Here is a 44,987-nt window from a genome sequence, read left to right as displayed (position 1 = left end):
CTTCGTCTCATAATACTGTTCAAATTTAAAAATTATTATTCTACTTTTAAACAGTTCGATTTTAGGGGAAGCTTACACTATCATACTGTAAATATTAGCACCCGACTTACTGTAACTCATTTTTGTAAATTTTATGGATTGATTATAACTATTACTAATTTTAACTTTAATAGGCACCAATAACAAAGCTTGAATGCTATCACTATAGTTCTTTATTAACAAAACCTTTAAAGGAGCTTTCCTAATTGTAAAATCAGTTAATAAACTCCCTTTTTGTGATGTACAGGACAAACAAGCGAATATAACACACACATATAATATTGTTTTTCTAATATTCTTATTGTATAAAAATTGAATCAATAATATAAAGAGGATCAGACCTTTTCTTAGTTTTTACTTTTTGAATAACATATGTATAACTAGGGTAATCAGTTATATTACCATAATTCTCACCCCCACTATTGATCAATTTATAAAATGTATTTATTTCTCCACTCATTACCTTATTATGTATAGTCTGAGGTATATAATCTACAGACTCATACCCTCCAATTTTAGCGCTCTGTGAATCTATAAAATTCCTTACAACCTTTAGCCCCCTTACTTTCGCTAATGTCAAAAAATCTTCACTATCTTTTTTTAATTGGTTGATATCCTCCATAACCATTGGTGTAACAACTAAATCTGCCGTTAAACTTATCATAGCCAAAGGAAAAGAAAGAGAGGTATCAATGGCTCCGATAGATACTATATCCATAGGGTTTGGTATTTCAATACCATCATCTTTAGAGAGTAGACTAAATAGCGCCTTTGTCATATTTGGACAATCTTATCTATAAAGTCATTTAGTTAATCTTAGGTATTGTTATTTCACCAAATACCCACCCATAAATTTTGCTCCAAGAAATAAAAACACTCCAAATCCCGTCCAAAAAAATATAAAAGCAAGTGTGTTTTTATTCCAACGCTCATTTTTTGAAAGTGTACTATACGCCTTTTCTATTTGCCATTGGAAAATGGCTTTTTTCGCTTTTTTTTCTACAAAAAACTGAAATGGCAACATGATGATCCCTAAACCAATAAAGGTCGGTAAGAAGGATGAGAATTTAAAATCCAAAGAACCCAATATCCAACAATATATACCAGCCATTATAAAGCTAAAAGGCGTTGTAAAAAGATGAAGCGTTGCTGGAATAATTCTTTCAGGCATTTTCTTGTTTACCCAACGTTTAGCGAAACTATAATTTGATAAAAGTAAAATTTTAAACATTTTTTCTATAATCATTATTGTACTAAATATCCTCCTACAAATTTTACTATTAAGTAAAATGAAACTCCAAAAGCACTCCAAAAAAAGATAAAAGCAAGTGTGTTTTTATTCCAACGCTGGTTCTTTGTAAGTGTTCTGTATTCCTTTTCAATTTGCCACTGGTAAATGGCTCTCTTCGCTTTTTTTTCTATAAATAACTGAAATGGTAACATAACGACCACTAAGCCAATTAAAATAGGTAAATATGATCCAAACCTATATTTTATTGAGCCAATAACAACAAAGTACAATGCACCAATTATAAAAGTAAAAGGTGTTGCAAAAAAATGCAACGTTGATGGTAATATTCTTTCTGGCATTTTTTTGTTTACTAACCATTTAGACACAGAATAATCAGCTAATAGCAAGTTTTTAAATAAAAGTTTAAACATTTAATTTTTAAATTTTGTATATCCGTTTTGTAACCTAAATATTGTATTTACGTCATTCCGAATTTATTTCGGAATCTAATAAAGCTGATAATTAATATATTGTGATGAGAACCTGAAACAAGTTCAGGTTGACGATAACAATTATGTCACATTACGGATAATCAGTTATGAATAAAATCTAACTGATAACTCATTATTAAAACTAGCTCGAACTTAAGGCTATATTTGCTAGCCAAAATTGAACTATAAAAGCACCCCAAAAAAAGATAAAAGCAGTTACTATTTTATTTATTCGCTCATTTTTAGTTAAAAATTTATACTCCTTTTCAATGCTCCATTTAGCAATACCATTTTTAGCAATTTTCCGGGAAAAATAATAAAACGGACTTATAAATAATAACACGCCTACAGCACACACTATAGGGCTTTTTACGATATTCAGTATTAATTCTAATACAAATAGACAAAATATTCCTGTGGCCATAAAGGTAAAAGGAAAAGAGAAAGTCAATATTGTTGATGGTATAATATTTTGAGGCGTTTTTCTATTCACGAGCCACTTTGAAGTACAATAAAACGCCAATAGTAATGGTTTAAATATAGTTTTTGTCATATTTGAGCCTCTATTTCTAAAATCATTTAGTTAATCTTTTGCAATGTTATTTAACCGAATACCCTCCTAAAAACACTGCTCCGAAATACAAAAAAATAGCGAACCCCATCCAAAAAAAGATAAAAGCAAGTGTGTTTTTATTCCAACGTTCATTTTTTGTAAGTGTTCTATACGCCTTTTCTATTTGCCATTTATAAATTGCCTTTTTTACTGGCTTTTGTAATCCAAACCCAAAAATCAAGGCTATTAAAACTAAAACTAGCTCAGGATATTTAATTTTATACGTAATACTACCTAATATTACACAAGCTAAACCTGCAGTGATAAAAGTAAAAGGTGATAGAAAAATATGTATCGTTGCTGGAATAATCCTTTCAGGCATTTTCTTATTGACCCACCGTTTTGCGAAACTATAATTTGCTAAAAGTAAATTCTTAAATAGTAATTTAAACATCATTAATTTTAATACTTATTACAAATATTACGCATTTAAAATTCAACTGGAATATTGAGATAATCAAATTGTTCTGTTTTAGGGTTCGTATAATTGAGATGGATATAACCTTTTAAGCTGTCAGGGATTTTGTTATTCAACAATTCTTTCAGGTTCTGTAAATTGCCTGTATCAAATATTTTATTGCCATATTTATTTTGAGCTAATTGAGCTGTTTTTAGTATTTTATCTTTTTCCGAATCTCGCAAAAAAGTTCGATAAACACTGTACAACTTAAACTTCTTTTTTTCATTTTTTGCCAATCGAATTTTATTCGGACCATATGTCAATGAATCTGATTTAAAATCATAAATCGGACCGCTATCAATATTCCCTCCATCTAGGCTAAAGTAGGAATGGGAAATTTTTAAAGCTGAATTAAATTGATTATTTAATTCAAATTCTTGCGGAACTAATAGTCCAATCAAAGTACTATCAGGATATTTTTGGATAATTCTAATCTTAATAGGAAGTCTTGATGGATAAGTTTCAACTATTATTTTATTTTCCTGCGAATCGCAAGAAAACAAAAAGTTAAACAGAAAAACACATCGAAATAGTAAACGCAACATATGTGTCTAAATTTATCTAATTTTACAAAACCTATTAATGATAAATTCTTTAACAATAACCCAATAGAACACTATCTGCCATATTTTTTACACACTTAACAAATTTATCATTTCTGAAAAGCATTAATTTATATTAAAACTCAATTGGTATATTAAGATAATCTGGATATTCTGTTTTAGGGTTGATAAAGTTTAAATGAATATACCCTTTTAGACTATCAGGTATTTTTTTGTTAAAAAATTCTGCCGTTGTCTTATTATTTAAAGTTTCATAAATATTTCGATTCAATCGTTTTTGTACAACCCGTCCATCTTGAATTAAATTATCTAACTCTTCATTACTAATTTTTGCCTTATAACGAACGTACACGTCAATTTGCTCTTCTCCCCCTTTTACAATTGAATATTCATTCCACACTCCCGCTATAGAATCATTTTCACCTAACAAAATTAAGCCATCTAAGGTATTACCACCACCGATACTTCGGTAAGGATTTGTAAATTTAATCAACTGTGAAGATTTGTTTTCAATTTTAAGCTTTTGCGGGATAAAAACACCTAATAGCGAACTATCTTTCTGTTTCCTACCAACTTCAAACTTAATATGATTTTCAGACGGCCAATGTTCTATAGCAACGTTAAATTCTTTGTCTATACAAGAAATACATAATGTTGTTAAAAAAACACTTCGAAGTAATAATTTTATTCTTTTCATTTAATTGATAAATATAGAGTCGATAACACCCTTAGACTCTAACAGACACCATACTTCTGTTTTTTGAAATACAACGGCTACACAACAACTAATATTAAAACTCAACAGGAATATTGAGATAATCAAATTGTTCTGTTTTAGGGTTCGTATAATTGAGATGGATATAACCTTTTAAGCTGTCAGGGATTTTTTCATTTAAAATTTCTTTGAGTTTATTTGTTGATTTCAAATTGAATATATCCCTATTATATTTTGTTTGGACATATTCAGAATTATCAAAAATTATATTTTTTTCAGAATTATTAATATAGAAATAATAGCTAACATACACTTTGTATTTATTATCCATATTCCAATACATTTTAACTTCTGTTGGCTCATAAAGAAGAGTGTCCTTTTTAACCGCATAAATTTTTGAATTATTCGTAAAAAATATATTGGCTCCTGTTTGACTAAAATGAATTCTTGAAAACTTAACGCCTTGTGAGTTTAACATAAATTCCTGCGGAACAAACACGCCTATTAGAGTACTATCTTTAAGAATTCTTCCGTTTAAAGCTTTTATGGATAAACTGGAACTCAAATGTTCAAAAGTCAAATTCTCTTTTTTAGGTTGACAAGAAAATACTAACAAGCTAATTATGACAATAACATAAACTATCTTTTTATTCATGGTTTTTAAATACTAATTATAGAATCTATGGTGTAAATCGGCTCTAACCGATTTTCATTATTTATCTTTTGAAGAATGTATGAATAAGTTTTTCTATCAGGTTTATCAAAATCTAATTCATCATTAACTGATTTAATTAATTCTTTATATGTATTAATATCCCCTCTCAATACTTTATTATGTGTAACTTGAGGTATATTTTCTATTATATCATATCCACCAATCTTAGCACTCTGAGTATTTAAAAAGCTTCTAACAGTTGATAATCCTTTAACTTTCGCTAATGTCAAATAATCTTCACTATCTTTTTTTAATTGGTTGATGTCCTCCATAACCATTGGTGTAACAACTAAATCTGCCGTTAAACTTATCATAGCCAAAGGAAAAGAAAGAGAGGAACCAATGGCTCCGATAGATACTATATCCATAGGGTTTGATATTTCAATACCATCATCTTTAGGGAGTAGACTATAAAGCGCCTTTGTCATATCAACATAATCTAACACTTGTAAAGTTTTTTCTAGTAGTTTTTTACCTATTTTAGAAACATCCTTGGCATTAAAATAATCTGAGAAATTCTTTGAAAGTTTTTGTGTAGACTCTTTCACATCAACAAAAATAGCATCATTTTTTATGACGAAATCACTAGCTTCAATAACTTCATAATTTAATCGTTTGGTTTTATTAGAATCGAGTTCTATTTGCTCATAGGCTATTTTGCGTTTTACTGCATTAATTTCTGAAACCGCGTTAGACAAATTTAAAAGTTTAGTACCCTCATAAAATCCCAAAACCTAGGTATTAACAACAACTCGCACTATGGTTTTTATAATTTGTTTGCAATTGGACTTTGTTCGGGTTACAGATAACTACTCCAAGATTTCTGACCTTTTTCTATTTCTTTTTCAGGATATTCTTTGTTGTATTTACTCGATGCTCGACTGCCAAAATAAATAGGAATATTCTTCGCAGGTGTTGTGTTAAAATCATTTATTAAAGTTGTTCCCAATGTGTATAATTGGTTCAATTTTGGCATATTTTCTACAAAATTGATGGATGCTAAATTTTTGCAATCTATAAGTTTTAAAACTTCTAATTCTTTTAGTTTATTTATTGGGCTAAAATCTTGAAGTTTCCAACAAATATCAAATTCTAAAAGTTTTAAATTTTGTAAAGTTGTAATATCTGAAATGTCTGTTAAACTCCTAACACCACCAAAAGACAATAATTTTAAGTTTGTTAAAGTCTCAATACCTTTTAAAGATTTTATTTTTGCAGTTTTAAAACTTAAACTTTTTAAATTAGTTAAACTGCTTAATTTGGTTAAGTCTTTTTCGTCAAACTCTGTGATAGATAAATGTTCCAAATTTTGGAGTTTGTCAAAATTTGTTATCATTTTTTTATTCCACCATAATGATAAGGTTCTTAGTTCTATTAATTTATCGAAATTTATTGGATACATTGTATGTAAATGTAATCTTCTTAAATTAGGCATCTTATATAAAAAATCATAGGACACACCATCTCCATAGGGAGAAACACTTAGCATATCTAACTTCGAAAAATACTTTAGAAATTCATTGAAAAAATCATAGTTATTAATTTCTCTATCAATTCTTATATCATATTTATGTTCGTTATAAATTCCTTCGGCCTTTTCCAAGTCTGACTTTTCGGTTAAGTCCATTCTAGTACCATATGGTAATTCTATAATATACATTTTGTTATTAGTTAAAGTTTTTAGGTAAGGAATATTTGTCTGCTATTTCTTCTGCTTTTTTATAGAACTCTTGTAGTCCTTTGGGTGATTTCAAATTATATCTACCGCCAACAGGATTTACTCTATTCAATAGGTATTTTACTTCATCACGTTTTGATAATTCCCCTCCATATTTCCTTAAGATAATTAACTGTTCATACATTTCACGTTCTAATTTAGTAGAACCTTTCATTTTATGAATAACCGAACCACTTTCTACAACATTGTGAAGTAATTTACCTCTTTTAGGGTTAAAATGTTGAATAAAACGTTGAAAAACATTACCAGATTGCCCAACATATCCTTGAACATCATCTGCGTTTTTAACAATTAAATCATAAACTCCTTTTGCTTCATCTGCTTTTGTGATTTTTTTTAATGCTTTTGCTTTTTTAATAATTTTAGCACCTGTTGCAGCAGTTCCAAAAAATGGAATCATTGCAGCAAAGCTCAACGCTGCATCTGCGTAATTACCTCTTGCCAAAGAAATAACGCCATTAATACAATCTGCGATTTCTCCAACACCAGGAATTAAACCAACAACATCTAAAGCTGTTTGTGTTGCATCTGCCCATTTATCCCAAGTTGTTGGTCCACCTTCTTTTTCGCCATCAAATTCATTTATTGTCTCCCAGTGTAAAGGTTGAGAATTTGGAACAATTGGCATTTTTCCAAATTCTGGATTGTCTATATATTCTGTTTCAGGTTTGTTAACACCTTCAAAGTCTACATCTGGAAATGCAATTTTTGCTTCTGCTAAAGTTCCTTCAAAAGTTCCGTGAGAATTTTTGAAATACCAAACTTCTTCGCCTCTTGATGTAATTTCTTGTTTAAATTGACTAACAACAACAGTACCTCTTTCTGTTACTGTTGCAGATGTACTTCTTTTTATTTGAGCAATATTTTCGCCAACATTAACAAACTCGTGTTTAACTTGCATTAAGGTTGTTCCTTCTTCGTTTACACGAACAATATTTGTTCCTTTTTTTTGGTCTTTAATTTCTCGGTCTATGTTTTGAAGTGGAATAGAAATTTCCTTTTCAACCTTTCCTTTGTATATAATTTGAAATCTATTTTCGTCCACCCTATTCTAATTCTTCGTTATCTTCTTCAATTACTGTAACTAGTATTTTGTCATTGTCTGTTCTAATTAGGTAATCTTCTATAATATTGTCTTTAAGGTGATTACCTTCATACATAAAGTCAATCGTTTTTTTATTAAGTTTTAAATCGACAACTTCTCCAATCATATGTTTACTTTCTACAACTAAATAGACTTCATCTCCATAAGTTAATATAGTGTTCCTATTATTGTCTTCGTCTGTATAATAGAAATCAATTATTTGAGGTTCTTTGATTTCTTCTCTAGTAATAGACTCAGGACTTTCTCTAGGAAATGTAGTCCTCCACGATGCAGAATAAATACCACTAGAATTAGAATCCTCAAAACCAGCGGCAGTAATTTCAAGAGTTTCTGTCATTGGTTGATTTCCATTGGAAGAAAAATCATTTTTCCAGTTAACAAGATGACAATCGAAAATTTTAATTTTACGTGTTTTAGTGCCTAATATAACTGGAAGGATATGTAATTCTATTTGTTTGGTTTCATTTGGAGCAAATGACCATTCAGCAAGGTTTAGGTCTTTTCGGGTTTCAATGGTTAAGTTTAACCCTATAAACACAGGTTTTTGGTTAGGTCTTCCATTATAATCTGCTTTTTGATTAAATCCGAAAGTGAAACCCAGGACGTTTATTTCCTTTCCGTCTATTAATAATTTTGCTTTTATCATTTTTTAATTATACTATTTTGTCTTTTGGATCAGCGTCTTGTAGCCAACTTTTAAAAATAATTAGCACTATTATTTAAAGAACAGACAAGTTAATATTAACTTGAAAATAACTTACCCTAAAAACACTCATGATATACCTACACCGTTGTTGGCCACTTATTACTAAAAGTTGTGCCTTTTATAGTAATCTCATTCGCTGAAATAACCAATTGGGTTTGCATAGGTTCTGCATCGTGCGCATTAAAATGTTCATGATAATGCAAACAGTAAGCATTTTTGAATTCAATCTTTTTAAGGCTGGCCATGGTTTCCCGTTTATAAAAAGTAATCACACCATTTTTAACCATATCTGGAGAAATCGCCCAGTCCATGAAATCGGTTTTAGAAGTGGATTCTACAAGTAGTTTTATTTGTCCGCCACGCGGATTTTCAGCTGGACGGCCATTATAATCCGCTCCTTGAGAAAATTCAAATGCACAGTCTAGTACATTTATTTCATCGCTTTCGATGGTTAATTTTGATAAAAATGACATAAATTATAAGTATTAAATTTGGCTTAGAATTAAGCTTCTATACGCTGCACGATAATGTTATTCTCTTCTCTAATACCATTCCATTCAATGGTTTTATTAGCATCGATATGACGAAGTCCTTTCCACCAATGTGGTTTAAAATAAAAAATCCAACCAGAAGCACCACCTTTTAAATCTGTGATTTCAATTTTATGTTCTGGGTGTAAAGCATTATAATCATCAACGAAAAAGTAAAAAAGCTTTCCAAACTCCATATGTTCCGGAGCTTTAACCTTAAAGCGACTCATATCTTTATCGCCAAGTTTCTTTTTAAACTCCAAACTTATTACTAGTGGGTTGCTTAATTCATTACTTGTGGGCTCCTTAATATCTTGATTTATAGGATAAAACCACTTTTTATAAACTTCTACTGGGATAGATACCGCAAATTCATAAGTTTTTATAACTAGTAATGGAATTAAAAAAGCAAAACCTGCACTAAGATAAACCAACACGAAATCTTCTCTAAAGCGACTAATCACTTGCACGAAGGCTAACAAGGCAATGCCTAAAAAGACTAGAGTTAGCACAAACTCACCAATAAATTCAACTTTAGTTTCAGTAAGTTCTTTAAAATAAAATCGCATCGCAAAAACATGAGCAATACCTAAAACCAATAAAATAAGTTCTATAGCGATATAACTATTTGTTGGTGAATCATCTAAAATTTTATGGTAGGCCAATAAACCTGTCAATCCAAACAATACAGCCAAAACACAGGCATATACAATTGCTTTTAATTTATTCTTAGTAAATATATTTCTCACCTTCTTTACCACTGCCATGAGTAAAGAACTGAGTATTACGAGAATTATACTTAATTTAAAAACTTCGCCATTTAATAAACTTGCCATCATTGTATTCATCATAATTAAACTCTTGTAGACATTCCTAAATAAGCACCAACACCAGTGTCAAGAATAAATTCACCTTCTTTATTTACTTCTATTTCTGTCTTAATGTGATACTCCATGGGGATAAAAAATTTATAAAATATAGTTACAAAATCTAGCAATCCGTTTTTTCCTAAAAATTGATCAACTTCGCTCTTTTTATCAGGTTGAATAGTAACATGTAATACAGGCTGTTGTATTTTTAGGGTGTCTTGCTTCGTAATAAAATTTACTCCTAATCTATTTTCGCTACTAGTTTCAAGCACCACTTCACGTGTTTCAAATGTTTTTTTGTAACCTACTTCAACATCTATTATTTTTTTTAAACTCAAAAAAGTGAGTTCTAAATCACCTGATATTTGGTGTGCATAAGGCAAAAGTCTAATGAGTTTTGCTGCAAATACTTTAGGTATCGATTTGTCAATTTTCCAAAAATCCATTAAAAATTCATCATCCAAGTTTCTAAACTCTCGAACAATAGATTTTTCTTTTTTCTCTATATCTACACGTTGTCGAAACAATTCATTTTCTATCGGTGAAAATAATAGTCTAGCATCTTCCTCTTCTTTTTTTTGCTGCTTCCTTTTTGATGTGAAAGTCCCTGCATTACCGCTTTGGTTTGCTTTATGAAAAACACCTTCCGGAAGCAAATCATAAATACCATTACGAGCCAAATTCAATTGTAAACGCTCCTCTCTCTTCTTGTTCGATACGAGCTTCACATCAATGATATCCCTACGGTATGATCTATTAAACGTACTTTGATATGAGGTTACAATATCATCTGCTTGCACTGAGCTTTTCGCTTCGATTTCAGTTACAAAAACTTCAGCTCTTAAATTTTGAAAAATTTGTGATAGCTCATCGTATACCGTCTGAAGTTCCTTGCTCATTTAAGTTGCTTTCAAATAATAGATTTACAAATCACTTCTTTTACCGCCTGCTACATACCGTTTTTCCCAAAATGGATTGGTGATATCGCAAATTTTAACACCACTATTACCACTTTCTCCTTTATAAGAAGTCGCATTAATAAACTTATTGTTAGCTAAATACACCCCCACATGCGAAATAACCTGCTCCCCTTCCCTGTGAAAAAACAGCAAGTCGCCTTCTTCTAAAAATTCTTTACCTCGAAACTTATTAATGTAATCGGATTCAAATTGTTTGTGGGCTGTACGTTCTATGTATTTATCATAAACTTCTATATAAAGCAATTGAGAGAAAGATGAGCAATCAATACCATCTTTAGTTTCTCCACCCAACAAATACTTAGTGTCCATCCAGTCATCAATAAAAGCGTATAACTTAATATTTTGTAAAGAATCAGGCACTGTGTTAAGTAATTTGGCGTATTCTATTTGGACTGGTAAAAAAGCCTTTTTCGGAGTTATCGTGTCATAAGACACTACAATATCATCATTATTTGTAGTAACTTTAGATCCTTTACAATACATCAACGTAAAAGCTATTAAAAAAACAGGGCCTAGCTTATATAAATTTCTCTTCATATAGTTTATTCTAAATGACGATTTACAACAATTAAAAAGATTTTTTCCTACCTCCAAACAAAAGTAAATCGTACGTAAAAACGCCAAATTTACATTTTTTAGATGAATCACGCTTAATTTTGTAGTAAAATTATTATTTAATTGCTAAGAATTTAAAACACAACAGTATTAACCAACAATTACAGCTTAGAAGAAGGTGTTGATAAAAATAGAAAAACACTAAAAGCGACCAAGAATTTAATAAGAACCGAAAAAAGTTAAATGAGTTTTAAACAAAAAAATCTTGAAGCTCATGTGCTTTTCAAGATTTCAGTTTCGGGTACAAAAAAAGGCAAGCTACCTACATCACACCGCTACGACCATTTACCTTTGCTTCGTTCCCGACCTGGAGGATTCAACAGGAGCTGGTTGTGTAGGACTTGCCGGGTGCAAATATACAACCTTTTAAAACTTTCACAATGATTTTTTAAACTGATTTTAAATAAATATCTTGCCTTAAATTATATTTAGAAAATGAATTTACTCAAACAGTTCACAATCACATTTTTAAGCATCGTAATTATCTCTTGCGGATCTAATGGAAATCATAAAAAAAGTGATTTTTCCATACTAACCAACGCTTCAAAAGGTAATATTTCAAATAACAAAACATTAAATCTAGATATAGAAAACAAAAAAATGCACGCCATCGACTCGGTTTCCTATACTTTAGATGGTGTTTCAATTGAGAATAGTATCAGTTTAGAAAATCATAAATTAGGTAAACATGCTATTGAAGCTACTGTATATTTTGAAGGCGAAAAGCAAACTGCGGTATCTGCTATCACTATTTTAAATAGCGAATTACCCAAGGTTTACACTTTCAAAATTATAAATGAATATCCACATGACATTACATCATACACCCAAGGTTTAGAGTTTTATAACGATACTTTATATGAAAGCACAGGGCAATACAAAGAATCGAAACTTAGAAAGGTTAATTATAAAACTGGTGAGGTATTAAAAAATGTCAATTTAGACGATGCCTATTTTGGTGAAGGGCTTACCGTTTTAAATGACAAGGTATATCAACTTACATGGCAAAAAGGGACAGGCTTTGTTTACGATGCCAATAGTCTTGAAAAAATAAGTTCTTTTAAATACGGAAAAAGTAAAGAAGGCTGGGGTTTATGTCATATTGATAATACCATTTACAAAAGTGATGGTACCGAAAACATTTGGATTCTAGACCCCGTGAATCTTACTGAAGGTGATCACATTCAAGTCTACACCAATAAAGGTAAAATAGTTGGTATTAACGAAATGGAATGGATTGAAGGTCATATTTATGCAAACCGTTATCAAAAAGATGGTGTAGCTATAATTAACCCTGAAAACGGTGCTGTAATTGCTGTTGTTGATTTTACTCCCCTAAAAAACTTAGTAACCCAACATGAGGGCTTAGATGTTTTAAATGGAATCGCATTCAACCCAAAAACTAAAACCATTTTTGTAACTGGAAAACGTTGGGATAAATTATTTGAGATAGAAATTGTAAAAGAATAAGCTAAAATTTAAGCTTTTTTCTGTCATTAAGGGATAAATAAATAAGGTTTAGAAAGTGATATCAAGTATATTTGTTTTTACAAACTAAACCCGCTTTTATGGATAATTTAGATGCCGCAAGACTACAAATGGCATTTACCCTAATTTTTCACATTGTATTCGCTTGTGTTGGAATGGTCATGCCGTTTTTTATGATTGTAGCACACAAAAAATGGTTAAATACTAAAGACCCTGTCTACCTAAAACTTACTAAATCATGGCAAAAGGGTGTTGCTATTTTCTTTGTGGTAGGTGCTGTATCTGGTACGGCATTGTCTTTTGAACTCGGGCTCTTATGGCCTGAATTCATGAAGCATGCTGGGCCGATTATAGGTATGCCTTTCTCCTTAGAAGGTGCCGCCTTTTTTGTTGAAGCCATAGCTTTAGGGTTTTATTTGTATGGATGGGATAAAATCCCTGAAAAATTTCATTGGTTTACCGGTGTAATCGTTGGGGTTTCAGGTGTTGCATCAGGTATACTTGTGGTTTCTGCTAATGGCTGGATGAATGCGCCTTCTGGGTTTGATTATATAAATGGAGAATTTGTAAACATAGACCCAATAAAAGCCTTACTCAATCCTGCTTGGTTTACACAAGCTTTACATATGACTTTGGCTGCTTTTACAGCTACAGGTTTTGCTGTTGCAGGGGTTCATGCCTATCAAATATACAGAAGACGCCATATTGATTTACATAAAAAAGCGTTCAAAATAGCCATTACTTTTGGAGCAGTTGCAGCCATTTTACAACCTTTAAGTGGTGATTTATCTGCTAAAGATATCGCTGAAAGGCAACCCGTTAAGCTCGCAGCCATGGAAGCGCATTATGAAACAGAAAAAGGAGCCCCCCTGCTTATTGGTGGTATAGTAAATACTGAAACACGTGAAGTGACTCATAAAATAGAAATCCCTAAAGCCTTGTCCTTTTTAGCCTTTGGCGATTTTGATGCTGAAGTTAAAGGTCTTAATGATTTCCCCGAAGATGTGCACCCAAATGTAGCAATCGTACATTATGCTTTTCAAGTTATGGTTGGCATTGGCACCCTACTCCTACTCGTTGGTTTACTTTTTTTTATTAGTCTACGGAAAATTTCATGGTGGCAAAATCGTAAATTCTGGTTGTTGTTTACTCTCTTAGCACCTATGGGTTTTATTGCCCTAGAAGCTGGTTGGATTGTTACAGAAGTTGGTAGACAACCTTGGATTATTCATAATATCATGCGAACTAAAGACGCTGTAACTCCAATGCCTGGCATGATTTATAGTTTTTATATGTATATGGGTTTATATTCCATATTAAGCATTGCCGTGACTTGGCTTATGATGCGTCAAATAAAATCGCTTAACCATCCAAACCTAAAATAAAATGCTAAATATTGTCTTATTTTTTTTAATGGTTTCTCTATTGCTTTATGTTATTTTAGCTGGAGCGGATTTTGGTGCTGGTATTGTAGAGCTCTTTTCTACTAAAAAGAATCAGCAGCTCACTAAAAAAACGATATACCGCGTGATGGGACCTGTTTGGGAGGCGAACCACATTTGGATTATTATTTTAGTTGTGATTCTTTGGGTAGGATTCCCTAAATTCTATAATGTTTTGGTTGTTTATTTACATATCCCGCTAACCCTTGTTTTATTAGGCATTACCATCAGAGGTGTAGCCTTTGTATTTAGACACTATGATGCCTTTAAAGATAAGTCGCAAATACTATACGATTGGATGTTTCGCTTTTCTAGTTTAATCACGCCTATTTTTTTAGGTATGACTGCAGGCTCTATGCTTTCCGGACAACTGATTATTACCGAAAATTATCAAGATTATAGTTTTGTTGAACTTTTTATACAACCTTGGTTTAACGGATTTTCCATACTTGTAGGTGTGTTTTTTGCCGCTTTATGTGCCTTTTTAGCATCTATACTTTTAATTGGAGAATCGCATGCTAACGACCGACATGTTTATGTTACAAAAGCTGAAAAAGCGACGGTAGCCGTTGTTGGCATTGGTTTTATAGTAATCTGCTACGGTTTTTACCACGAAATCACTTTTGTAACCGATTTTATAAAAACACCCATAACCTTAGGCTTCGTGTTTTTATCATTTATTTTGATATTTCCGCTAGTACAAAGCATCAAAAAAGCTAAAAAAGTGGCCACAAGAGCATTAGCTGGCATACAAGTAACTTTGATTCTAGCCGCTGCATTTGTTACCCATTTCCCTGTTTTAATTATCGCCTACAATACCAAAATCAATCTTCTAGAAACCGCTTCTCCTGAAAAAGTTATTAATGTGCTAGCTATTTCTTTAATTATTGGTGGTGCGGTTATTCTACCAGGCTTATTTCATCTGATGAAATCGTTTAAAATGATTAAAGTTTTAGATGATTAATTATAACAAGAGGACACAAACAATTAAAAAACCATTTTATTAAATTAGGACTTCAATAAGGACACTAAATCATTAAATCCTTTTAATTCCGCGTGTTCAATCGCAGTTTTCCCCTCTAAGTCTGTTAGGCTTTTATCAGCGCCTTGAGCTAATAGAAACTTCACCATATCCTGCTTATCATACATTGAAGCAAAAATTAAAGGCGTTACGCCTTGGTCATTTTTCGCATTAATGTCTGCACCTTTTTTCAATAAGTACTTTGCTATAGCTTGGTTCCCTTTAAAGGCTACACCAATTAATGCAGTATTCCCCATGGCATCTCTAGCTTCAATTAAAGCTTTGTAGTCTATTAAAGTTTTAGCGATTTCATTCTTATCGAAATATGAAGCCAAAATGAGTGGTGTAAATCCCCGGGAGTCAGTAATATTCACCAATTCAGGTTGTGTTTTTAACAAGGCCTTCACTCCAACGTGGTCACCTGACTGAATTTTACTAAAAAAAGTATCTTTATTATCCATATTACGTCTTTAATTAAATAAAATTGGGACAAGCAATTTAACGCTTATCCCAATTAGTTTATATCATTTTTTTATATCCTATTTTAAATCGAAACGATCTAAATTCATAACCTTTACCCAAGCCGCAACAAAATCGTTTACAAATTTCTCATGCGCATCATCTGCGCCGTAAACTTCAGCAATAGCTCTTAATTCAGTATTCGAACCAAAAATTAAGTCGGCACGAGTTCCAGTAAAAGTGGCTATTCCAGTTTTTCTTTCACTACCAGAGAAAAAGGCGTCATCATTAGAAGACGCTTTCCACGTATATCTAAAATCTAAAATATTAGAAAAGAAATCATTTGTTAAATGTCCTACCTTTTCAGTAAAAACACCATGTTTAGAACCATCATAATTAGCTCCTAAAACACGCAAACCTCCAACTAAAACAGTCATTTCTGGGACAGTTAGTGTTAATAAGTTTGCCTTATCAACTAACAAGTCTTCAGAAGACACAGACAAACCAGACTTTAGATAATTTCGAAAACCATCGGCTTGAGGTTCTAAATAACTAAATGAATCTACATCTGTTTGCTCTTGAGAAGCATCACCACGTCCTCCCGAAAAAGGCACCTCTACAATATAACCTGCATTTTTAGCTGCTTCTTCAACACCTAAAGAACCGCCTAAAACAATTAAATCTGCAATAGAAACTGATCCTTTATAATTTTTTTGAATATCCTCATAAACATCTAAAACCTTTGCTAATTCCTTAGGGTTATTTACATCCCAATCTTTTTGAGGTGCTAGTCTAATACGACCACCATTAGCTCCACCACGCATATCCGACCCTCTATAAGTAGAAGCCGAAGCCCATGCCGTACGTACTAATTGAGAAATACTTAATCCTGAATTTGAAATTAAATTTTTCAAAACAGCTACATCTTCCTTACTCAAAGTGTAATCAACAGCTGGAATTGGATCTTGCCACAACAACTCCTCCTGAGGAACTTCTGGTCCCAAATAACGAGAGACAGGCCCCATATCACGGTGAGTTAATTTATACCAAGCACGCGCGAAAGCATCTTCAAATGCTTTATGATCTTTGTGGAATCGTTTAGAAATTTCTAAATATGTAGGATCTAATTTAAGCGCCATATCTGCAGTGGTCATCATCAGTGATTGCTTTTTTGATGCATCACCTGCTCTTGGAGCCATTCTAGCTTGTGAAGCTTCTGTTGGCTGCCATTGATGTGCGCCTGCGGGACTTTGAGTTAACTCCCATTCATAATTTAATAAGACATCAAAATAATCATGATCCCATTGTGTTGGGTTTGGTGTCCAAGCGCCTTCAATTCCACTAGTAATCGCGTCATCTAAAACCCCAGTTCCAAAACTATTTTTCCAACCTGTGCTCATTTCTTCTAAAGTAGCTCCTGCTGGCTCCGCACTTAAATATTCATCTGGATTAGCCGCTCCATGTGCTTTACCGAAAGTATGTCCGCCTGCAATAAGCGCAACGGTTTCTTCATCATTCATAGCCATTCTACCAAAGGTTTCTTTGATATCGATAGCTGAACCATGAGGATCTGGTTTTCCGTTGGGTCCTTCAGGATTCACATAAATTAAGCCCATGTGTGACGCACCTAATTGTCCCTCTAGTTTTTCGTCTTTATAACGTTCTTGGTTGCCAAGCCATTCACGCTCCGATCCCCAGTAAATATCTTGTTCTGGTTGCCATATATCTTCACGACCTCCTGCAAAACCAAAAGTTTGGAAGCCCATAGACTCTAAAGCACAGTTTCCTGCAAGGATTAATAAATCGGCCCAAGAGACATGTTTTCCATACTTTTTCTTCACTGGCCAAAGTAATAAACGCGCTTTATCTAAGTTCCCATTGTCTGGCCAACTGTTTAAAGGCGCAAAACGCTGATTACCAGTTGAAGCACCACCACGACCATCACCTACACGATAGGTACCAGCACTATGCCACGCCATTCTAATCATAAAGGGGCCATAATGACCATAATCTGCAGGCCACCAATCTTGAGAGTGCGTTAACAACTCCATGACTTCATTTTTCAAATTTTTAAAATCAATACTATTAAAAGCTTCAGCATAGTTAAAATCCTCTCCCATAGGGTTCGATTTCACCGTGTTTTGTCGAAGTATATTTAATTTTAATTCATTTGGCCACCAGTCGCGATTTCTCGTACCACTACCTGCTGTTACCTTTTGTTCGCCTCCAAAAAACGGACATTTGCTTTCACTTTTTTCTGATGAATTCTGATAACTTTCCATTATAATATATGATTTAAAAAATTCTAGATTCTTACAAATTTACTAAATATGAGCCTCAAAAACATCTCAAGTAAATGTTAATAATTTATGATAAAATAGAAAAAACCAATACTAAAAACAAATACAATAGACAGATTGTATACTATGTTTTTAACATTAAAATTAATACCTATTCAATTTCGTCTTAACAGTTAATAATTACTATTTTTATCAGATAATTTAAAAATCAAAATAATGGCCACAGTTACATTAAAAGGAAACCAAATACACACTTCAGGGGACTTACCAAAAGTTGGAGAAAAGGCGCCTGATTTCACTTTAACAGGAACAGACTTATCAGCTAAAAAATTAAGCGATTTTGCTGGAAGTAAAGTTGTTTTAAATATATTCCCAAGTGTTGATACAGGAACTTGTGCACAATCTGTACGCACCTTTAACGAAGAAGCGAGTAATCTTGAAAATACTAAAGTACTTTGTATTTCTCATGACTTACCATTTGCACAAGGGCGTTTTTGTGCTGCCGAAGGATTAGAAAATGTTGTTAGTTTATCTGATTACAAAGATGGTAGTTTCGGAAAATCATACGGTTTAAATTTCGTAGACGGTCCTTTAGAAACTTTACACTCACGTTGTATTGTTGTTTTAGATGAAAATGGTGTCGTGAAACATACCGAACAAGTTAGCGAAACCGTTAACGAACCAAACTACAAAGCAGCTCTAGAAGCGCTTTAACATGCAAAAAAAAGAATCACTTTTAGTAAACCGATTAAAAAGTGTTGGCTACGCCTTCAAAGGCGCGTTTTTATTAATAAAAACGGAATCGAGTATTCAAATTCAATTCGCCATCGCTATAATCGTAACTGTTGCTGGATTTATTTTTGATATTTCAACATACGAATGGATGGCACAAACTTTGGCCATTGGTTTAGTAATGGGTATGGAAGGCATGAATACAACCATAGAAGAAATAGCAAATTTCATACATCCAGAACACCATACTAGAATTGGTTTAATCAAAGATATTGCGGCAGGGGCTGTTTTTATAGCCTCTGTTTTTTCTTGTATTGTTGGTTTTATTATCTATCTTCCAAAGATTTTTTAAAATACTTTTACCTTTAGGATAAACGTTAGTAATTTGTATTTTTGCTGCTTTATGAAAACATTTTAATGCAGTATCTATTTTAGTATTTCAATTTGAATCAACAACTCATTAATGGCTAAAAGTAAACCCAAAACTAAAAAAGCACCTAGAAAAAAATTTAAAATGCCGAGTTTTAAGTTGTCTAGCCAGCAAAAACTGGTCTTAGGTAGCTTTCTTGTTATTAGCGGCTTACTTATTTGTATTGCTTTTATATCTCACTTATTTACTGGTAAAATTGACCAAAGTGCTTTAACTGAATTCACATCTCGTGAGGTGCCAACAAAAAACTGGTTAAGTAAATTTGGAGCCTGGTTAAGTGATTTACTTATTCAGCGTGGTTTTGGTCTAGCTTCTTTTATTTTCTCCGGTTTAGTATTTCTATCCGGTGTTTTTGTACTTATGAATTTGAGTACAACCAAATTAAGAAAACATTGGTTTTGGGGCGTATTCATTATCATTTGGCTATCTGTTTTATTTGGCTTCTTCGGAAACAGACATGACATATTAGGCGGTACAATTGGTTTTGAGGTTAATAGTTACCTGCAAGATTATATAGGCAAAACCGGAACAATTTTACTACTCGTATTTGGCTTTATCACCTATTTGGCTATACGTTTCAAAGTCACGTTTGAAGGTATTGTGGCTTTCTTTAAATCTGCTAAAAAAGACCTTAAAGCTGAGCTTAAGAATGATGAAGACGCCATCGTTCCTATAGATAATGATTTAACTGAAGAAGCTGAAGAAATTAAAAAAGCACATGAAATTTCTTTAGACAACAAGCAACCAAACAAAAAAGTACCTGAAAAACCAAAAACAGAAACAACATCTTTTGAAGTTAAGGTTTCAGAACCGGAACTAGAATCTGAAATAGAGCTTGAACCAGAATCTAAACCCAACGAGAAGGAAGATGATTCAGACCTAGAAATCAAGGTTGAAGAGGTTAAGGAAGAGCTTTCCGAATCTGACAACTTAGCAAACAAATTAGTTGAAGATTTTGGTCAATTCGACCCAACCTTAGAACTTGGAAAATTCCAATATCCTCCATTAGAATTATTAAAAAAGTATGATACCGAAGGCATCAAAATAAATCAAGAGGAGTTAGAAGAGAATAAAAATAGAATTGTAGACACCTTAAGTAATTATAAAATTGGTATCTCCAGCATTAAGGCAACTATTGGACCTACAGTTACTTTATATGAAATCGTTCCAGAAGCAGGTGTCCGTATTTCAAAAATTAAAAACTTAGAGGATGATATTGCATTATCACTTTCTGCACTTGGTATACGTATTATAGCACCTATTCCTGGTAAAGGAACCATTGGTATTGAAGTTCCTAACAAGGATTCTACTATCGTTTCTATGCGTTCGGTTATAGCATCTAAAAAATTCCAAAGTTCAGAAATGCAATTACCTATTGCTTTAGGTAAAACCATTAGTAATGAAACCTTTGTAGTCGATCTAGCAAAAATGCCTCACCTCCTTATGGCTGGAGCAACAGGACAAGGTAAATCGGTTGGACTAAATGCAGTTTTAACTTCTTTACTTTACAAAAAACACCCTGCAGAAGTTAAGTTTGTTCTCGTTGACCCAAAAAAGGTAGAGCTCACTCTATTTAATAAAATTGAACGTCATTATTTAGCGAAACTTCCAGATAGTGAAGAAGCTATTATTACCGATAACACCAAAGTAATCAATACATTAAATTCATTGTGTATTGAAATGGACAACCGTTATGAACTGCTTAAAAACGCATTATGTAGAAATATAGCAGAATACAACGTGAAGTTTAAAGCAAGAAAATTGAATCCTAACGATGGCCATCAATTTTTACCTTACATCGTTTTGGTTGTTGATGAGTTTGCCGATTTAATTATGACAGCCGGTAAAGAAGTAGAAACACCTATAGCCCGTTTAGCGCAGTTAGCCCGTGCTATTGGTATTCACCTAATTATCGCAACGCAACGTCCTTCTGTAAACGTAATTACAGGGATTATTAAAGCAAACTTCCCAGCGCGTATAGCTTTTAGGGTAACCTCAAAAATTGATTCTCGAACCATTTTGGATGGTTCTGGAGCCGATCAACTTATTGGTCGTGGTGATATGCTTTACACGCAAGGAAATGATTTAATTCGTGTACAATGTGCTTTCGTTGACACTCCCGAAGTTGAAAAAATAACAGAATTTATTGGCTCTCAAAAAGCCTATCCAGATGCCTACTTATTACCTGAATATGTAGGTGAAGAAAGTGGCACAAGTCTTGATATAGACATCTCCGACAGAGATAAACTCTTTAAAGATGCCGCTATTGTTATTGTTACCGCGCAACAAGGTTCGGCTTCACTTTTACAACGAAAATTAAAATTAGGATACAATAGAGCAGGAAGAATTATCGATCAACTTGAAGCGGCTGGCATTGTGGGCCCTTTTGAAGGCAGTAAAGCCAGACAAGTTTTAATAACCGATTTAATTGCTTTAGATCAACACTTAGAAAACGAAATATAATTTTTTAAAACCATGAAAAACTTCATTACCATATTTTTAATTGCACTTTCCTTCAATGCTATTGGACAAAATGATGCAGAAGATTTACTAAACCACGTGTCTAAAAAAATAAAAAATTACGATAATATTTCTCTAGACTTTAAATACACTTTAGAAAACCCATCAGAAAACATCAAACAAGAAACCAAGGGCGATGTGGTTTTACAAGGTGAAAAATACCGTTTAAACATTCTTGGGGTCACTCAACTATTCGATGGTACTAAACTTTATAGTATAAGTACCGAAGATGAGGAAGTCACTATTTCTTCACATGTAGAAAATGACACTGACGTCATTACACCAAGTAAAATGCTTTCATTCTATGAGGATGGCTATACATATACATTGGATATCAAACAAGATATTAAAGGTAGAAAAATTCAATATGTAAAGTTAACACCAATAGATTCTAATTCTGAAATCAAAAATATTCTCCTAGGTATCGACGATCAAACGAAACACATTTATAATTTAATTCAAATTGGAGGCAACGGTACTAAAACTACACTAACGGTAAATTCATTCCAAACGAATGAGCAATTATCAAAAAACGTATTTACCTTTGATGCTACAAAATATGAAGATTATTACATCAATAATCTTGACTAAGCTTAGCTCGTGAAAATACTTGATCGCTACATACTAACATCTTATCTCAAAACTTTCATCAGTGTATTTCTAATACTCATGATGATTTTTGTTTTACAAACCATCTGGCTATACATTAAAGAACTAGCAGGTAAGGATTTAGATATTATGGTTATTGTAAAATTCCTGTTTTACTTTATGCCTAAACTTATTCCACTGGTAGTTCCTCTTACCATCCTATTAGCTTCCATCATGGTTTTTGGTAGTTTCGCAGAAAATTATGAATTCGCAGCCATGAAATCTACAGGTATTTCATTGCAACGCGCGATGTCTGGCTTAAGCATTTTCATAGTAGCATTAGGTATTGTGACTTTTTTCTTTTCCAACAACGTTATTCCTTGGGCTGAATATAATTCATATAACTTAAGACGAAATATTGCCAAATTAAAACCTGCTATGTTATTGGCAGAAGGTCAATTTAATGAAATGGGAGATTACACTATTAAGTTTGACAAAAAACACGGTGAGCGTGATCAATTTTTAGATAACGTTACCATTCACATAAAAGGAGCTGATGGCAAAACAAACGCGACAGTCATAAAAGCCAAACTAGGAGAACTTACAAGTAAAGAAGATTCTAATGTACTTACGCTTATACTTACGGATGGCCATTATTATAATGATGTTAAGCCAAAAACTCATAAAGCGCGATTAAAAAAACCCTTTGTTAAAAGTAATTTTGATAAAAAACTATTGAATATCGATTTATCGGAACTCAACAATGTTGATTTCGATGAAAAATCGCAAACAGATAAATACAGCATGCTCGATGTTCCTGGTTTGAATAAAGCAATAGATTCATTAGTAAAAAAGAGTGAAACCGATTATCAGGCTTTTTCAAAAAACCTATACCAACGCACTGGTTTTATGAGGTATAATGAACTCCCTAAAACCGCTACTAAAGATTCGATTTATAAAGGTGAAATTCTTGATTTATATGATACTAAGGATAAAATAAAACTGGTAGAAATTACATCTAATGCCTTAACTAGCTCCCAAAAAATACTAACCACCAAAGAAAAAACACTTAAAGCCTCCGAAACATGGTTTAATAAACATGTTATTTCTTTGCATGAAAAATTCGCTTTAGGTTTTGCTTGTGTTATACTATTTTTTGTTGGAGCCCCACTCGGTGCATTAATCCGTAAAGGAGGTATTGGTTTGCCAATGGTTATTGCTATTTTATTATTTCTAACCTACCACTTTATAGGAATATTTTCAACCAATAGTGCTAAAAGTGGAGGTTTTAATCCCATTCTAGGTAGTTGGTTCTCTACCCTCGTTATGCTGCCTTTAGGGATCTTTCTAACAAAAAGAGCTACCGAAGACAGGGGGCTTTTTGAAAGTCAAGGAATCTTAGAGCCGCTTAAAAAATTATTCGGACTTAAGATCAAACCTCTGGAAAAAGACCTTTCCACGTTCGACATTGAAACCGAAGAATACGCCACTTTATTATCATATGATAAAGTGAAATTAATCGATATAATTAAAAATTATAAACATTACAACTACGATATAAAATACAAAAATAGTGCTTTAGCTATTTTAGACTCCAGAGGTGTTACAAAACAACACCTTAAATTTTCTGGTGAATATTCAGACGAACGCTTTGATGAAACGATACGACTAAAAAACACCTGCGACGAAGATTCCAAATTAGCACTTATCCTTTATATTGTTTGTGCACCACTAATTCTTATTGGAAAAATACTAGAAAACAACAAATATGAAGCTTCAGGAAAAATATTGTTTACAGTTGGGGTTATCGTTGGTGTTGTATATTTTATAGCCTTTACACGTTCTTTTATTAGTTTTTCTAACTTTAAAAAGCATGTTAAAAAACAAAATATTTCAAATTCAATTTTATACGTTTTAGTTGGCTTACCCCTATTTTTCGTGGTGTACATCGTTCAAAATAGGATGCTGAAAACAGATTTAGCTGAAGACGAAATTCACAATCCTTTAATTGAAGTTAAAAAACAAGATGCCGCTATCTGCATTAAACTTAAAAATATTTTCAAATCCTATACAACCCATGCGAAATTTGCCATAATTTTATACGGAATAGGTATCGTATTAGTTATACTATACTTTATTCTGAAAAATAATAAACAGCAAGATTTGGCTAACTCAGCTATACAACTAAGTATTATTTCATTTATACTATTCATTTTTTACTTTATTAAATCGATTATAAACACCATACAATTCTATAAGCAAGATGACTTAAATTTAAATAAGGTCGAATTGGTGTTAGCCATAATAAGCGCTCCTCTCTACCCTATTTCCTTTATAATTCTAAAAAACAGGTTAAATGGAGACTTAAAGTCGAATTGTTTATAATCAATAAAATTAGCAATATCTTTGCACCATGATACTAGAACCTATGACACAAGATACAACACCAAAATTTGAACTTAATTCCATTCATTCTGCAATAGAAGACATAAGACATGGAAAGGTTATTATTGTTGTTGACGATGCAAACAGAGAAAATGAAGGTGATTTTTTAGCTGCGGCTGAAAAGATTACACCAGAAATCATCAATTTTATGGCAACTCAAGGTCGCGGATTGATTTGTGCACCATTGACAGAAAACCGCTGTAAAGATTTAGATTTACATATGATGGTTCGTAACAATACCGATCATATGGAGACTGCTTTTACGGTTTCGGTAGATTTAAAAGGAAAAGGTGTTACCACAGGGATTTCGGCAGCAGATAGAGCGCTAACAGTTCAGGCACTCGTTGATGATGATACTAAACCGTTCGATTTAGCTCGACCTGGGCATATTTTCCCATTAGTAGCTAAAGAAGGTGGGGTGTTAAGACGTACAGGCCACACCGAAGCGGCCATCGATTTTGCAAGATTAGCAGGCTTAAAACCTGCTGGTGTTATTGTTGAAATTATGAATGAAGATGGTACCATGGCGCGACTACCACAACTTATGGAAGTGGCTAAAAAGCATGATATCAAAATAGTTTCCATTGAAGATTTAGTAGCATACCGCATGCAACATGACTCTTTAATTGAGAAAAAAGAAGATTTCCAATTAGAAACTCGTTTTGGTAGTTTCAGACTAAGAGCTTACAAGCAAACTACAAATAATCAAGTACATATTGCCTTAACTAAAGGTATTTGGAAAGCAGATGAACCTGTTTTAACCAGAATCAATTCTACACTTGTAAATAATGACATCTTAGGAACGCTTACCAATAAGGCTGATGATGACTTAAACGCCATGTTTAAAGTAGTCAACGACGAAGGAAAAGGTGCTATCCTTTTTATAAACCAAGAAGCTCAATCCATGGATATTCTCAAACGATTATCATTTTTAAAGGATAATCAAACTGAAGAGAATATCACAAAAGCACCTAAAATCAAGATGGATAATCGCGATTTTGGTATAGGTGCTCAAATTTTACATGATTTAAATATTCATAAACTACGTTTAATTTCAAATTCAGAACAACGCAGTAAACGCGTTGGTTTAATTGGATACGGATTGGAAATTGTAGATTCTGTAGGCTATTAAAAATAAAGAAGTTACCATACTTCAACAATATATTAAAGGTCTGTTTAACTTCGTTATTCAGGCCTTTTTTTATGCATATATAGTAAGTTCTAGTCTTTTAGAGCATCATAGATTTTTTTAAAATTACCTCTGAATTAAAAAAAAATAACTAATTTTTAGCTTTTAAAGCACAACCATGAAAAAAGGTACAATTCTAATTATTTTTTTAATTATAATTTCTTCTTGTAAAAGCCATCTGAACAAGTCGCAAATAGCTGTTCAAATTCCAGTTGAAACTCCTAAATTAGAAATTCCGCAAACGGCTAAATCTGGTTTAGACTCCTTAGTAGCTAAAGTAGCTACCACAAATGGCTGTAGAATGACTGCCACGATTAAAGGCCCTAATACAACAGCATATTACAGTGGTTTTGATGGTAGAACTAACGAAAAAATAACCGATTTTAATGATTTGTATGAAATTGGAAGTTGCACCAAAATGTTTACTGCTGCTTCAATCTTTCAACTTATAGAACAAAAGAAGTTAAAACTTGATGACTATCTCACTGCTGTTCTGCCGAATGAAACTTTCTATGATGATTTGCTCATTGTTGACAGTAAAAACTATATCGATTCCGTCAAGGTGATTAACCTTTTAAATCACACCTCTGGATTTCCCGAATATTTTTTAGAAGATGAAGAAAAAGTTGTTGAATTACACAGCGACCCTTCCGAACTTTTTACTGCTGAAAAATTGATTAATATGGCAAAAGCCAACCCTGACCAAAACGTATTTATTCCTGGTTCAAAATTTTCATATTGTAATGTCAATTACATATTACTTGGGTTAATTATTGAAAAACTTTCAAAACAAACTTATCCAGAATATATTCAAGAACATATAATAGCCCCATTAGCATTAAAAAACACTTACTTAGGTTCTATTTTCCCTAATGCCAAAAGGCCAAAAGGGCATTATAAAGACAAAATAACATTAATGCCACTTACCATGGCTGGTGCTGCTGGCGAAATAATATCCAATTTAGATGATATGCAAACTTTCATAACAGCTTGGAACAAAGGCAAACTATTTAAGGATTTAAATACAATTAACAGTATTAAAAATGATTACTTCAATGATATGGTACCTGGTGCTGTCACTTATGGAGCTGGTGTCGTTAACCTCATGAATTTATCCTTGGGGCATGGTGGTCAAACACTTGGATATCAATCTTATGTTGGCACTATGAGCTCTAACAACTACACTTTTGTATTTTCAATAGACGACGCTACGGTTTCTGCTTGGTATCCAGCTATTGAAACATCAACTCTACTAAATAGTATTAAATAATTGGTTTATAGGTTTAAATATTAGCTTTCCTTAACAATTAAAAACTCAACTTCTTTTAATAGAAACGAAGTAGCCTATTTTAATGTTATTTCAATAGCTCATATTTGCAATTTTAAACTATTAAATCTGAACATGAAAGAAAGCCAAAACACTCTTCCTCTACGCTTAAAAATTCAAGTACCTTACTTTTTTCCATTTTCTACATTAATTCTATAAAGTGGTATTCCTCGATTTAAATAATCCACAATAATTTGTATATTTAGAAATAACACTCTAATATACAATTAGAAAGAAAATTTTTACCTCATGAAAACTAAAATTTTAGGGCTTATTTTTGTCACGCTTTTCTTTTCTTGTAAAGAAAAAACTAAGGAAGTTGAAAGACAAGTTAACCAATACACCATTAAACAATTTATGGATAATGAATCTGTTGGTGGTGGCAGTTTCTCGTCAGACAACAGCAAACTATTAGTCACAAGCAATCGATCTGGAATATATAATGCATATACTATCCCAATTGAAGGCGGAGAAATAACACCTATTACTGAATCGGATAGCACCTCCTTTTTTGCTGAATCTTATTTCCCTAATGATAACAGAATGCTTTTACAAGCAGATGGTAATGGTGATGAAATTAATCATCTTTTTGTTAGAGAGTTGGATGGTACTATTGAAGACATTACGCCTTTTACTGGCGCTAAATCCAGTTTTTATGGCTGGTCTAAGGATGAGCACTTTTTATATTTTGGGTCCAACAAACGGGATCCTCGATTTTTCGATGTCTATAAATTATCGATTGATGATTACACTTCTGAAATGATTTACCAAAATAATGATGGTTTAGACTATAGTGCCATGTCTGATGATGAAAATTATATTGCACTCTCAAAAACCATGAATACAAATGACAATGATTTATTCATTTACGATGTAAGTACAAAAGAAACCACGCAAATAAATGATAATTTGAGTGCCAATTCTGCTCAAGATTTTTCAAAAGACCATAAAACGTTTTATTATACTACTGATGATGGTGGTGAATTTTCATACTTGATGTCATATGATTTAAATTCAAAAGAAAAGATAAAACGTATTGAAAAATCGTGGGACATCTCAGGAATTAGACTGACTCATAACGGAAATTACATGGTGGTTTATATTAATGAAGATGGTAAAAACACTATTGAAGTCTTAGATACTAAAACCATGAAGCCCATTAACCTGCCAAGTTTTGATAATCAAAGCATCACAAGTGTAGGGTTTAGCCGTGATGAAAAATGGATGCGCATGTATGTTGGAGGTTCGAATTCACCTTCCGATCTATACACGTACAATTTAGAAACTAAAAAGCAATCCAAATTAACGCATGTCCTAAACAAAGATATCCTTCCAGAAGATTTAGTTACAGCTAAGGTTATTCGTTATAAGTCGTTTGATGGTACCGAAATCCCTGCTATTTATTACTTACCTCATCAAGCCTCTAAAACAAACAAAGTACCTGCTATGGTATGGGTTCATGGCGGGCCAGGCGGACAAACTCGTCAAAATTTTAGTGCTTTAATTCAATATTTAGTTAATCATGGTTATGCGGTTTTAGCAGTAAATAATCGTGGTAGTAGTGGCTATGGTAAGACCTTTTTTCAAATGGATGATAAAAACCATGGTGAAAAAGATTTACAAGATTGTGTAGAAGGTAAAAACTGGTTAGCAAAACAAGTTGAAGTTGACGGTGAGCATATCGGGATTATTGGTGGTTCCTATGGTGGTTATATGACCATGGCAGCCTTAACCTACACCCCTGAAGAATTTGATGTTGGTGTAAACTTGTTTGGAGTTACCAATTGGATGCGTACATTAAAGAGTATACCTCCTTACTGGGAATCGTTTAGAGAAGCTTTATACAAAGAATTAGGTGATCCATTTACAGCTGATTCAGTGCGTTTAAAGCGTATTTCACCATTATTCCATACCGATAAAGTTACCAAACCGCTTATCGTACTACAAGGTTCTAAAGACCCAAGGGTTTTACAAGTTGAATCTGATGAAATTGTTGCAGGTGTAAAGAAAAATGGTGTTCCTGTAGAATATGTTTTATTTGAAGATGAAGGTCATGGTTTTGTAAAAAAAGAAAACCAGATAGAAGCTTATAGCAGCATCCTGAAATTTCTAGATAAATATCTAAAAAATGAAAAAACTAAAATGGACGAAACCTAACAAATTTCAAAATAGAATAAAACAAAAAAAGCAAGCTTTAAAAGCTTGCTTTTCAATTTTTGTGGGGAGAGCAGGATTCGAACCTGCGAAGACGTAGTCAGCAGATTTACAGTCTGCCCTCGTTGGCCGCTTGAGTATCTCCCCAAAACCGAGTGCAAATATATCACGGTTTCTTTATTCTACAAAATAAAAAGTGAAACTTTTTTTATAAATCGTAGCGTAATCTGAAGGTAACAAATCGCGGCTGTATGTAATACTCTGTAACACTTACAGATATATTATTAGAGTTACTTGTGTTTTGTGATTGGGTATCTAATAAATTTGTCGCTTTAAGCTCATATTCCCACTTACTATCCTTGTTTTTTCTATAAGAAAGTGAAGCATCCCAGAATTCGAAGGTATTTAATGTCTTTGATTCATCACTAAATCTATTGTGGGAATAATTGGTTTTAAAGGTAAAGGTTTTAAAAATTAACGCATCGAAATTTATTGAAGGCGCATTGGTATAAAACTTAGTTCTGCTTGTTCCTTGATCGTTATCTTGAATTGAATAACGGTAACCGAGTTCAAAATTTGGTGCTTCTCTAAAATTAGTTCTTACTCTAGCTCTATAAGTTTGTGCATAATTTTCGTTGGTAGACGCCTGATTATTTACAAACTGATTAAATTTATTATAACTTAAATTTCCACTTAACGTCGTTCTAAATTTACCAATGGTTTTTTCAAAATTACCATTGATACTGGCACTTTCATCGGCCAATCCTGAGTTAAAAGGAGAACTTACTCGTACTACTCCTCCAGGTACAAATTGAGAGCTTGTTCTAATTCTATCAACCGTTTTACTATAATTAATTCGAGCTCTAACGTTTGTATAGTTAAACATATTAAAACTGAAATAAGACAAGTTTAACTTATGAGACAAGGCACTCTCTAATTCTGGATTTCCAGCATAAATAGAGCTATAACTATTTAACACCAAACCTTCCGCTAGTTGATTTACATCTGTAAAATCGGTTTGCATGGCATAATTAAAAGTTATTTGTTCACTTTTTTTCAACTGTAAAATCACATTGAAATCTGGTAACAGTCTGAAAAAATCATCAACGTACGTTTCATTAAACTGTTCGTTTTTTGAACTATAGGCATGAGCGGAAAAACCAGGAGTAAAAGTAAAAAGACCTGTTTTTAATCGGTAATGTGCTCCTACATATAAATCACTAAATCTATAGCTGACATCATTGGTTCCTAACCCATCATTTATGGTAGGCGTCACATCTTGATCTGTTCCATCGTCTAAAGTTTGAAAAATATCGGAATTAAAATCTTGCTTGCTGTAGATGGTTCCTAAAGTGATATTTAAGTCACTTTTTTGATTTAAAATATTCCAATAATCAATTTTAGCATCTGTTTGATTTGATTTTACTCGTTTTTCCTGTGAAACGTTATATCCCGTTTGAAAATCATCTAAACCCAAGGCATCTGCCACATCTTCATAATTGGCTTTATCCTCTAAATATGCGTTGTAAAACGGGTCTTCATCTTGAATCAAATTCTGAACTTCTACAGCAAAAATATTTTTTTCATTTAAGGTGTAATAGTAATTAAAATTCTGATTAACACTAAAAGGATTCGCATTCTCCAACTCGTTTATATCACCGTTAATAGAAGATAAAAATAATTGCTCTTGCGACTCTTTTGATGTTCTAGCCAAAATATCGTAATCCAATTGATTGTTTGTGTTAGGTTTGTATGCCACACTAAACTTTAACATACCTAAATCGCTTCTTTGTACTGTGTTACTTTGTGAGAGTTCATCCGGAATTCCTAATTCTGGATCGGTATATTGAGTGGCCTTATTCTCTTGCATTACTGTTTTACTGTTTGAAAAAATAGCAAACCCACTTAAATCTAAAGTTTCTTTAGGTGAATACGTGAAATTCGCAGCACCAAACTTGGTATTAATTTCCTTTGCCCTATTATTCTGAGCTGTTAAAAAACCTAAACTATTACTGCCTAAGTCTATATTGGTTCCGCTATTTCTACTCGGACTCCTAAAACCACCTGTAAAATTGAAATAATCGCGTCTTGTAAAGGCTATTTCTCCGATATTATTGATATCACCAATAACGTTGATACTGTATTCTGGACTGTAATAAAATAACTTTGGCTGAAATAAGTATAGCCCATCACTAGTAGCCACACCTGCACCTCCAGTAATATCGCCAAACCAAAAATTCTTCTTGCCTTCTTTTAACTTAATGTTTATAGCAATATTATCTTGGTTATTTGTCACCCCACTTAGTTGTCCGATTTCAGCATAATTTTTTAAAACCTCTACTTTATCAATCGCATTAGCAGGAATATTTTTTGTGGCAAGCTTAGAATCGCCATCAAAGAAATCTTTACCTTCAATCATGACTTTGCCAACTGTTTTTCCTTCTACCTCTATTTCACCATCATCATTAACCTCCACGCCGGGTAACTTGTTTAAAACATCTTCAAGTTTACGTTCTGTTCCAGAGGTAAAGGAGTCTGTATTATAAACTATGGTATCTCCTTTTATAGTTACGGGCATTTCGTATACCAGCTCGATTTCATCTAAAGTATTATCGTATTCCATGATGAAATTTTTAGTGATGTCTTTATCGGTAGCTGCTATTTCAAGCTGTAATGTTTTCATCCCAATGTAACTCACTTGAATATTATAATTGGCGTTTTTTTCAAGGCTTAACCTAAAACGGCCTTCTGGAGTCGTAATACCGTAGGCCTCTAATTTTTGGGATTCTTTGTTTATGGCGATAACATTTGCCAACTCTAAAGCAATACCGACACTGTCTTTAACAACACCTTCAAATTTAACCTGAGCGGATAGCGTTATTGTAGCTAACAGAAAGGTTAAAACGATTAATTTATTCATAAAATAAGGTTTGATTTATTTATATTTTATCGGCGTCCGCCACCGCCTCTTCCGCCACGACCTCCACGCATTTCTCGCATTTCTTCCATTTTGGCTTTAGAAATTTCATCAAACTCAGTTTGAGTCACTTCTTTTCCTTTGGTAGGTTCTTTTATTTTTGATTTTTCTGAAGGGTTAATTACTATTTTAGAACATAGTATCGTGGTATTATCTGCACTAATTTCTAAGATTAAACCAGGTAAACCCCAATACACATCAGGTCCAAGATTTACAGGTATTTGTGGTGTATACCACGCTGTCACCAAAATCTCTTGAACGGGTTCTTTTTGATTTTCTTTTTTAGCATTTATAGAATCTTTTGGTTTTTCGTCGTCACGAGGAGGTCTTCTAAAGTCACGAAAATCAATGCCTGTTTTAGGCTTTATGGCTTCTGCCTTAAAACACATATATTTTCCAATGGTTTTCGTTTCACCAGTAATCTTCCAGTCTAAATTTTGTAAACTATCTTTTATTAAAAATTGCTTCCCGAAAAGATCTTGTGTTTGAGATATTTGCTGTGTTTTTATGTTTTTATATTGATCGCCACCCGAACCAGCCATCATACCAAAACGCATAGACCTGCTATCACCAGGGGCATCTAAACGCTCTTCTTCCTCATAAATTGACTCCGATTGATTGAATGTTAGTATGAAAGTTTTTTCTAAAGCGCTTTTCATACGTGCAGCAATTTCCTTTTTTCGCTCTTCATTCATACCTCTACCTCCAAAATTGCTCATATCAATGGACGTTTTAGATTCGTAATAGGCCTTTCCTTGAAAATCTTTTTGAGCAAATATGGGAGATGAAACAGCTAAGAACAGTAAAGCCATTTTAGGTCTTAAAATTTTAAAAATCATAAAAAACATGTTTAATTAGTCACTAAAGTCTTTGCTTTAATGACTATAAGACCTATTACAAATCTATTAGTTTAATTGTAAAATGTTAAAAAAAACTTAAAACAACCAACCGTCGTGTATTTCTGAATTCATCTAGAATTTAGGTTGTTTTTTATCTGGTGATAAACGAATTGGTTTTTGTAATTTCACAACATCTATGAGATCAATAAAAATCATATTATTCTTAATTTCAGCCACTGTATTCGCTCAAGAATCTATAGAGGCTGAATTCTTAAAAACCAAGGCATTAAACGCTGAAACGCTTATCTCCATTGATAATTTTGGCTCGGCATACTATGTTACTAATAATGTGTTTCATAAAAAAGATGATTCAAAAACCATCACGTTTAGCAATTTGCAACTGGGAGATTTATTTACTGTTGACACTTTTAATCCTTTAAAGATCAATTTATTTTATAAAGATTTTAATACCGTCATTATTCTGGACAACCGGCTAGCGGAAATTTTCAAAATTGATTTCAATCAAATAACCCCTTATAAGAATGTATCTCAAATATCTGCAGGTTATGATAATACCATTTGGATTTTCAATCAAGATCTTCAAAAACTAGAACTTTTTGATTATAAAACTAAGAGCTCTCGCGCTCAAACGGTTCCTGTGCAAAGTGCTGTTTTAGATCTAAAAAGTAATTACAACTACTGTTGGCTCCTCACAGAGAACTACCTATATATGTATAACTACTTTGGAAGTTTAATTAAGAAAATGAAAAATACGGGGTTCACATCTTTCGCTGAAAGCAATGAAAACATCATACTAAAAAAAGAAAATACTTTATTTTATATGAAAAAAAACAGTGAGCAATTGACCCCAATAAAAACAGGAAATTTATTGATAAATGATTTTTTTGTAACGAATGAAACCTTGTATATTTACACCAATAAGAGCATACAGGAATTTAAATTAAAAACTAATTAAACGATGCACATTGCTATTGCTGGAAATATTGGCGCAGGAAAAACGACACTCACCCAATTACTCGCTAAACATTATAAGTGGGAACCTCAATTAGAAGATGTTGTAGACAATCCATATTTAGATGATTTTTACAATCAAATGGAGCGTTGGAGTTTTAATTTACAAGTTTACTTTCTAAACAGCCGATTCCGTCAAGTTTTACAAATTCGCCAAAGCGGAAAAGATATCATTCAAGATCGAACGATTTATGAAGATGCTCACATTTTCGCCCCTAACCTACATGCCATGGGTTTAATGACGAATCGCGATTTTGAAAATTACCGATCGCTTTTCGAACTTATGGAATCGTTAGTACAAGGTCCCGATGTTTTAATTTACTTGAGAAGCAGTATTCCCAACTTAGTAGCCCAAATACAAAAGCGTGGTCGCGATTATGAAAACACCATAAGTATTGATTATTTAAGTCGTTTAAACGAACGCTACGAAGCTTGGATTCATGGCTACAACAAAGGAAAACTTCTTATTATTGATGTAGACAAACTAGATTTTGTTGATAATCCAGAGGACTTAGGAAGTATCATAAACACCATAGACGCTGAAATTAACGGTTTGTTTTAAGAACTCGTTACGCTGCATAAAACTTATAAAACCTAAAAACCACGTGATTCACGTGGTTTTTTATTTTAAGCGAGACTTTTAATTTATTAAATAAAAGCTATATAAAAAATAATCTTTCTGTCAACCTGAACTTGATTCAGGTTCTCCCCATAATTAGTTTTTCAATTTGTTAGGATTCTGAATCAAGTTCAGAATGACGTCCTCGAACATTTTTGAAACAGTTTCTATTTTAATTATTTATTTTTCACTTTTTAATGCCTCTATACGTGCTTTAACTTCTTCTTCAGTACCATGAAATGTAGTATAACTAGTTGCTACATCATCATCAGTCGTAGTTACCGTAGTAATAACTGCTTTGACTGTTCCATCTTCATTATCTGTTATATCCATAGTAACTTCTTTTGTAACCGAAACAACTTCAACTTGTTCAATAATTTCTTCTTCAGAAGAATAAGCGGTTAACGCATCAGCAGAAATGGCAATACTAGGAGCGATAACTAAAGCTACCACCGACATTAATTTTAATAAAATATTTAACGAAGGTCCTGAAGTATCTTTAAACGGATCTCCAACGGTATCACCAACCACAGAGGCCTTATGTGCTTCTGTACCTTTTCTACCTTGCTCTTCAATGGTTTTTTTAGCGTTATCCCATGCACCACCGGCATTAGATTGGAAAATCGCCATTAACACACCACAAGTAGTAACGCCAGCAAGCAATCCGCCTAACATTTCAGCACCACCAATAAAACCAACAGCTACAGGTACTATTATGGCCAACAGACCTGGTAATACCATTTCTCTAATTGAAGCTTTTGTTGAAATATCAACACATTTATCATATTCTGCATAACCATCGGCAGCATCAAAAATAGCACGATCCTCAGGCGTTGCCTTACTCATGTCTGAATCATATTTACGCATCACCCCTAAAGCGGCTTTCAACTGCGGAATGTCTCTAAACTGACGACGCACCTCTTCAATCATAGCCATCGCTGCACGACCAACAGCATTCATTGAAAGTGCTGAAAACACAAAAGGTAACATCCCTCCCACTAATAATCCAGCCATAATATCTGGTTTCGACACATCGATTGCTACAACTCCCGCTGTTTTCATAAAAGCAGCAAATAAAGCCAATGCCGTTAACGCTGCGGAAGCAATTGCAAAACCTTTTCCAATCGCTGCAGTTGTGTTTCCTACTGCATCTAATTTATCGGTACGTTCACGAACTTCACTTGGTAATTCTGCCATTTCTGCAATCCCTCCAGCATTATCTGAAATTGGACCATACGCATCAACCGCTAACTGAATTCCTGTATTTGCAAGCATTCCAACCGCTGCAATAGCAATACCGTATAAACCAGCAAAATGATGAGAAACTAAAATAGCTGCTGCTATTAAAAGAATTGGAATAGCTGTAGACATCATCCCGATACCTAAACCTGCAATAATGTTTGTTGCAGCACCTGTTTCCGATTGCTTAACGATAGACATTACTGGTTTTTTACCTGTTCCTGTATAATATTCAGTTACTTTTCCAACAGCTAAACCTGCTACTAAACCTGCTATAGTTGCCCAAAACACCCCCATAGCACCAAAAGGCAAACCTTCAACAGTTTCAGGGATTAAAGTATTAATAATAAAATATGAAGCGATAACCATTAAACCCGCAGACCCAAACTCTCCAATATTTAAAGCCGATTGCGGATTTCCGCCATCTTTTACTTTCACAAAAAAGGTACCTATAATAGACATTACTATCCCTACGGCAGCAAGCACTAAAGGCAAGTACACAGCTCCTAATCCGTTAAAATCTGGCGTTAAAATAAAAGCTCCTAAAACCATCGTACCTATAATTGATCCTACGTAAGACTCAAATAAATCGGCTCCCATCCCTGCAACATCTCCAACGTTATCACCAACATTATCAGCGATAGTTGCTGGATTTAATGGGTGATCTTCAGGAATACCTGCTTCCACCTTACCTACTAAATCGGCACCTACGTCGGCAGCCTTGGTATAAATACCACCACCAACACGAGCAAACAATGCAATAGAAGAAGCACCAAGCGAAAATCCTGAAAGTACATTTAGAACTTCATTAAGTCCCCAGCCCATTTCACTATAAATCATAAATAATCCACTAAGCCCAAGAACACCCAGTCCTACAACACCTAATCCCATCACTGCACCCCCAGCAAAAGCTACTTCTAGTGCTTTTCCTAATGATGTTCTTGCTGCATTGGTTGTACGCACATTGGCCTTGGTAGCGACCTTCATACCAATAAATCCAGCTAATGCTGAACAAATAGCGCCAACAATAAAGGAAACAGCCACCATACCATTAGAGCCGGTTTCAGAGTTCCCTTTGAAATAAAGCAGAATAGCAACTGCTACAACGAAAATTGATAATATTTTGTACTCGGCTTTGAGAAAAGACATCGCACCATCGGCAATGTTTTTAGCTATTCTTTTCATTTTTTCATCACCTTGATCCTGTTTGGTGACCCAAGCACTTTTAATAAACACAAACGCTAAGGCTAAAACACCAAAAAGCGGTAAAAATTTCACGATTAATTCCATAATTAGTCAGTCATTTAATAATTAGTTGTTTTTTTAAATCTTGTTAAAAATAGGAAAAATAAAAGTGATAAAAAAAGCTAGGTTAATTTAAATATTCCATACCAAATCACCACATAAACTATAATATTTACAATACTATGATATTTGTTTGTTAATTAGTTTTTCATATGCGAAATATGTCGTAAAACCAAAGATGAATCTTAAGTTTTACCAATACTAAAAAACCACCCTGCTTTTACAAACAGGATGGTTTTGAATTGGTCTTCTCAAAAAGAACTTATATGGTAAAGGTTCTTTTCTTTTTATGTTCGCTATCGTCGTAACGTTTAACACATTCATGGTAAATTTTTATGGCGGCTTCAGCATTACCCCAACCACCTGTATCAACTTTTTTCTTTTCTAAGTCTTTATATACTTGAAAGAAGTGCTCTATTTCTTTTAATCTATGTGGATTTAAATCCGCGATATCCGTTTTATTACTCCAAATAGGATCTGAAACTGGTACGCAAATAACTTTTTCATCTGGTCCTTTTTCATCTGTCATGTAAAACACACCAATAGGTCTTACTTCCATAACCACCATTGGGTAAGTTGGTTGATGTCCCAAAACTAAAACATCTAAAGGATCTTGATCTAACGCTAAAGTTTCTGGAATAAAACCGTAATCTCCAGGGTACATCATAGAAGAAAATAACATACGGTCGAATCTAATTTTGTGTAGTGTAAAATCGTATTCATACTTATTTCTACTTCCTTTAGGGATTTCAATTAACACATCGAAAGTTACAGATGACTGTTTTTTCTTATCACTCATTTTAAAGTTATTTAGTTATATATAAGTAGTTCTGTTTAATATTTTAAGTGCACAAATGTACTGAAACCTATGGCTTTTAGCAACAAAAAACATGTTGTTTTATATCTCTTTACCAAAGCTTAATACTTATTCATTTTGGCAACTAATTTAGATAAAATGGCTTATACCATATAGCCTTTATGTAAAATTTAACTTTATACTAATACTTAAAAATTAAGTGATTCTTTAGAAGTTATAGCTTTTATAAATCATGCCATTAAATTCACGTAACAAACTATCAAACAATTAAATTATCTTTGCAGCACTTTTTAAATGAATCATGCGCATAGATATTATAACGGTTTTACCCGAATTACTTAAAAGTCCTTTTGAAGCTTCTATTTTAAAACGAGCTATTGAAGCTGGTTTGGTGGAAGTTCACTTTCATAATTTAAGAGACTACACCTCTGATAATTATAAATCTATTGACGACACCCAATTTGGTGGTGGTGCTGGTATGGTTATGATGGTTGAACCTATTGACAAGTGTATTTCTGCTTTGAAGTCTGAACGCGATTATGACGACATCATTTATATGACGCCTGATGGTGAAACCCTAAAACAAGGGATTGCTAACCAATTATCGCTTAAAGAAAACCTTATTATTTTATGCGGACATTATAAAGGTGTGGATCAGCGGGTTCGTGATATGTTTGTGACTCGTGAAATTTCCATTGGTGATTATGTCCTTTCTGGGGGTGAATTGGGCGCTGCTGTATTATGCGATGCGGTAATTAGACTTATCCCAGGTGTTTTAGGAAACGAAACTTCTGCCCTAACTGATTCTTTTCAAGATAATTTGTTAGCGCCTCCTATTTATACCAAACCACGAGAATATAAAGGTTACAAGGTTCCTGAATTATTATTTAGCGGAAACTTACCTAAAATAGAGAAATGGCGTGAAGAACAAGCGTATTTAAGAACCAAGGAACGCAGACCTGATTTGTTAGAGGATTAGATTCAGGTTTAATGTTTCAAGTTGTTTATTCCTGACGTTTTGGGTTTGTTTTTTCATGTGGAGTTTCTAGTCGCAGTCTCAGTCACGGTTTTCAGTTAAACAAATACACGGCTCAACGCATAAACGAACAAACATTTCAACGTCACCCACGCTCAACCGTCTTCTGTCTTCTGTCTAAATCACCAATTCAATTAATAATTAATAATGAATAATGAAAAGGGAAAAATTTTTCAAGAGTTTCAGGTTTGAAGTTTAAGGCTGTTCATTCCTGATGTTTTGAGTTTACTTTTTCATATCGAGTTTCCAGTGTAAGTCGCAGTTTTCAGTCAAACATATAAACAGTTCAACGAATAAATGCATAAACCTTTCAACATCATCACTGGTCACCAGTATTCCGTCAAAATTCCCAGTTCAACATATAGTCAATAGTCAATAGTCAATAGTCAATAGTCAATAGTCAAATTAACAAAACACATTCTTAAGAAACGTACACCCCGTGTTAAGGATAGCAGCGGCATCCTTTTTTGTTGCTGTAAATTTGAAAAGGAAAACCAAAACATCTTCTAAAAAAACCTAAACACCAAATAATAAGCTCATTACAAAAAAGATATAGCGTATAGCCTGACCTGCAAGGAACACCAAAATAAATTAAATAAAAGATTGCAAATACGTAATTAATGATTATTTTTGCAGCCAATTTCGGGTTAACCTCTGGCGAGAATCGTGAATGTTGTTCTGAATAAATAATTATAAAATATAAAGATATGGAATCTTTAGTAAAATTTGTACAAGACGAATTTGTAACAAAAAAGGAATTCCCAGAATTTGCAGCTGGTGATACAATTACTGTATACTACGAAATTAGAGAGGGAGAAAAAGTTAGAACTCAGTTCTTTAGAGGTGTAGTAATTCAAAGAAGAGGATCTGGATCTTCAGAAACTTTTACAATTAGAAAAATGTCAGGAACAGTTGGTGTAGAGCGTATCTTCCCAGTTAACTTACCTGCATTACAAAAAGTTGAAGTTAACAAACGTGGTAAAGTGCGTAGAGCAAGAATCTACTACTTTAGAGGTCTTACTGGTAAAAAAGCCAGAATTACTGAGCGTAGACGTTAAGCATAATACAACTGCATTAGCAGACTTAAAAAGCCTTGATTTTTATCAGGGCTTTTTTTTATGAACAATTGTTAATAAAACATGTTTATAACCTGTTGATATATAATATGTTAAAATATTTGCAAACCGCGCATATATTTCGTAATTTAGTAAAACAATTAAAAGTTCTTATTACATATAATAGTTGTTTTTTTAGGTTTTATACTTCATGTAAAAAATGAATAAGTAAAAAACCATAGCATGTTCGAAATAGTCGCAAATTTAATATCGTGGCAAATAAATATTGAAAACATGGGACTTTTAAATAGTATAATCGCTAAGAACATACTAATTAAAGGTATTACTATATAAATCATCGTGTAAGCGAGTAAGGATTTGTTAGTATAAAAAAACAATTAACTGAAGCATTTAGTTAATAAGTCAATACATTTTGAAAATTAAATGAATGTTTCATTGAAATAACAACACTTGAACCGAATGTTTAATTGAATATGTTAAGCGTTTTTAGGGTATTACTAAAATTAGGTCACGTTAAGTTATTTCAGGAAAGCCATGTCAAAGTAGATTAAATTCTGCAGGGATATGGCTTTTGTTTTTTAATAACATCTTCACAATTATATTGTCAAATTCGTACTTCTACACGGCATTTTTATCATTATTATAAAAATTTTATACTAAAAACTATTCACTTGTTTATTGAATTAAAATAAGTATCATTTTTCGTATCTTCGCATCGCTAAAAAAGAACCTTTCTAAACTACGTCTTTTTAGTAACTAAAAATTCAACACATAAATCCGACACTAATGTCTAAAATAATTTACACAAAAACGGACGAAGCTCCGGCGTTAGCAACACGTTCACTTTTACCTATTGTTAAAGCATTTGTTAAATCTTCTGGAATTAACATTGAAACTAAAGATATTTCTTTAGCGGCAAGAATTCTAGCTGTATTTCCAGATTTCTTAACAGAAGATCAAAAAGTATCTGATGATTTAGCAATTCTAGGAGAATTGGCTAAAAAACCTGAAGCTAATATTATCAAATTACCAAACATTAGTGCATCGGTTCCGCAACTAAAAGCAGCGATTAAAGAATTACAAGGTTTAGGTTTTAAAATTCCTGAGTACCCTAATGAGGCTAATACAGCTGAAGAAAAAGATATTAAATCGCGTTACGATAAAATTAAAGGTAGTGCTGTAAATCCTGTTTTACGTGAAGGAAACAGTGATAGACGTGCTCCTAAAGCGGTTAAGAATTACGCGCAAAAGAATCCGCACTCCATGGGTGCTTGGACTAGCGATTCTAAATCTCACGTGGCTACAATGAGCGAAGGTGATTTTGCTCACAACGAAAAATCTACTACAATCCCTGCTGCAACAAGCGTTACTATTGAGCATACAGATGCTAATGGTAACACTACGGTTTTAAAAGAAGGCTTGTCTTTACTTGAAGGAGAAATTATAGATGCTACTGTAATGAACAAAAAAGCGTTATTAAGCTTTTTAGAGCAACAAGTGGCAGATGCTAAAGAAACTGGCGTATTGTTTTCATTACACATGAAAGCAACGATGATGAAGGTAAGTGATCCTATCATTTTTGGTCACGCTGTTGAAATATTTTTTAAAGATGTTTTCGCTAAACATGGTGAAACTTTTGAAAAACTAGGTGTTAATGTACACTCTGGTTTTGGTAACGTTATAGAGCGTATCCAAGAATTACCTACTGAAGAACGTCAAGCTATTGAAGCTGACATTCAAGCAGCGTACACGAATGGTCCTGCTATCGCGATGGTAAATTCAGATAAAGGTATTACAAACCTGCACGTACCAAGTGACGTTATTATTGATGCTTCTATGCCTGCAATGATTCGTACATCTGGACAAATGTGGAATGCTGCCGGAAACCTTCAAGATACTAAAGCGGTTATTCCAGATAGTAGTTATGCTGGAATTTACTCTGCAACTATCGATTTCTGTAAAAAGAATGGTGCTTTCGATCCTACAACTATGGGAACGGTTCCTAATGTTGGCCTTATGGCTCAAAAAGCTGAGGAATACGGTTCTCACGATAAAACTTTCGAAATTGAATCTAACGGAACTGTAAAAGTTATTGACGCTTCTGGAGCTACTTTATTAGAGCATACTGTTGAAGAAGGTGATATCTGGAGAATGTGTCAAACTAAAGATGCACCTATTCAGGACTGGGTTAAATTAGCTGTAACACGTGCTAGAGCTTCTGAAACGCCTGCGGTATTCTGGTTAGATGAAAACAGAGCACATGATGCTGAAATTATTAAAAAAGTAAACACATATTTAAAAGATCACGATACTAAGGGATTAGATTTAAGAATCTTATCGCCTATCGATGCGACATTATTTACATGTGAGCGCCTTATAAAAGGTGAGGATACTATTTCTGTTTCTGGAAACGTATTACGTGATTACTTAACAGATTTATTTCCAATTTTAGAAGTTGGAACTAGTGCGAAAATGTTATCTATCGTTCCTTTAATGAATGGTGGTGGTTTATTTGAAACTGGTGCGGGTGGATCTGCTCCAAAGCACGTACAACAACTTGTTGAAGAAAACCACTTACGTTGGGATTCACTAGGTGAGTTTTTAGCTTTAGCGGTTTCTTTGGAACACTTTAGTAATGTGAACAATAACCCTAAAGCTAAGATCTTAGGTGAAACTTTAGATGATGCTACAAGTACATTACTTGAAAACAGAAAAGGCCCTTCTAGAAAAGCTGGAGAGTTAGATAATAGAGGAAGTCATTTTTACTTAGCACTTTACTGGGCTCAAGAATTAGCAAAACAAAATGCTGATGCAGATTTAAAAGCTGAATTTGCTCCAATAGCAGAGCAATTAGCGGCAAATGAATCTAAAATTGTAGCTGAATTAAATGATATTCAAGGTAACGCAACCGATATTGGTGGTTACTACGAACCAAATGATGCTTTAGTTAGCAAAGTCATGAGACCAAGTGCTACATTAAACACCATTATAGAATAATCTATTCTTATATATTTTACAAAAGCCTCTTATTTTTAAGGGGCTTTTTTTATGTCATACTTTAAAATTTATGATACTTTTTTCTCTGAATTTTTAAAGCAACATTAACAATAGAACACCGTAAAGTAGCCAGCCTTTTTCTTCTTCAAACTAAAAAAATACGTATTTTTGACCTATGAGTTTTATAAAAACAACCGAGCAAGATTCTAATCACAACCATCTGGAAAAGATGTCGGTTTCAGAATTACTACAAAACATTAATAACGAAGACAAAAGCGTTCCAACTGCCGTTGAAAAAGCCTTACCACAAATTGAAATTTTAGTGTTTCAAATTGTTGAAAAGCTTAAAATTGGCGGACGATTATTCTATATGGGCGCTGGAACAAGCGGACGTTTAGGCGTTGTTGATGCCTCGGAATGCCCACCTACTTTCGGCGTGCCTTTCGATTTAGTTCTTGGAATAATTGCTGGTGGTGATTCGGCCATTAGAAAAGCTGTTGAGTTTGCAGAAGATTCTACAACTCAAGGTTGGAAGGATTTACAAGACTATAATATCACTCAAAAAGATGTTGTTGTAGGTATTGCGGCTTCAGGAACAACGCCTTATGTGATATCGGCTTTAAAAGCTTGTAATGAGAATAACATCGTAACAGGTAGTATTTCTTGTAACCAGGATAGTCCGTTATCGCAAACCGCACAATTCCCTATTGATGTTGTTGTAGGTCCGGAATTTGTTACAGGAAGTTCTAGAATGAAAGCAGGAACGGCTCAAAAATTAGTGCTAAACATGATTTCTACTGCAACGATGATTCAATTAGGACATGTAAAAGGTAATAAAATGGTTGACATGCAACTGAGTAACAATAAGCTTGTTGATCGTGGTATTCGCATGATTATGAATGAAATTAACGTTTCATCTGAAACAGCTTCAAAACTTTTAACCGAATATAAAAGCGTTAGAAACGCTATTAAAAATTATACAGATGGAAGAAAATAGAACAGACAAAGCCGTATTATTTAAGGGTGTTAAAATTTTAATTTTTTCTGTGTTAAGTCTTTTTATGGGCCCTATATTATTAAGTTTTGCTTACAGTAAACCAGAATCACCTTATTATTACCCGCTTTTAATTATTGGGAGTGCTGTTTGTGCCATGGCTGTTTTTATGGTGTTTAAAGGCTTGCAAACCATTATGCGCAGCATGTTTAAGAAGTAAAACTATTCAGCCTTTATATATTTTGGTGTAGATGGGTTATATCCGAAATTAGCATCTGTTATTTGAATATTCAACTGTGTTAATATGTAATTAATAATAGCAAAATGATGAACGGTATGGCTATTTGCCTGCGATAGAAGTGCAGCATAGGTATAGTCTAATTCTATTTTACCTAAACCTAAATCATCAATAACAACCACTGGTTCATTTAGTGGTAATCTACTTGAAACTAACAATTCTTTTATTGTTTCATAATAATCTAATGCAATCGGACAATTTTCCTCCACAGCCACTTGCCTTCGCCTAGCCGTTAAATCGACCATTCCGGCTTCATTTTTAGACAAAATACACATATAATAATCTAAAATATG

General features: G+C 33.2%; 41 protein-coding genes, 1 tRNA gene and 1 other RNA gene (1 of these 43 cut by a window edge). 18 read left to right on the top strand and 25 right to left on the bottom strand.

Annotation, left to right across the window (positions count from 1 at the left end):
* Window positions 1-337: 337 nt before the first annotated feature.
* The 17 genes from Q4566_RS03005 to ffs form a co-directional block, all read right to left on the bottom strand.
* Window positions 338-817, bottom strand: coding sequence for a hypothetical protein (locus Q4566_RS03005; protein WP_303418103.1), 480 nt, complete (start codon window positions 815-817; stop codon window positions 338-340).
* A gap of 48 nt (window positions 818-865) precedes the next feature.
* The gene (locus tag Q4566_RS03000; RefSeq protein ID WP_303418102.1) at window positions 866-1,270 is read right to left on the bottom strand and encodes a hypothetical protein; all 405 of its coding nucleotides are present in this window, start codon (window positions 1,268-1,270) and stop codon (window positions 866-868) included.
* A gap of 14 nt (window positions 1,271-1,284) precedes the next feature.
* Window positions 1,285-1,701, bottom strand: a complete 417-nt coding sequence (locus Q4566_RS02995) for a hypothetical protein (protein WP_303418101.1) — start codon at window positions 1,699-1,701, stop codon at window positions 1,285-1,287.
* A gap of 202 nt (window positions 1,702-1,903) precedes the next feature.
* Window positions 1,904-2,185, bottom strand: coding sequence for a hypothetical protein (locus Q4566_RS02990; RefSeq protein WP_303418099.1), 282 nt, complete (start codon window positions 2,183-2,185; stop codon window positions 1,904-1,906).
* Between the two features lie 175 nt (window positions 2,186-2,360).
* Window positions 2,361-2,696, bottom strand: a complete 336-nt coding sequence (locus Q4566_RS02985) for a hypothetical protein (RefSeq protein WP_303418096.1) — start codon at window positions 2,694-2,696, stop codon at window positions 2,361-2,363.
* 107 nt (window positions 2,697-2,803) lie between these two features.
* Window positions 2,804-3,379 carry a hypothetical protein gene (locus Q4566_RS02980; protein WP_303418094.1) on the bottom strand — a complete coding sequence of 192 codons (576 nt, stop codon included), beginning with the start codon at window positions 3,377-3,379 and terminating at the stop codon, window positions 2,804-2,806.
* A gap of 133 nt (window positions 3,380-3,512) precedes the next feature.
* Window positions 3,513-4,094 (bottom strand): hypothetical protein, encoded by a 582-nt coding sequence (locus Q4566_RS02975; protein ID WP_303418092.1) that lies wholly within the window; start codon window positions 4,092-4,094, stop codon window positions 3,513-3,515.
* A gap of 94 nt (window positions 4,095-4,188) precedes the next feature.
* On the bottom strand, window positions 4,189-4,767 hold the full coding sequence (locus Q4566_RS02970; RefSeq protein ID WP_303418090.1) for a hypothetical protein: 579 nt from the start codon (window positions 4,765-4,767) through the stop codon (window positions 4,189-4,191).
* Between the two features lie 5 nt (window positions 4,768-4,772).
* Window positions 4,773-5,525, bottom strand: a complete 753-nt coding sequence (locus Q4566_RS02965; protein WP_303418088.1) for a hypothetical protein — start codon at window positions 5,523-5,525, stop codon at window positions 4,773-4,775.
* A 101-nt stretch (window positions 5,526-5,626) separates the two neighbouring features.
* Window positions 5,627-6,487 (bottom strand): hypothetical protein, encoded by an 861-nt coding sequence (locus Q4566_RS02960; protein ID WP_303418086.1) that lies wholly within the window; start codon window positions 6,485-6,487, stop codon window positions 5,627-5,629.
* Window positions 6,488-6,494: 7 nt separating this feature from the next.
* Window positions 6,495-7,610, bottom strand: coding sequence for a hypothetical protein (locus tag Q4566_RS02955; RefSeq protein WP_303418084.1), 1,116 nt, complete (start codon window positions 7,608-7,610; stop codon window positions 6,495-6,497).
* A 1-nt stretch (window position 7,611) separates the two neighbouring features.
* Window positions 7,612-8,316 (bottom strand): type VI secretion system tube protein TssD, encoded by a 705-nt coding sequence (gene tssD / locus Q4566_RS02950; RefSeq protein ID WP_303418083.1) that lies wholly within the window; start codon window positions 8,314-8,316, stop codon window positions 7,612-7,614.
* 137 nt (window positions 8,317-8,453) lie between these two features.
* Complete coding sequence (gene tssD / locus Q4566_RS02945; protein WP_303418081.1) at window positions 8,454-8,849, bottom strand: type VI secretion system tube protein TssD; 396 nt, start codon at window positions 8,847-8,849, stop codon at window positions 8,454-8,456.
* A gap of 29 nt (window positions 8,850-8,878) precedes the next feature.
* Window positions 8,879-9,757 (bottom strand): TssN family type VI secretion system protein, encoded by an 879-nt coding sequence (locus tag Q4566_RS02940; protein WP_303418080.1) that lies wholly within the window; start codon window positions 9,755-9,757, stop codon window positions 8,879-8,881.
* Window positions 9,758-9,759: 2 nt separating this feature from the next.
* Entirely contained in the window at window positions 9,760-10,674 is a 915-nt protein-coding gene (locus tag Q4566_RS02935; protein ID WP_303418078.1) for a hypothetical protein, read from the bottom strand.
* Window positions 10,675-10,698: 24 nt separating this feature from the next.
* Window positions 10,699-11,292 carry a C40 family peptidase gene (locus Q4566_RS02930; RefSeq protein WP_303418076.1) on the bottom strand — a complete coding sequence of 198 codons (594 nt, stop codon included), beginning with the start codon at window positions 11,290-11,292 and terminating at the stop codon, window positions 10,699-10,701.
* Window positions 11,293-11,618: 326 nt separating this feature from the next.
* Window positions 11,619-11,717, bottom strand: an RNA gene (gene ffs / locus Q4566_RS02925) — signal recognition particle sRNA small type.
* 88 nt (window positions 11,718-11,805) lie between these two features.
* Between ffs and Q4566_RS02920 the strand changes: the two genes are divergently transcribed.
* From Q4566_RS02920 to Q4566_RS02910, 3 genes are all read left to right on the top strand, one after another.
* The gene (locus Q4566_RS02920) at window positions 11,806-12,840 is read left to right on the top strand and encodes a glutaminyl-peptide cyclotransferase (RefSeq protein ID WP_303418074.1); all 1,035 of its coding nucleotides are present in this window, start codon (window positions 11,806-11,808) and stop codon (window positions 12,838-12,840) included.
* 98 nt (window positions 12,841-12,938) lie between these two features.
* Window positions 12,939-14,243 (top strand): cytochrome ubiquinol oxidase subunit I, encoded by a 1,305-nt coding sequence (locus Q4566_RS02915; RefSeq protein WP_303418072.1) that lies wholly within the window; start codon window positions 12,939-12,941, stop codon window positions 14,241-14,243.
* A 1-nt stretch (window position 14,244) separates the two neighbouring features.
* A complete protein-coding gene (locus Q4566_RS02910; RefSeq protein WP_303418070.1) occupies window positions 14,245-15,264 on the top strand; it encodes a cytochrome d ubiquinol oxidase subunit II in 1,020 nt (339 codons plus the stop codon).
* Between the two features lie 44 nt (window positions 15,265-15,308).
* Here the strand turns inward: Q4566_RS02910 and Q4566_RS02905 are convergent, their stop codons facing one another.
* Together Q4566_RS02905 and katG are read right to left on the bottom strand one after the other, a co-directional pair.
* Window positions 15,309-15,782, bottom strand: coding sequence for an ankyrin repeat domain-containing protein (locus tag Q4566_RS02905; RefSeq protein ID WP_303418068.1), 474 nt, complete (start codon window positions 15,780-15,782; stop codon window positions 15,309-15,311).
* 78 nt (window positions 15,783-15,860) lie between these two features.
* Window positions 15,861-18,062 carry a catalase/peroxidase HPI gene (gene katG, locus Q4566_RS02900; protein ID WP_303418066.1) on the bottom strand — a complete coding sequence of 734 codons (2,202 nt, stop codon included), beginning with the start codon at window positions 18,060-18,062 and terminating at the stop codon, window positions 15,861-15,863.
* A gap of 234 nt (window positions 18,063-18,296) precedes the next feature.
* On the opposite strand from katG, the gene tpx reads away from it, so the two are divergent.
* The 8 genes from tpx (at window position 18,297) to Q4566_RS02860 (ending at window position 29,468) form a co-directional block, all read left to right on the top strand.
* Complete coding sequence (gene tpx, locus Q4566_RS02895; protein ID WP_303418064.1) at window positions 18,297-18,794, top strand: thiol peroxidase; 498 nt, start codon at window positions 18,297-18,299, stop codon at window positions 18,792-18,794.
* 1 nt (window position 18,795) lies between these two features.
* On the top strand, window positions 18,796-19,164 hold the full coding sequence (locus tag Q4566_RS02890) for a diacylglycerol kinase (RefSeq protein ID WP_303418062.1): 369 nt from the start codon (window positions 18,796-18,798) through the stop codon (window positions 19,162-19,164).
* Between the two features lie 111 nt (window positions 19,165-19,275).
* The gene (locus tag Q4566_RS02885; protein WP_303418060.1) at window positions 19,276-21,705 is read left to right on the top strand and encodes a DNA translocase FtsK; all 2,430 of its coding nucleotides are present in this window, start codon (window positions 19,276-19,278) and stop codon (window positions 21,703-21,705) included.
* A 12-nt stretch (window positions 21,706-21,717) separates the two neighbouring features.
* Window positions 21,718-22,353, top strand: a complete 636-nt coding sequence (locus tag Q4566_RS02880; protein WP_303418058.1) for an outer membrane lipoprotein carrier protein LolA — start codon at window positions 21,718-21,720, stop codon at window positions 22,351-22,353.
* 9 nt (window positions 22,354-22,362) lie between these two features.
* Window positions 22,363-24,735 carry an LptF/LptG family permease gene (locus Q4566_RS02875; RefSeq protein WP_303418057.1) on the top strand — a complete coding sequence of 791 codons (2,373 nt, stop codon included), beginning with the start codon at window positions 22,363-22,365 and terminating at the stop codon, window positions 24,733-24,735.
* Between the two features lie 28 nt (window positions 24,736-24,763).
* Window positions 24,764-25,927, top strand: a complete 1,164-nt coding sequence (ribB, locus tag Q4566_RS02870; protein WP_303418054.1) for a 3,4-dihydroxy-2-butanone-4-phosphate synthase — start codon at window positions 24,764-24,766, stop codon at window positions 25,925-25,927.
* Window positions 25,928-26,102: 175 nt separating this feature from the next.
* Window positions 26,103-27,254 carry a serine hydrolase gene (locus Q4566_RS02865; RefSeq protein ID WP_303418052.1) on the top strand — a complete coding sequence of 384 codons (1,152 nt, stop codon included), beginning with the start codon at window positions 26,103-26,105 and terminating at the stop codon, window positions 27,252-27,254.
* A 306-nt stretch (window positions 27,255-27,560) separates the two neighbouring features.
* Window positions 27,561-29,468, top strand: coding sequence for an alpha/beta fold hydrolase (locus tag Q4566_RS02860; protein WP_303418050.1), 1,908 nt, complete (start codon window positions 27,561-27,563; stop codon window positions 29,466-29,468).
* Window positions 29,469-29,530: 62 nt separating this feature from the next.
* Here the strand turns inward: Q4566_RS02860 and Q4566_RS02855 are convergent.
* From Q4566_RS02855 to Q4566_RS02845, 3 genes are all read right to left on the bottom strand, one after another.
* Window positions 29,531-29,612 (bottom strand) — tRNA-Tyr (locus tag Q4566_RS02855).
* 61 nt (window positions 29,613-29,673) lie between these two features.
* Window positions 29,674-32,385, bottom strand: a complete 2,712-nt coding sequence (locus Q4566_RS02850; protein ID WP_303418048.1) for a TonB-dependent receptor — start codon at window positions 32,383-32,385, stop codon at window positions 29,674-29,676.
* 26 nt (window positions 32,386-32,411) lie between these two features.
* On the bottom strand, window positions 32,412-33,281 hold the full coding sequence (locus tag Q4566_RS02845) for a GLPGLI family protein (protein ID WP_303418046.1): 870 nt from the start codon (window positions 33,279-33,281) through the stop codon (window positions 32,412-32,414).
* A 196-nt stretch (window positions 33,282-33,477) separates the two neighbouring features.
* Here Q4566_RS02845 and Q4566_RS02840 point away from each other — a divergent pair, with 196 nt between their 5' ends.
* Both Q4566_RS02840 and Q4566_RS02835 read left to right on the top strand, forming a co-directional pair.
* Entirely contained in the window at window positions 33,478-34,257 is a 780-nt protein-coding gene (locus Q4566_RS02840) for a hypothetical protein (protein WP_303418044.1), read from the top strand.
* Between the two features lie 3 nt (window positions 34,258-34,260).
* Window positions 34,261-34,875, top strand: coding sequence for a deoxynucleoside kinase (locus tag Q4566_RS02835; protein WP_216068451.1), 615 nt, complete (start codon window positions 34,261-34,263; stop codon window positions 34,873-34,875).
* 237 nt (window positions 34,876-35,112) lie between these two features.
* On the opposite strand, the gene Q4566_RS02830 is transcribed toward Q4566_RS02835, so the two are convergent.
* Window positions 35,113-37,461: a sodium-translocating pyrophosphatase gene (locus tag Q4566_RS02830; RefSeq protein WP_303418040.1), complete on the bottom strand. Its 2,349-nt coding sequence runs from the start codon at window positions 37,459-37,461 to the stop codon at window positions 35,113-35,115.
* A gap of 277 nt (window positions 37,462-37,738) precedes the next feature.
* On the bottom strand, window positions 37,739-38,275 hold the full coding sequence (locus tag Q4566_RS02825; protein WP_303418037.1) for an inorganic diphosphatase: 537 nt from the start codon (window positions 38,273-38,275) through the stop codon (window positions 37,739-37,741).
* A 319-nt stretch (window positions 38,276-38,594) separates the two neighbouring features.
* On the opposite strand from Q4566_RS02825, the gene trmD reads away from it, so the two are divergent.
* The 5 genes from trmD (at window position 38,595) to Q4566_RS02800 (ending at window position 44,616) form a co-directional block, all read left to right on the top strand.
* Complete coding sequence (trmD, locus tag Q4566_RS02820) at window positions 38,595-39,272, top strand: tRNA (guanosine(37)-N1)-methyltransferase TrmD (RefSeq protein ID WP_303418035.1); 678 nt, start codon at window positions 38,595-38,597, stop codon at window positions 39,270-39,272.
* A 764-nt stretch (window positions 39,273-40,036) separates the two neighbouring features.
* Complete coding sequence (gene rplS, locus Q4566_RS02815) at window positions 40,037-40,387, top strand: 50S ribosomal protein L19 (RefSeq protein WP_216068447.1); 351 nt, start codon at window positions 40,037-40,039, stop codon at window positions 40,385-40,387.
* A gap of 804 nt (window positions 40,388-41,191) precedes the next feature.
* Window positions 41,192-43,402, top strand: a complete 2,211-nt coding sequence (locus tag Q4566_RS02810; RefSeq protein WP_303418031.1) for an NADP-dependent isocitrate dehydrogenase — start codon at window positions 41,192-41,194, stop codon at window positions 43,400-43,402.
* 175 nt (window positions 43,403-43,577) lie between these two features.
* Complete coding sequence (gene murQ / locus Q4566_RS02805; RefSeq protein WP_303418029.1) at window positions 43,578-44,399, top strand: N-acetylmuramic acid 6-phosphate etherase; 822 nt, start codon at window positions 43,578-43,580, stop codon at window positions 44,397-44,399.
* Window positions 44,386-44,616, top strand: coding sequence for a DUF6095 family protein (locus tag Q4566_RS02800; RefSeq protein ID WP_303418027.1), 231 nt, complete (start codon window positions 44,386-44,388; stop codon window positions 44,614-44,616). Before murQ ends, Q4566_RS02800 begins: the two co-directional genes overlap by 14 nt.
* A 2-nt stretch (window positions 44,617-44,618) precedes the next feature.
* On the opposite strand, the gene Q4566_RS02795 is transcribed toward Q4566_RS02800, so the two are convergent.
* Window positions 44,619-44,987, bottom strand: the 3' portion of a protein-coding gene (locus Q4566_RS02795; protein ID WP_303418026.1) for a hypothetical protein. The gene runs 132 nt beyond the window's last position; only the last 369 of its 501 coding nucleotides appear in the window; its start codon lies off the right edge, out of view; it ends in the stop codon at window positions 44,619-44,621.

Source organism: Tamlana sp. 2_MG-2023, assembly GCF_030548465.1.
In the GTDB taxonomy this organism is placed as follows: Bacteria; Bacteroidota; Bacteroidia; order Flavobacteriales; family Flavobacteriaceae; genus Pseudotamlana.
Note: the sequence above shows the minus strand (reverse complement) of the source record. Positions and strands in the feature narration are given on the sequence as shown.

Bases quoted from the DNA above. Each gene is read 5' to 3' on its own strand.
- Q4566_RS02880 (WP_303418058.1), top strand. From the start codon at position 21,718: ATGAAAAACTTCATTACCATATTTTTAATTGCACTTTCCTTCAATGCT.
- Q4566_RS02935 (WP_303418078.1), bottom strand. From the start codon at position 10,674: ATGAGCAAGGAACTTCAGACGGTATACGATGAGCTATCACAAATTTTT.
- Q4566_RS02995 (WP_303418101.1), bottom strand. From the start codon at position 1,701: ATGTTTAAACTTTTATTTAAAAACTTGCTATTAGCTGATTATTCTGTG.
- murQ (WP_303418029.1), top strand. From the start codon at position 43,578: ATGAGTTTTATAAAAACAACCGAGCAAGATTCTAATCACAACCATCTG.
- tssD (WP_303418083.1), bottom strand. From the start codon at position 8,316: ATGATAAAAGCAAAATTATTAATAGACGGAAAGGAAATAAACGTCCTG.
- Q4566_RS02910 (WP_303418070.1), top strand. From the start codon at position 14,245: ATGCTAAATATTGTCTTATTTTTTTTAATGGTTTCTCTATTGCTTTAT.
- Q4566_RS02960 (WP_303418086.1), bottom strand. From the start codon at position 6,487: ATGTATATTATAGAATTACCATATGGTACTAGAATGGACTTAACCGAA.
- Q4566_RS02825 (WP_303418037.1), bottom strand. From the start codon at position 38,275: ATGAGTGATAAGAAAAAACAGTCATCTGTAACTTTCGATGTGTTAATT.
- Q4566_RS02885 (WP_303418060.1), top strand. From the start codon at position 19,276: ATGGCTAAAAGTAAACCCAAAACTAAAAAAGCACCTAGAAAAAAATTT.
- trmD (WP_303418035.1), top strand. From the start codon at position 38,595: ATGCGCATAGATATTATAACGGTTTTACCCGAATTACTTAAAAGTCCT.
- Q4566_RS02830 (WP_303418040.1), bottom strand. From the start codon at position 37,461: ATGGAATTAATCGTGAAATTTTTACCGCTTTTTGGTGTTTTAGCCTTA.
- Q4566_RS02980 (WP_303418094.1), bottom strand. From the start codon at position 3,379: ATGTTGCGTTTACTATTTCGATGTGTTTTTCTGTTTAACTTTTTGTTT.
- Q4566_RS02975 (WP_303418092.1), bottom strand. From the start codon at position 4,094: ATGAAAAGAATAAAATTATTACTTCGAAGTGTTTTTTTAACAACATTA.
- Q4566_RS02800 (WP_303418027.1), top strand. From the start codon at position 44,386: ATGGAAGAAAATAGAACAGACAAAGCCGTATTATTTAAGGGTGTTAAA.
- Q4566_RS02890 (WP_303418062.1), top strand. From the start codon at position 18,796: ATGCAAAAAAAAGAATCACTTTTAGTAAACCGATTAAAAAGTGTTGGC.
- Q4566_RS02985 (WP_303418096.1), bottom strand. From the start codon at position 2,696: ATGCCTGAAAGGATTATTCCAGCAACGATACATATTTTTCTATCACCT.
- Q4566_RS03005 (WP_303418103.1), bottom strand. From the start codon at position 817: ATGACAAAGGCGCTATTTAGTCTACTCTCTAAAGATGATGGTATTGAA.
- Q4566_RS02920 (WP_303418074.1), top strand. From the start codon at position 11,806: ATGAATTTACTCAAACAGTTCACAATCACATTTTTAAGCATCGTAATT.
- Q4566_RS02905 (WP_303418068.1), bottom strand. From the start codon at position 15,782: ATGGATAATAAAGATACTTTTTTTAGTAAAATTCAGTCAGGTGACCAC.
- Q4566_RS02850 (WP_303418048.1), bottom strand. From the start codon at position 32,385: ATGAATAAATTAATCGTTTTAACCTTTCTGTTAGCTACAATAACGCTA.
- Q4566_RS02840 (WP_303418044.1), top strand. From the start codon at position 33,478: ATGAGATCAATAAAAATCATATTATTCTTAATTTCAGCCACTGTATTC.
- Q4566_RS02810 (WP_303418031.1), top strand. From the start codon at position 41,192: ATGTCTAAAATAATTTACACAAAAACGGACGAAGCTCCGGCGTTAGCA.
- Q4566_RS02970 (WP_303418090.1), bottom strand. From the start codon at position 4,767: ATGAATAAAAAGATAGTTTATGTTATTGTCATAATTAGCTTGTTAGTA.
- rplS (WP_216068447.1), top strand. From the start codon at position 40,037: ATGGAATCTTTAGTAAAATTTGTACAAGACGAATTTGTAACAAAAAAG.
- ribB (WP_303418054.1), top strand. From the start codon at position 24,764: ATGATACTAGAACCTATGACACAAGATACAACACCAAAATTTGAACTT.
- tpx (WP_303418064.1), top strand. From the start codon at position 18,297: ATGGCCACAGTTACATTAAAAGGAAACCAAATACACACTTCAGGGGAC.
- Q4566_RS03000 (WP_303418102.1), bottom strand. From the start codon at position 1,270: ATGTTTAAAATTTTACTTTTATCAAATTATAGTTTCGCTAAACGTTGG.
- Q4566_RS02835 (WP_216068451.1), top strand. From the start codon at position 34,261: ATGCACATTGCTATTGCTGGAAATATTGGCGCAGGAAAAACGACACTC.
- Q4566_RS02940 (WP_303418080.1), bottom strand. From the start codon at position 9,757: ATGATGAATACAATGATGGCAAGTTTATTAAATGGCGAAGTTTTTAAA.
- katG (WP_303418066.1), bottom strand. From the start codon at position 18,062: ATGGAAAGTTATCAGAATTCATCAGAAAAAAGTGAAAGCAAATGTCCG.
- Q4566_RS02865 (WP_303418052.1), top strand. From the start codon at position 26,103: ATGAAAAAAGGTACAATTCTAATTATTTTTTTAATTATAATTTCTTCT.
- Q4566_RS02845 (WP_303418046.1), bottom strand. From the start codon at position 33,281: ATGATTTTTAAAATTTTAAGACCTAAAATGGCTTTACTGTTCTTAGCT.
- Q4566_RS02860 (WP_303418050.1), top strand. From the start codon at position 27,561: ATGAAAACTAAAATTTTAGGGCTTATTTTTGTCACGCTTTTCTTTTCT.
- tssD (WP_303418081.1), bottom strand. From the start codon at position 8,849: ATGTCATTTTTATCAAAATTAACCATCGAAAGCGATGAAATAAATGTA.
- Q4566_RS02915 (WP_303418072.1), top strand. From the start codon at position 12,939: ATGGATAATTTAGATGCCGCAAGACTACAAATGGCATTTACCCTAATT.
- Q4566_RS02930 (WP_303418076.1), bottom strand. From the start codon at position 11,292: ATGAAGAGAAATTTATATAAGCTAGGCCCTGTTTTTTTAATAGCTTTT.
- Q4566_RS02990 (WP_303418099.1), bottom strand. From the start codon at position 2,185: ATGGCCACAGGAATATTTTGTCTATTTGTATTAGAATTAATACTGAAT.